Origin of the sequence: Actinoplanes sp. NPDC051494 (assembly GCF_044454705.1) — a bacterium.
GTDB lineage: Bacteria > Actinomycetota > Actinomycetes > Mycobacteriales > Micromonosporaceae > Actinoplanes.
The window spans coordinates 1-55,487 of record NZ_JBITDZ010000020.1; the positions used below are offsets into that span (position 1 = coordinate 1).

Sequence of the window (55,487 nt, forward strand, 5' to 3'; positions counted from 1 at the left end):
TTCTTCGCCACCGCGGAAGTATCCACGGCATCCGTCATGACAGTCATCAGGTGCGTCTCCTTGATCAGGAGTTACACCGTTTTTCTTACAGTCCCAGATGCGATCGTCGCTTCGCGGTTGACCCCGGCGATCCCGGCGGTGACCGTGCGAAGGTCTGGCGAGTTCTCATCCGGTCCGAGTTGGCGATCCCGGGCGAGCACGTGAAGATCTCGGAGGTTCGCACGAGTCTCGGGGTGATGAGGGGGAATGCTGCGCTCTCGCCTTGTGACGTGCAGGACGCGCGAATGCTGAGAGAGGCTTTCTCTCAGCGTTTGGCGCGTTGGTCAGTTCGCAGGCATGGAGGATGGGTGTCCAGCCAGGCGCTGAGGATTGGCAGGACGGCTTGAAGATCAGCGTTGTTCACGGCTGCGCTGGCGGCGGCACGAGATTCCAGAGTCGCATTGAACGCGACGGCGCAGCCGACCGTGCCGAACAGTGGTATGTCTGAACGCCCGTCGCCGATGGCAGCGCATTGCCGGAGGTCTGCGCCCAACTCGGCGGCCGCGCTGATGGCCAAGTCGCGCTTGGCCTGCTCGTCGGACTGCTGGGCGACCTCACCGCTGTAGCGGCCGTCAATCATCTCCAAGCGAGGTCCGCATGCCCGCACGTCTCCACCAACCCCGAGATTTCACCGACTGGCTCAGCCACGCCTACGCTGCCATGGACCGCCAACTCGAACGAGAAGAGACATTCTCAGTCGGTCACGGCGAAGGGGGCGTACCCCGGTTCTATCGCATCGACGATCAGGTCGGAGAACACCAGCGCGATGGTGTGGCCGTTCGTCTCGATGGTCGCCTCATGGAACGGCAGGCTCAGGTGGTGAGACCACTGCTGCGCGTCGGGTGAGTCCGCGACCAGGGTCAAGCCTGGATAGAGGACCTGCCACCGGACACCCCACACGTACCCGTCGAGGTCGGCGCGCTGTTCGTCGTCCACGAGCCGTTCGTCGAGCGATCGTTTCCAGACCTGTGGTGGCACCGCTGAGGTCGTGGCGGCGCGGACGCAGTGCTTGAAGCGGTACCGGAGGTGCTGTGGAGGGATACCGGTGCGGGGATCGGCGGTCGCATAGATGTACACGTCGTAGTCGCGCATGTAGTCGGCGAAGCCGTGAAAGACCAGGGCCTGGTCGAAGACGTCGTCGAAGGCAGTCTGGATCTCGGAACCGTTCACCTGCTGATCATCGTTTCGGGTTGCGTTCGATGCCGACCAGGATGCTCTCGGTGACCTCGACGATCGCGTCCGTGGTGGGCAGGGCACCCAGCTCGCCGGCGAGGAGCAGGTGGGCGGTGGCGATGACGGACAGGGCGGCGGTGCCGATGTCCGCGGTGGCCGTGATGCGCCCTTGCCGCTGCTCGCGTGAGAGGTAGTCCTGCACCACGGCTGCCGCGTCGGACAGCAGGGGTGGGCCCGGCCGGTTGTTCGTGGCGATCCGGTTGCGGATCTGCGGGTGGGCGATGATCAGCGGCACCAGCGCGAGGACGACGGGATCGAGCAGTTCCCGGAGCGCGATCGCGACGTTCTCCGACACGGTCGCCTGTCCGAGCCGGACGGTGAGGTGCTCCGTGACGTCGTGGAATCCGCGGATCCGCTCGGTGACCAGGTGGGCGACGAAGGTGTCGAAGTCGGGGAAGTGACGGTGGAGCACGCCCTTCGCCACGCCCGCCTCGGCGGTCACCGAACGGCCGGTGAGACCGGACGCGCCCTCGCGCAGCAGCACCCGCTCGGCGGCGGCGACCAACTGCTGCCGCGGGTCGTGCAGTGCGTATCCGGTCGGCACCGTCTGCTCCCAGGGTCGACGAGTGGGCGTAGGGTCACTTTACCCGTGACGGTGCTGGGAGGAGGACGTGCGTGACCGAGGCGCGGTATGTTCCGGGCGGCGACAACAGCGTGCTGCGTGACGCCCTGTACGAGGCCTGGGGTCGCCGGTGCCACGTCTGCGAACGGCCCAAAGCGTTTCACGAGATCCAGATCGACCACCTCATCGCACACACCGTCACCGACGATGACCTACGGCGGTTGACGCGCGATCATGGCCTGCCCGATGACTTCGACCTGCACCTGCCGGCCAATCTTGCTCCCGCGTGCGGGGACTGCAACGGGCAGAAAGGCGTCCACGTCCTCGCACCCGCGCTGCTCGACATCCGGCTCGGGAAGGCCGCCCGGCGCGCGCCGAGGGTGCGGGCCACCGTGCAGAGTTCCGCCACCCTCCATCGGATCGGTCGCAGCCTGCGCGCGCTGCGGGGTCTCGACCTCACCGATCCCGCGGCCCGGGCCGCCTTCGAAGAGCACGCGCCCGCCGTCGTCCAGGAGCTGGCGCTGTTGGACGAGACCAAGGCCGACTACCTGGTCACCCGGCGCATCGGGGTGGCGTTCGACTGTCCCGACCTCGCCGTCGACGCCGTCCTGGACGCCCGGGGCCGTGCCGGGGTGGCCATGATCGAGCAGATCGGCGGCTGCACGCTCGCCGCCGCCGTGGGGCCCGCGGTCGGCGAGCTGGCCGGGCAGGTCCGTGGCCATGCCCGGGACGGGCTGGAAGCGCCGGACGTCGAGAGGAGCCCGGCAGCCGAGGGCGGAGCGTTGACCGTCGCCGAGCTGGACTGCACGTATCTGGCGTTGCTCATCGAGACGGTGGCGGTCGAACGTGACGGCGCGAACCTGTACGCCACCCTCGGTGGCCGCTTCCGGTGCGGGTTCAGAGGGTCGGTGGTGCGGTCCGTACCCGCCGGCGGCCGGGAGAAATGGCACGGTGAGGTCGGGACGGCCGGTGGGCTGCGGATCACCTGCGGCTGGGATCTGACCGCCGGCACGGGGAGCCCGCGGACCCGGAATGTGGAGATCACCGGCTGGGACCACGTCAAGGCCCTGGTGTGGACGTTTCGCCCGCAGCTGCTGGACGCCCGGTGACGCCGACCGCCTTCGAGGAGATCGCCGACCGGGTGTACGTCCTGCGGTACCCGGTGCTGGACGTCAACGTCACGCTGGTCACCTCCCCCGGCGCGGCCCTGGTGGTGGACACGCTGTCCACCGTGGGCCAGGCCGCCGAGCTGGCCGGTGCGATCCGCGCGATCACCCGTGATCCGCTGATCGTGGTGAACACCCACCACCATTTTGACCACTGCTTCGGCAACGCGACGCTGGCCGGGCCCGGGGTGCCGATCTGGGCGCATGAGGACGCCGCGCGGGAGTTGCGCGATCATGGTGAGAGCCTGCAACGGCATTGGTACGAGCAATGGCTGCCCGAGGAACCGGAGCTGGCCGCCGGCCTCGCCGAGGTCACCGTACGGGTACCCGACCGGCTCGTGCGCTCGTCGGTGACCGTCGACGTGGCCGGCCGTACCGTGTCCCTGCATCATCTCGGCCGCGGGCACACCGGCGGTGACCTGGTGGTCCACGTGCCCGACGCGGGGGTGGCGCTCGCCGGTGACCTGGTGGAGCAGGGCGCCCCACCGTCGTACGGTGATGATGCCTTTCCGTTGCAGTGGCCGGACACGGTGGCCGCGCTGCTGGCCCTGGTCGCACCGGACGGTGTCGTGGTGCCGGGGCACGGCGCGCCGGTGAACCGGGCGTTCGTGGCCGCCCAGCATCAGCAGCTCGGTGAGCTGGCCCGGCTGATCCGCGAGGGCCACGCCGGCGGCGACCGGATCACGGACGTGGCGGCCCGCTCCCCGTTCGGCGCCGAGGCGTCACTGGTCGCGGTCCGCCGTGGATTCGCCGCGTTGTCCGGCCTGGCACGGTGATGTGGTACCCCGACGGCCGACCTGTGTCCGGCGCACCCGACGTCGGTAGAAGTTCTGTCAGAAGGATTCTCCTGAGATTTCCGCGGCGGCGGCTTGCAGGGCGATCGTGAAAGCGGCGATCGCCGGGCGGGCGCCGGCGCCGCGGCGGTAGGCGATGCGGGTCCGGCGGCGGGTGGTCAGGCCGATGAGCCGGACGCCGGGTGGCGGCTGGGCCGCGGCGAGTTCCGGGACGAGCGAGATGCCCTGGCCGGCCGCGACCAGGGTGAGGACGGTCGCGAAGTCGTCGGCGTGGTGCCGGGCCCGGGGTTCGAAGCCGGCGGCCGCGCACACCTGCCGGGTCGCGGTGTGGCACAGCGTGCCCGGTGCGGCCAGGATCCAGTCCCGGTCGCGGTAGGAACCGACGTCATCGGCGCGGTCGTGGGCCCCGACGGCGAGGTGGACCTGTTCGTCGAGCAGCGGGGTCGTGTCCAGGGTGGGGTCGGCGACGGCGGGGACCACGTCGTAGTCGTTGAGCAGGCCGACGTCGAGGTCCCGGTCGTGCAGGGCCGCCGGGACGTCGACCGGGTCGAGTTCGGTGACCCGCAGTTCCAGGCCGGGGTGGTCGCGGCCCAGCGCCACCAGGGCCGGTGCGAGCAGGGTCCGGACCGCGGACGGGTACGCGCCGATGCGCAACGGTCCGGTCAGCCCGCCGACGACCGCGGCGAGGGCTGCTTCCGCGTTTTCGAGGGCCGCCAGCACGGTCGCGGCCCCGGTGGCCAGGACCCGCCCGGCGGCGGTGAACGTCACGCCACGGCCGCTGCGTTCGAGCAGGGCCACCCCGGCTTCGCGTTCGAGCGCGGCGAGTTGCTGGGACACCGCCGACGGGGTGTACGTGTGCAGGTGTGCCACCGCGGCGATCGTGCCGAGGCGGGACAGGTCGTGCAGCAGGCGCAGACGCCGGACGTCGAGCATAAGGTCAGCTTACGGTTGCCCGTACCCATCGGAACTGGACCTTATGGTGGTGGGGGTCGAAGCTCGATGTCATGACCTTCGACGGTGTTTTCGTCCCCCTGATCACCCCGTCCGGCACGGACGGTGAGGTCGCGCTGCCGGCTCTGGAACGGCTGGCGCACGACGTGCTCCGTGACGGTGCCCGGGGGCTGGTGCCTACGGTGTCGTGGCGTATCTCGCGGACTTCGCGGCCCGCAGTGCGGCGCCGGTGCTGGTGTACCACGTGCCGTACCGGACCGGTCAGGTGTTGCCGGCCGGTGCCCTGCGCCGGATCGCCGCGCTGGACAACGTCGCCGGGATGAAGCTCGCGGTGGGCGGCATCGATGCGGTGACGGTCGATCTGCTGGCCGATCCGCCGCCCGGTTTCGCGGTCCTGGCCGGCGACGACGCGTTCTTCGCCCCGCTGCTGACGATGGGTGTGCGCGGCGGCATCCTCGCGTCCGCGCACGTGGCGACCGCGTCGTTCGCCGCCCTGGCCGCCGGTGACCAGGGTCGCGGGCCCGGTCTCGCCCGGTTGTCGCTGGCCCTGTTCGCCGAGCCCAACCCGACGGTGATCAAGGCCGTCCTGCACGCCCAGGGCCGGATCCCGACCCCTTCGGTACGGCTGCCGCTGCTGCCCGCAGCCGGGAACAACCTTCGCGCCGCGCTGCAACTACTGTGACAACGTGGACATCATCGTCGGCCCGAGCCTGTACCACGTCGTCACCGGCCCGGACAGGGCACTGTGGGCGACCGGTGTCCACCGTGGGCAGATCATCAGAGTCGTTCCCGGTGGTGACATCCACACGTACGACCTGGGTGCCCCGGCGTCGCAGCCGTCCGCGATCTGCGCCGGCCCGGATGGCGCGCTGTGGTTCACCCGCGCTCAGGACGGTCATCTCGGCCGGATCGGGGTGGACGGTGCGGTGCGCGCGTTCGCGCTGCCGGCTCCGGGTTCCGGGCCGTACGGGATCGCGGCCGGGCCGGACGGTGCACTCTGGTACACCGCGATGAACACCCACCGCATCGGACGGATGAGTACCGACGGTGAGGTGACCGAGTTCCCGCTGCCGGCCGACTCGTTCCCGGCGATGATCACCGCGGGTCCGGACGGTGCGCTGTGGTGCACCCTCAACCGGGCCAACGCGATCGGCCGGGTCACCACCGACGGCACTGTCACCGTGTTCGACCTGCCCACGGCCGGTGCGGCCCCGGTCGGGATCACCGCCGACGGCGAGGCGCTGTGGTTCGTCGAGATCGGCGCGGGTCAGCTCGGCCGGATCAGCACCGATGGCGAGATCACTGAGTTCCCGCTGCCGGACCGGGCTTCGCGGCCACACGCTGTCACCGCGGCCGGTCCGCGTGACCTGTGGTTCACCGAGTGGGTGGCCAACCGGGTCGGTCACCGGGATCCGGCCGGCGAGATCACCACCCACGATCTGCCCACGCCGGACTCCGAACCGCATGGCCTCACCGTCGGCCCGGACGGTGCGATCTGGGTGGCGCTGGAGATCGGCGGGCTGGCCCGGATCGGCACGCTCTGACACGGTGCCCGGCTGGCTATTCTCGGAGGCATGGACTACACCGTTCCCGTGACACAGGCGCGTGCCGAGTTCGCCGACCTGGTCAACCGGGCCGCGTACGGCACCGAGCGCATCGTCGTCACCCGGCACGGCAAACCGATCGCGGCGCTGATCTCGGCGGCCGATCTCGAGCGGCTGCGGGCCCTGGACGGACCGGCCCCGCAGGTGCTGCGGCTGCGCGGCGGTCCGGCGACCGGGCCGGTGCTCGGTGTGCAGGAGTTCGGGGCGGCCGCCTCAGTGGACCCGTTTCAGCAGCACGACGGCGGTCGTGAGCACGCCGAGGACCAGGGTGGCGGCCGCTGACACGAGGATCGCCGGCAGCGCGCCGGCGGTGGTCACCAGCACGCCGCCGGCGCCGACCCCGACCGGGCCGGACAGGATCATGACGGTACGCCGGGCGGCGAGCACCGGGGTCCGCTGCGGTGACCGCTGGAACAGGGCGACGGTGATCGCGCCGAACGGGCCGTACATGATCCCGGCCAGGCCGAAGCAGGCCACCGACACCGCGACCGGTGCGCCCAGGCCGACCGGCAGCAGGGCCGCGCCGACCCCGATGACGATGGCGCCGACGGTGGGCCACACGGGCCGGGCGCGCAGGCTGCCGGCGGCCAGGCCACCGAGCACCGCCCCGCCGCCGAACGCGGTGAAATACCACGCCAGGTGCGATGCCGGGGCGTGCAGGTCGTCCGCGACGTGGATCGGCAGGCCGACCTCGATCGGCCCGTACAGCGCGTAGAAGACGAACGTCAGCACCAGCAGGCCGAGCAGTTGACGGTCGGCGAGCATCACCCGGAACCCGGTGCCCCGCGACGGTTGTGGTGCGTCCGGTTGCCGTTCGCGTCGGGGTGCGACCCGGTGGCACACCACGGCGAGGACCGCGAAACTGGCCGCGTCCAGGGCGATGACCCATCCCGCGCCGTGCCACGCGATGACCACGCTCGCCAGTAACGGCCCGACGAGCACCCCGAGTTGGTTGCAGATGGTGAGCAGGGCGTTGCCGGGGACGTGCTCACTTTTCGGGAGGAGCTCGGCGAGCAGGGTGTAGGTCCCGGCGGATCCCCAGGAATGCAGCAGTGACGACATCGCGAGCAGGGCGACGAACAGTCCCAGGCTCAGCGCGTCCAGGGCGGCGGCCACCGCGATCGCGCCCAGTGCCACCGCCCGCAGCGCCGAGTCGCCGGTGACGAGCTGACCGCCGGTCCTTCCCCGCAACGGGCGGGCCAGCAGGAAAGTGCCGAGCACCCCGGGGACCGTGTACGCGGCCACGGCCAGCGCCACGGCTGTGCCCCGCCGGTCCGTGGGGGCGATCTGCAGCGCGAGCCAGCTGACCGCGACAGCGCTCATCCCGTCCCCGAGTGACGACGCGACGAACCCGGGCAGCAGCTGGCGGATACAGGGGTCGCGAAGGACGATCAGCATCGCTTTAACGTACAGGACGTACGTTCTGTACAAAAGTTAGTGCTTCTTGGAAGAACGGCAGGGCCACGGCGCCGAACGTTCCGGCCCGCTCGTCGCCGGCCGGGCCGGGCAGGTCGGCCCACTCGTGGCCGGCGCCGTCGACCGGAACCCAGCGCACGCCGGCACCGGCGGCGACGAGGGTGTCCCGCAGGCGCTCGCCCTGCCACACCGGCACGACGGCGTCGGCCGTGCCGTGGGCGATCAGGAACGGCGGTGCCGCGGCGTGCACGTGGCAGACCGGGCTGGCCTCGGCCAGGTCACCGGCCGGGCCCATCAGCCGGGCCACCTCGTTGCCGCTGTCGAGGCGTTCGCCGCGCAGGTCGGCGGGCACCGCGCTGAGCGCGACGGCCTGGACCCGGTCGGCACCGGTGGCGGTCAGCGCCACCGTCGCGGCGAGATGCGCGCCGGCCGAGTGCCCCCAGATCCCGATCCGGGCCGGGTCGGCACCGTGGTCACCGGCGTGGGCGCGCAGCCAGCGCAGGGCGGCCCGGACGTCGTCCAGCGGTGCCGGCCAGTGCGCCTCGCCGCTCAGCGTGTAGGTGAGGCTGGCGGTGACGAAACCGTGCGCGACCAGCAGCGGGTTGAGCCACGGATGCATGCCGGCCCCACGGTCGCCCTCGTGCCAGCCGCCGCCGTGCACGTACACCACCAGCGGGCGCGGGCCGGCGGGTGCGGCCGGGCGCAGGATGTCGAGCCGCAGGCGGGGGCCCGCGTACGCCAGACCGCCGATGAACAGTGCCGTCGGATCGTCCACACCGGCCAGTCAAGCAGAGCGGCCGGTGCCGGACCACGCCGTTACGGGCGGGGGGCGGGGTCGGCGGCCTGCCAGCCCCGGCGGCGGCCGCGACGGAAAGCGGCCGCGGCGACGACGACCAGCACCACGACACCGGCGCCGCCGGCCGCCAGGAGCAGCGACATGTCGCGGGCGTCGGACCGGCGGGCCTGCAGCGCGAGCGCGGCCGGATCGTCGGTGATCATGACCCGGGGCGCGGCCGGGGCCGGGGTCTCCGGGCCGAGGGTCTCGGTGAGCGCGCGGTACGGGTTGAGCACGCCCACGCCGTACCCGTCGCTGCGCGAGCCGCCGGGGGCCGGGTCGGCGGTGGCGAGGATGCGCCGGGCGACCTGGGCCGGGTTCAGCGACGGGAACCGCTGCCGGACCAGGGCCGCGGTCGCCGCCACGAACGGGGTGGCGAAGCTGGTGCCGTCGGAGGAGGTGTGGCCGCCGCGGCGGGCCGCGAACGTCACCGCGACGCCGGGGGCCATGATGTCGACGTAGTCGCCGTGCTGGGAGAAGTCGCCGCGTACGCCGTTGACGTCGATCGCCCCGACCCCGATCACGTCGGGGTACGACGCGGGGTACGGCTTCGGGTTGCCCTTGTCCTCGCTGCCGGCGTTGCCGACCGCGGCGACGACCACGACCCCGCCGGCCACCGCGCGGGCCACGGCGGCCCGGACCTTGTCACTGTCGTCGGTCATGACCAGCGACATGTTGATGACGTCGGCGTTGCCGCCGGACGGGCTGGCGGCCCAGTCGATGGCGGCGGCGAACGTGCCGGGCCCGGAGGGCTGGCCGGTGGTGCCGCCGTTGGCGGTGTCGGTCTGCTCGCTGACCCGGACCGGGACGATGATCGCGCCCGGGGCGAGGCCGCGCAGGCCGGCGTCGGCGGCGGTCCCGGCCACGATGATGCTGGCCACCCCGGTGCCGTGCCCGACGCAGTCCTGGCGCCCGTCGGGGTGGCCGTGCAGGAAGTCCTTGCCACGCTCGACCCGGCCGCGCAGCTGGGGGTGGGTGTCGTCGACGCCGGAGTCGAGCACGGCGACCCGGATCCCGGCACCGGTGGCGAACGGTGCGAGCCGCTCCGGGTCGAACATCTGGTCCTCGTACGGGGTGGCCTTGCTCACCTGCGCGACGCCGGGCTCCTGCTGGCACACGAACGCCTGCGCGGGTGTCGCGGGCAGCAGCACGACGCCGAACCCCAGCACGCAGGACACCGCGGCGGAAGCGACCGCCCTGCTCATGACCTTGTTCATCCGTTTCCCCCGTACAACGACCGGGTTGGATGCTACCGAGGCCGGGGCCGTTGCGGCGACCCGGTGGCCGGGGTGGGCACGCCGCTCGATTGACCGGCTCACCTGCGCACAGCTAGGTTGAGGGAACCATTTCTGCGGCGTCGTGAGGGAAACCGGTGAGATTCCGGTGCGGTCGCGCCACTGTGAACGGATACCCGGGCCTCCCGGGTCCGTGAGTCAGGACACTCATGCGTCGCAGGCCTGTTCATCGGGACGCGTTCATCCCGCAAGGAAGGTCTGTTACCTATGTCTGACATTCAAGCGGTTCGCCCGCTCAACGCCCCCGCGGTCTCCCCCCGGGTGCTCGTGACCGCCACCGCCGTGGTGGCCGGTCTGCTGCTGCTCGCCTACCTGGTCGCGTTCGACCAGGGCGCGGTGTCGCAGAGCGGGATGTTCCTGCACGAGCTCATGCACGACGGTCGTCACCTGCTCGGCGTCCCGTGCCACTGACCGAGCGCCGCACCGCGCCGACCTACGGCGCCATCCTGATCCGGGGCCTGCTCGCCGGCCTCGTCGCCGGCCTGCTCGCCGGGGTCTTCGCGTATTCCCTGGGTGAGCCCAAGGTCGACGCGGCGATCGCCATCGAAGAGGCGGCCGCGCAGGCCGAGGCCCCGGCCGCGGGCGAGGCCGGGCACTCGCACGACGAGGAGGAAGCCCTCGTCTCCCGTGACGGTCAGAAGGGCGGGCTGTTCCTGGCCACCGCGCTGTACGGCGTCGCGATGGGCGGCCTGCTCGCCACCGCGTACACCGTGCTGCGCCGCCGGTTGCGTACGGCCGACGACTCCCGGGCCGCGCTCGGGTTGGCCGGTGCGGCCCTGGCCGGGCTGGTCCTGGTGCCGTTCGTGAAGTATCCGCCGAACCCGCCGGCCGTCGGTGATCCGTCGACGATCGATCAGCGGACCATCGGCTACCTCGCCATCGTGGTGATCGGCCTGGTCGCGGTCTGGGCCGGGGTGCTCGCGTCCCGGTCACCGCGCTCCGGTGCGCCGGAGTGGCTGCGGCTGCTCGCCGGGCTGGGCGCGTTCCTGGTCGTCGTGGTGGTCGGCTACGTGCTGCTGCCGAACATCGACGAGGTGCCGGAGACTTTCCCGCCGAGCCTGTTGTACAACTTCCGGATCACGTCACTGGGCACGCAGGTGACGCTGTGGGTGTCGCTGGGCATCGCGTTCGCGGCGCTGCTGGCCCGGCTCGGCGGCCGGGACAAGCCGGTGACCCCCGCGGTCGAGGCGGAGTCCGTAGCGGTGTGAGTGGGCTCCGGTTGCTCGCCTGCGCGCCGACCGCGTCGCTGCGCGGGGCACGGTTCGGCGGTGACGAGGACCTGGACGAGGGCGGCCGTAAGGCCGCCCTCGCTCTGTCCGCGTTCGGCCGCGGTGACCTGTGGGTGTCGTCCCCGGCGCGGGCGTCGTGCGAGACCGCCCAGGCGGTGGGGCACTCGGCGCTGACCGAGGCGGCGCTGGCGGACCCGGATTTCGGCCGCTGGCAGGGCCTGGGTCTCGACGAGGTGGCGCTGGCCGACCCGGCGGGCCTGCAACGCTGGCTGACCGACCCGGGTGCGGTGCCGCACGGCGGGGAGTCGCTGGCGCGGGTCCGTGAGCGGGTCGGCGGGTGGCTGGACGCGATGGCCCGGCAGCGGGTCGTGGTGGTGGCGCATCCGATCGTGGTCCGGGCGGCGCTGACCCACGCGCTGGGGTTGCCCGACGAGCGGGTATGGAGCCTGGACGTGGCGCCGCTGTCGCTGACCCGGCTGATGTGGCGCGCCGGTGGCTGGCACCTGCACTTCCCGCCGGCTCAGTAGACAGCCTCCTTCGCCCAGCGGGTGACGATGTCCAGCACCGGGGCGCGGCCGAGGAACGTCGCCTCGGTGTCGCGGGTGTCGTAGGCGCCGTCGCGCGGCGGCCGGGACGCGGCCATGATCATGCGTGGGGCCAGCCAGTAGTACTTCGCCGCCCCGGTGATCTTGATGGCGCGGTCCGTGTCCGGGTGTCCGAGGCCCCGGCGGTAGCCGTCGATGACCGCGTCGACCACGTCGTCGAGCAGCGCGATGTCGATCAGGCCGTCGAAGAACGAGTCGAGGGCCAGGTTCGCGGCGTCCTCGCCGATCGCGCCCGGCCCCACGAAGGCCCAGTCGAGCAGCACCGGCCCGCGCGGTGCGATGACCAGGTTCATCGGCCACAGGTCGTGGTGGCACAGGGTGCGCGGCAGCCGGTCGGCGGCGGCGAGCAGGTCACCGCGGCGTTCCCAGAGGGTCCGCAGGTCGGCGCGCAGGCGTGGCGACCAGGTCCGGACCGCGACCGGGTGGTCCCAGTCGAGGCCGGGCGTGACGGGCTGGGCGCTGGTGTAGTCGCGCAGCCAGTCGCGGGCCAGCCACGGTTGCGCCGGTGGGTGGTCGAGCCGGCGGGCCTGTGCGGCGCCGATCCGGTACGCGACGTCGCCCAGCTCCGCGCTGCCGCACCGGGGCCCGGGGGTGCCGGCGACGTCCTCGAGCCACAGCGCCACCGATCCGTCGGGGCGGTCCTCGGCGTCGAGCAGCTCGGGCGCGTACAGGCCGGCGTCGGCGAACGCGGTGCCGGCGAGGCCGCTACGGTAGGCGAGCGGTTCGCGGCGCCAGTAGTTCCAGTGCCCGGGTTCGCCGGAGGCCTGGAAGTGGGCGGCGGCGCCGGGCCGGCCGGGCGTGGCGATCTTCAGGACGCCGCGGCCGGGGACCCGCCAGATCCCGCCGGTGACGCCGTTGATCGTGTTGTGCGGGAGTGCTTCGGCCCCGGCGGGAGCGAGGTCCGGTGATGGTGTCGGCACAGGTGTCGACAGTAGGGCACCGACGTGTCGAGCCGCCTGGACAAATTTAATTGTCGGTGGGAGAGTGGCCGGATGGAAGACGTCGCAGTGATCGAGGACCCGGCCGCGGCCGCGGTCAGCCTGGATCCGATCCGGTCCCGGCTGCTCGCCATGCTGGCCGAGCCGGGGTCGGCCAGCATGCTCGCGGCCCGGATCGGACTGCCCCGGCAGAAGGTCAACTACCACCTGCGCACGCTGGAGCAGCACGGCCTGATCGAGCTGGTCGAGGAGCGCCGCAAGGGCAACATGACCGAGCGGATGATGCGGGCCACCGCCGCCGGCTACGTCATCTCCCCCTCGGCGATGGCCGCGGTCGCCCCCGACCCGTCCCGCTCCCCGGACCGGTTGTCGGCGCGGTGGCTGCTGGCGGTCGCGGCACGGCTGGTCCGCGACGTCGGCGAGCTGGTCACCGGCGCGTCGCGGACCAGGCAGCGGGTGGCGACGTTCGCCATCGACGGCGAGGTCCGCTTCGCGAGCGCCGCCGACCGGGCCGCGTTCGCCGAGGACCTGACCGTGGCGGTCACCGCCCTGGTCGGCCGGTACCACGACGAGAACGCGCCCGGCGGCCGAGGTCACCGCATCGTGGTGGCCGTGCACCCGAGCGTCACCCGGGAAGGATGAGGCGGATGGGCAAGGAGTTCGAGACGCACCTGAGCGCCGAGGTCGCCGCGTCCCCCGAACAGGTGTGGGACGCGATCGCCACCGGGCCCGGGATCAGCTCCTGGTTCGTGGGGCGCACCGAGGTCGACGGGGACACCGTACGGACCTCGTTCGGGGACGACTGGATCCCGGCCGGCACGATCAGCGCCGCCGACCCCGGGCACCGCTTCGCGTACGCGAGCGACACCGCCCCGGACGGCCGCTTCGTCGCGTACGAATATCTGATCGAGGGTGTTGACCGTTCGTCGACCGTGCTGCGCGCCGTGACCAGCGGCTTCCTGCCCGGCGACGACTGGGCCGAGGAGTTCGAGGCGATGGGGTACGGCACCCGGCTGTTCTTCCACACCCTGGTCGAGTACCTGCGGCGGTTCCCGGGCCGCGCGCTGGCACCGTCGACGTCGTTCGGGCCGCCGGTCACCGATTGGCCGGACGCCTGGTCGCGGCTGCACGCCCGGTTCGGTCTCGGATCGCGCCCGCAACCCGGCGACCGGGTACGCGCGGAGCTGACCGGCACTGTCTACCACGCGGACCCGCACGCACTGGCGATCGTCACCGACGCCGGGTTCCACCGTTTCATCAGGGGCTTCCACGGCTCCATGGTGTTCAGCGACGCCCTGACCACAGCCCCGGAAGGAACCATCGCATGAGTACGCTCACCTCGGCCGACGGCACGACGATCGGCTACGAGACGCTCGGTTCGGGACCGGCGCTGATCCTCGTCGACGGGGCCATGTGCTACCGCGGTTTCGGGCCGATGCGCGAGCTGGCCGCCGCCCTCGCGGACACGTTCACCGTGTATCTCTACGACCGGCGCGGGCGCGGCGAGAGCGGCGACACCCGGCCGTACGAGCCGCGCCGGGAGGTCGAGGACCTGGCCGCGCTGCTGACGGCGGCCGGTGGCTCCGCCGCGCTGGTGGGTGTCTCGTCCGGGGCGGTGCTGGCCGCCGACGCCGCGAACGCGGTGCCCGGATTCACCGCGCTGGCGGTGTACGAGCCACCGTTCATCGTCGACGGCACCCACCCGCCGCGCCCGGACACGTTCCTGCCCGAGACCGAGGCGCTGATCGCGGCCGGCGACCACGGCGGCGCGGTCAAGAAATTCCTGCGCAGCGTCGGCATGCCCGGGTTCGCGGTCACGATCATGTCGCTGCTGCCACCGTTCCGGAAGATGAAGCCGGTCGCCCCGACACTCCCCCACGATCTGCGCATCCTGGGCGACACCGGCCGTGGGGTGCCGTTGGACCCCGCCCGGTGGGCGCGGGTGACGATCCCGGCGATCGTGCTCGACGGCGGCAAGAGCCCGCAGTACATGCGCAACGCGGCGAAGGCACTCAGCGAGGCCCTGCCGAGGGCGGAGTACGCCACGCTGCCGGGACAGACCCACATCGTCAAGGCGCCCGCGCTGGCCCCGGCGATCAAGGACTTCCTGGCCGCTAAGCGCTGAGCGGCACGGGCCGATCAGGCTGACATGGCACTGCAGTGGGCGCTGGTCGGCAACATCGTGATCGCGTGCGCGTACGCGGCGATCACGCTGGCGATCCTGGTGCCGGTGGTACGCGCGGGTCAGGTACGCACCAACCGGCTGGCCGGCGCCACCGCCATGATCTTCTTCAGCTGCGCGGTCGGGCACGCTCTGCACGCCGTCATGTACTGGCAGGCCGCGTACACCGCGTCGGGGATGCCGGTCATGCACGAGGAGTCCGGGTGGCCGATGTGGCCCAGCGCCACCTGGGACGTGCTGACCGCGGCGGTCGGCGTCTACTACTGGAGCCTGCGGCGCAACTACGGGGTGCTGCTGGCCGGCACGGGCGCGTTGTTCGAGGACCCGCACGAGCAGCAGCGCCGCCACGACCTGGAGCTGCGCGAGCAGGTCGCCGCCGGCCGGGCGCAGGCCGAGGCGGAACGCGACGCGCAGGCCGCGATGCTGCTCGCGGTGATCACGAACAGTCAGTCGGCGATCTACATCAAGGACCTCGACGGGCGGTACCTGCTGGCCAACGAGACGTTCCAGCGGGCGTTCGGGCTCACCGAGGCGCAGATCCTCGGGCGTACCGACGTGGACCTGGATCCGTCGCTGGCCCCGGTGTGGCGGGCCAACGACCTGCTCGCGCACGCCGGCCCGGTGCACATGGAGGAGGTCCTGGAGTCCGCCGACGGCGGCCGGCGGCTGTTCGAGTCCAACAAGTTCCCGCTGTTCGACGCCGACGGCGAGCTCACCGCGATCTGCGGGGTGTCGCTGGACGTCACCGAGCTGCGCCGGGCCACCGAGACCGCGGAGCTGGCCCGGGACGAGGCGGTGGCCCAGTCGCAGATCAAGACGGAGTTCCTGGCGACCATGAGCCACGAGATCCGTACCCCGATGAACGGCGTCCTGGGTCTGGCCTCGCTGCTGATGGGCACCGACCTCGACGCGGCGCAGCGCCGGTATGCCGCGGGTATCCACTCGGCCGGCAACGCCCTGCTCGGGGTCATCAACGACATCCTCGACTTCTCCAAGATCGAGGCCGGGAAGGTGGTCCTCGACCCGGGCGACTTCGACCTGGGCGCGCTGCTCGCGGAGACCGCGGCGCTGGTCGCGCCGGCCGCGGAGGACAAGGGCCTGACGGTGGTCACCCGCCGTGGTCCGCAGCTGCCCCGCACGGTACGAGGTGACGGCGGCCGGGTCCGTCAGGTGTTGCTGAACCTGGCCGGCAACGCGGTCAAGTTCACCGGCAAGGGCAGTGTCACGATCCGCGCGGACCTCGCCGGTGACCGGGACCATCCGGTGGTGCGTTTCGAGGTGACCGACACCGGTATCGGCATCACCCCGGCCGACGCGCAACGCTTGTTCGAGCCGTTCACCCAGGCGGACGCGTCGACCACCCGGGTGTACGGCGGCACCGGTCTGGGCCTGGCGATCAGCAAGCAGCTGGCCGAGGCGATGGGCGGCACGATCGGGGTCGACAGCGAACCCGGGCAGGGTTCCACGTTCTGGTGCGTGATCCCGTTCGAGCCGGCGCAGGGTGACGAGACCGTCCCCGCGCCGGACACCGCCGGGCTGCGGGTGCTGCTGGTCGGCACCGGCCCGGAACGCCCGGCACTGGAGGCGGACCTGCGCCGCTGGCACCTGACCGTGACCGGCGCCGACACCGGCCCGGCGGCGATGACCGCACTGCTGCAGGCCGCGACCCGGGGCCGCCCCTACGACGTGCTGCTGCTCGACGCCGACGCCGGGGACGTGGACACCTCCGGCCTGGCCCGGGCGGTCGAGGCCGAACAGGGCATCCCCACGGTGCACGTGGTCGTACAGGGGGCCGCCCCGGCGGCCGGTGCGCCCGGCAACGTCACGTACCTGCCCAAACCGGTGCACCGCTCCGACCTGTACGACGTGCTGGCCCAGTGCCCGGCCGTACCGGTCGCGGTCATGACGGTCCCGGCCGTGGCGGCGGTGAAGGGCACGGTGCTGCTGGTCGAGGACAACGACATCAACCAGATGGTCGCCGTGGGGGTGCTGACCGCGCTGGGGTACGAGACGGATGTGGCCGGCGACGGGGTGCGGGCGCTGGAGATGGCGGCCACCCGCGGGTACGACGCGATCCTGATGGACTGCCGGATGCCGCGCATGGACGGGTTCACCGCGACGGCGGAGCTGCGCCGCCGGGAGGCCGCCGGTGCCCCGCGTACCCCGGTCATCGCGATGACGGCCAGCGCCCTGGTCGCCGACCGGGAACGCTGCCTGGCCGCGGGGATGGACGACTACCTGTCGAAACCGGTCAACCCGGTCGAGCTCGAGCACGCCCTGGACCGGTGGGTGCAGGGCAGTCCGGCGCTCCCGGCCCTGCCGGAGGCGGTGACCGGGCACCAGGACGATCCGGTCGGGCGCCGGCTCGACGAGCTCGCCGGCGATCACACCGGCCCGGAGCTGGCCCTGGTGGACCGCCTGGTCGAGTCGTTCCTGCAGCGCGCCCCGAGACACCTGGCGGCGTTGCGCGCGGCCCTGGCCGGTGGGGCGGTGACCGCGTTCGAGGAGGAGGCCCACACGTTCAAGGGGGCGGCGGGCAACATCGGGGCGGCCGCGGTCGCGGCGATCTGCGACGGTATCGAGGAGACCGCCCGCTCCGGGAGCCTGCCGGAGGCGCTGGACGGTGAGCTGAACCGCCTGGAGGAGGAGCTGCGCTGGGTGGAGCGGCGCCTGCACCTGGTCCTGGCCCATTGACCGCGGGTCGTCTGGCGCGCTTGCGGAAAAGTGTCGGTGGGTGGGGTTAGGGTCTGATCGCCATGGCAGACGATGACACCGATCCCAGCCTCCTGTCGCTCCCGAGACAGCACACCGCCGACGACCTCGTGGTGGAGTCGCGCCCGTGCGCGCACTGCGGGCGCCCGGTGCCGCAGCGGTCCTCGGCCGGCCGGCCGTTCCGCTACTGCCGCGACAACGACGGTGAGTGCCAGCGCGCGTCGCGCAACGTGCGGATGCGGCACCGGTCGTCGCCCGGCCTGGCCGGTCAGGTCGCCCGCACGTGGGAGGTCGTGGAGCGCCTGGACCAGATGGTCGCCACGCTGAGCGAGTCGCTGCACGGCGAGATGTCGCCCTCCGGGGTCGAACGCCAGGTCGCCGAGGTCCGGGCAGAGACGTCGCGGCAGGTCGCGGCCGCGCACACCGACCGCGACGAGGCCCGCCACGACGCGGACCGGGCCGCCGAGGCCGCCGCGACGGCCACCCAGCAGGCCGTCGCCGCCCGCGCCGAACGCGACGACGCCCGCCAGGAGGCCGACACCGCGCACCGTCTCGCCCAGGCCGCGGCGGCCGACACCCGTGACGCGCTCACCGCCCGTGACGAGGCCCGGGCCGCGGCGGACACGGCGGCGGCGGGGCGCCTGCAGGCGGAGACCGCCCGCGACGCGGCCCGCCAGGAGACCGACGAGCTGCGCCGCGAGCTGGACACGGCCCGCCGCGAGAACGACGCCGTACGCCGTGAGCTGACCCGTTCGCTGGCCGAGACGTCGTCGGCGCGGTCCGCCCACGACACCGCGGTCCGGGAACGCGACGCCGAGCGGCAGGCCCGGTCGCAGTCGCAGGAGGAGCTCGCCGAGGCGCGGGCCGCTCTCGCGGACGCCGAGGCGCAGACCCGGTCGGCGCGGGCTGATCTGTCGTCTGGCCGTGCCGAGCTCGCGTCGGCGCAGGCCGCCCTGTCGTCGGCGAGGGCGGACATGGAGGCGGCGCGGGCGTCGGCGGAGGCCGCTTTGTCGTCGGCGCGCGCGGAGACGGAGGCGGTGCGGGCGGAGGTGGCCCGGCTGGGCGAGGCGGTGGCCGCGGAGGCGTCGCGGCTGGCCGCGTCGCAGGCGGAGACGGTCCGGGCCCGCGCCGACGCGGACCGGTTCGCCGCCGAGGCCGAGGAGGTCCGTCGCACCCTGGCCGGCGCCCGGGCCGACGCGGACGCGGCCCACACCCGGGTGTCGCAGCTGTCGGGGCAGGTCGGCGATCTCGCGTCGGCGCTGGCCGCGTTCGGCACGCCCCGTCCGGCCGCCGGATAGGGTGCATCTGGCGGGTCTCGGCTCGCCGTGACCCACCCGATGTGGCTTAGCGCAGTTCCTGTCCCGCCGCCCAGCCCGGCGCGTCGAGGTTGATGGGCGAGTCGCCGACGAATTGGGCGAGCTGCGTTTCCAGCTCGGCGAGCTCGGCGGTGCCCAGACGCAGTTCCCAGCGGGCCCGCACCTCGTCGAAGATCGCCGTGCCCACGGTGATCAGCCCGATCCCGTGGTCGGTGATCCGGATGTTCTTGCGGCGGATGTCGGCGGGGTCGGTCTCGGTGGTGACGTACCCGCGTTCGACGAGTGCGGCGATCGTCTTCGCCGCGGCCTGCTTGGTGATGGCGAGTCTGCGGGCCAGGTCCGAGGCGCTGTCGGCGCCGGCTCGGATGGCCCGGATCGCGTACTCGTGCGACGGCCGGGCGTCGGGGTATCCCCGGTTCGCCAGCTCCCGGACCACTTCGTCCACCAGATTGCGGTAGCTGCCCAGCAGCAGCAGGGCGAGATCGGCGCCGGATCGTGAGGACATGGCCACAGTCTAGATCTCCCCTTGACATGGACAACTAGGTTGTCCAACACTGGAGTCAACCTGGTTGTCTATCTTGGGAGTTCTCGCATGACCAGCTCTTTCGCGACCACCTCACCCACCGTTGCGGGCGTCACGCACCACACTGCCGAGATCAACGGCACCACATTGCATTACGTTTCGGCGGGCGACACCGGCTCGCCGATCCTGCTGGTGCACGGATGGCCGGAGTCCTGGTGGGCCTTCCGCGACGTCATCCCGATGCTCGCCGCCACCCACCGGGTGTTCGCCGTCGACCTGCGCGGCTTCGGCGATTCCGGTATCGCCGACGGCGACCACGACGTGGCCACCACGGCCGAGGACCTGCACCGGCTGGTCGCCCACCTCGGCGTCGGGCCCGTGCACGTGACCTGCCAGGACATCAGCGGCACGCCGGTCTTCGCGTTCGCGGCCACCCACCCCGGCGACGTCCTCAGTTTCACCGGCGTCGAGACCACCCTTCCGGGGTACGGCTGGGAGATGCTGGCCGACGTGCGGAACGGCGGCTCCTGGCATGTGGGCTTCCTGGCCGCCCCGGGAATTCCGGAGCTGTTCCTGGCCGGCCGCGAGCGGGTGGTACTCGACTGGGCCGTCTCGGTGATGACGACGGTGCCGGGCGCGGTCACCGAGGCCGACCTCGGCGAGTTCGCCCGCACCTACGCGCGGCCGGGCGGCTGGCGCGGCACCGAGGGGCTCTACCGTTCCTCCCTGACCGGCGGTGACCGGATGCGGGCCCTGGCCGAGTCGCGCCCGCTGACCGTTCCCGTGCTCGCCGTCGACGGCATCAACGCCCCCTTCACCGAACGGACGATGCGCCAGGTCGCCGGCGACGTCACCGCGGTCACGATCCCGGACGTCGGGCATCTCGTCGCGCAGGAGGCGCCCGCCGCCTTCGCCACCGCGGTCGGCGGTTTCGTCGACCGCGTCGACCGGAGCCGCTGAACAGCCGGATTCCGTGGTGCGGTCGTGCCGGGGCAGCAGGAACGGCGTGGCCAGGATCAGCAGACCGGCGGCAGCGATCGCGGTGCGAAGGCTGGTGATGGTGGCCAGCAATCCCCACAGCGCGGTCAGGGCGGCGACGGTGGCGTTGCTGGTGACCGACCACGCCGACAGCGTGCGGACGACCCGGGTCGTCGGCGTCTGGTCGAGCCGGCAGGTCGCGAACACCGGGTTGAACACTCCCATGCAGGTGACCAGCCCGAACTGGAGGGCGATGACGAGCACCAGACCCGCGGTGCCGGTGCCGACGAAGGCGAGCCCGAGCGGCCAGCAGGCGCGCAGTGCGCCGGCGGTGAGCAGGATCCGGTGTCGCCCGAACCGGGTGACGAGCGGCGGGGCCAGTCGTGAGCCGATCAGTCCCCCGACGCACGGTGCGCCGAAGGCCAGGCCGTACTGCCAGGGTTCGAACCCGAGCCGGTCGAGCATGAGGACGGCGAGCAGCGGCGAGGCCGCCATGATCAGGCCGTTGACCAGGACCGTGTTGAAGAACAACGGGCGCAGTGCGGGGTGGGCAAGGATGGCGCGCCATCCGTCGAGCAGGTCACCGGCATTCAGCCGTACGCCGGCAATGCGATCGGGCCGTCGCTCCGGTCCTCCGATCGCCCGCAGGCTCAGTGCCGAGAGGAGATAGCTGACCGCATCGATCATCACGGTTGTCACGGGACCGAACAGCCCGATCGCGGCATTGCCGAGCGGTGGTCCCACCACGGTGGCGGTCCAGGTGGTCGCCTCGAACCGGCCGTTCGCGACGAGCAGGCCCGCCCGCGGGACCAGGGTCTTCAGGTAAGCGCCGCCGGCCGCCTTGAAGGTGATGTCGCACGCGGCGGCAACGATCGCCACCAGGACGAGCTGGGTGAAGGTCAGCCGGCCGAGCGCGAACGCGGCGGGGACGCTCATCAAGGCGGCGAACCGGATCAGGTCCATCGCCACCATCACCGGCCGTTTCCGGCGAAACTCCACCCACGGGCCGAGCGGCACCGCGACGACCGCACCGATGGCCGATCCCGCAGCCGACAGCAGCGCCACCTCGACCGGGCCGGCGTGCAGCACCAGGATCGCGATCAGGGGGAACGCGCCGAACCCGAGCCACGTGCCGAAAGTGCTCGCCGTGTACGCCGTCCAGAGCCACCTGAACTGCCGTGCCGTTGTCACCCGGTCGCCCTCACCGTCTCACCTGAACAACGTTGAGTTGATGACCGCGATTCAAACAGGCGGAATAGCTGCATATCCAACAACCGACACGCCCTGAGCAACAACCAAGAGTTGTGACGGTACGGTCTGTCGGCATGGACTTCGACGCCGTGCGCACCTTCGTCGCCGTTGCCGGGGCGGGCCGGTTCCAGGAGGCCGCCGCCGAGCTGGCGATCACCCAGCAGGCCGTCTCCAAACGCATCGCCGCGCTCGAGCGCGACCTCGGCGTACGGCTGTTCACCCGCACGCCGCGCGGCGCTGAACCGACCATCGACGGGCAGGCGTTTCTGCCCCATGCCCGCGAACTGCTACGCGCCGCCGAGCGCGCGGCCGCGGCGGTGCGCCCCGGCCGTCGTCCGCTGCGCGTCGACGTGATCGCCTCACGTCTCGCCACGACCGGCCTGCTGCGCGGCTTCCACCAGGCACATCCCGAGATCGAGCTCGACGTGCTGAAACTGTTCGACATCGACACGGCCGTCGGCGCCCTGCGGTCCGGAGCGATCGACGCGTCCTTCCGCGCGGTCGCCATGCCGGGCCGGCCCTTCCCCGGGGACATCGAGACCCTCCGGGTGCTCGACGAGCCGCTCCACCTGCTCACCGGCCCCGCCCACCCGCTGGCATCGGCCGGATCGGTGAGAGTCGCCCACCTCGCCGGGCACCGTATCTGGATGCCCGGCATCACTCCCGGCACCGAATGGGCCGCCTACTACGCCGACCTCGTCGCCGAGTTCGCTCTCACCATCGAGGCGACCGGTCCCAACCTCGGCGCTGACGCACTGCTCGACACCGTCGCCGACACCCCGGCCCTGGCCACCTTCATAGGTGCACAGACCCGCCTCGTCTGGCCTGCCGGCCACGGGCTGCGCCGCATCCCGGTGACCGGCCCCACCCCGGTCTACCCGCATTCGCTGCTCTGGCACCGCGACAACTGTCACCCCGCCCTGGCCGCCCTCCGGGACCACCTCACCGCCACGAGAACCAGCCTTGACGGCCCGGGAACCGGGACACCGAGCTGGGTGAACCGGACGTAACGGTCGCTCGGGAGGAAGTCGGCGAGGCAGTCGCAGGGTGTCGTCAGGGGGTGGTGGGCGTCACTTGACGGTTTGCCGGGGCCGGTGCGGAGTCACTGTCGGGTGACGGGGGCCGATCCCGGTTGCCGGAGTTCGGTATCGTTTCGCTGCGCTGAGAGTGGGTGGATTGCGAGGTTGTCGTGGTGAGTGACCGGCGTCGCACCATCTGCAAATCTCGCAATATCCCGTAAAGTGGACCAAGGTCCACTTCAGGACGGGGCTGAGGCGACCGATAGGGGTTCCTGCCGGTTACGCTCGAAGCGTTAACACCGTCGACATACGGCGGTCGTCAGGAATCTCGCGACCGTCCGTTTCGTTACACCAACGGCAAGTAGCACCACGAGCGAGGGGATGGCCGATCATGGGCGAACGCATGCTGCGCGGCAGCCGACTTGGCGCAGTCAGCTACGAGTCCGACCGCAACACGGAGCTGGCGCCCCGGCAGACCCGCGAGTACCTGTGCGTGAAGGGTCACCAGTTCGAGGTGCCGTTCGCCGTCGACGCCGAGGTGCCGATCACCTGGGAGTGCAAGTTCGACGGCAGCGTCGCGCGACTGGTCGACGGGAACGAGCCCGAGCAGAAGAAGGCGAAACCGCCGCGGACCCACTGGGACATGCTGCTCGAGCGCCGGTCGATCTCGGAGCTGGAGGACATCCTCAACGAGCGCCTCCAGGAGGTCCGTACCCGCCGGGGTCGCTGACCGCGGTGCCGACAGATCGCCGTTCCGCCCACCCGGCGCGGAACGGCGATTTTCTGTGCCCGGATCCTGGTCGCCGATACCCGCGCTGACCATGCGCCCGGTGCTACGCCCGGCCGCCGCGCGGGCGGCAGGTCGAGAGAGCCCGTCAGAGGCCGAGTCGGACCGGCCGGGCCGGGGCGCCCGTGGTGATCAGCGCTGTCAAGGGTGTGGTGAGCTCGCGGGGCGAGAACAGGTCGGATCCCGTATGGTCCGCGATCTCCGCGAGGTGCCACCACCGGAACCCGGCCAGGCTCTCCTGCGTGGCGAGGTGGTCGTCGCCCAGCTCACCGCGGGGCTGGAAGTGGGTTGCGCGGATGAGGAAGTAGTCGTTGATGATGCTGCCGACGCCCGGTGGATGGTCGGCGGCCATGACGTGCTGGTGCCAGACGTGCGGTGGATCGGCGGTGATCACCAGACCGGTCTCCTCGTGCAGTTCGCGGCGCAGAGCCGTCAGCCGGTCCTCGCCGGGTTCGATACCGCCGCCCGGGGCCGCCCACACGGCCGTCGCCTGTTCCGGCACCGCCGGATGAGGAGGGACGAACCGGCAGAGCAGGATCCGGTCGTCCTCATCGAGGATGATCGCGCGGACGGCGTGGCGCGGACCCGGCGTCATGGCGTGCCGGACGATGCGGTGCGGCGGCTGATGATCGGCACCGCGGCAGACTACCGGCCTCACCCGGTCTGCCGCCGGGCCGGGAGCGTGGCGCGGCGGGCGGTGAGGAAGCGGCGTTCGGCGGCGTTGCCGGTGAGCGCGGCCGCGTGGTCGTAGGCCGCCGCGGCCTCCGGTGCCCGGCCGAGGCGGCGCAGCAGGTCGGCGCGGACCGCGTGGAACGTGTGGTGGCGGTCGAGGTCGTCGATCGCGTCGACCAGTGACAGGGCGGCGGCGGGGCCGTGCACCTCGGCCACGGCGACGGCGCGGTGCAGTGCGACGACCGGGCCGGGGGTCAGTGCCGTCAGGTGGTCGTACAGCGTGAGGATCTGTGGCCAGTCGGTGCCGGCGGCGGTCGCGGCGTCGCTGTGCACGGCGTTGATGGCGGCCTGCACCTGGTACGGGCCGGGCCGGTCCCGCCGTAGGCACCACCGCAGCAGATCGTGGCCCTGCTCGATCAGGGCCCGGTCCCAGAGTGTGCGGTCCTGGTCGCCGAGCGGTACCAGGTCTCCCGTGGCGCTGGTACGGCCCGGGCGCCGGGACTCGATCAGCAGCATCAGCGCGAGCAGGCCGCGGACCTCCGGTTCGTCGGGCATCAGTGCCGTGAGCAGGCGGCCGAGCCGGATGGCCTCGGCGCTCAGGTCGTCGCGGGTGAGGTAGTCGCCGGAGCTCGCGGTGTAGCCCTCGTTGAAGATCAGGTAGAGGACGGCGAGGACCGCGCGCAGCCGGTCGGGGAGGTCGGAGTCGTGGGGCACGCGGTACGCGATGCCGGCGTCGCGGATCTTGCCTTTGGCGCGGACGAGCCGCTGGGCCATGGTCGCCTCGGGTACGAGGAACGCCCGCGCGATCTGGGCGGTGCCGAGTCCGCCGAGCAGCCGCAGGGTGAGCGCGACGCGGGCGGCGGGGGCGAGCGCGGGGTGGCAGCAGGTGAAGATCAGGCGCAGCCGGTCGTCGTGCACGGGTCCCTCCTGCCCGGGGCCGGGTGCCGCGCCGGGCGGCCGCAGCAGCAGTGCTTGGGCGTGCCGGTCGGCCCGGGTCGATTCACGGCGCAGGCGGTCGATCGCCCGGTTGCGGGCGGTGGTGATGATCCAGCCGGCGGGGCTGGGTGGCACCCCGGTGACCGGCCAGGTCCGGACGGCGGTGAGGAACGCGTCCTGGACCGCTTCCTCGGCCGTGTCGATGTCGCCGAGGGAGCGGACCAGGACCGCGACCGCGCGGCCGTACTCCTGTCGGAAGATCCGGTCGATGTCGCCGCTCACGCGACCGGTCGTACCTCGACCGGCAGGGTCGAGGCGCGGGCCATCCGGGCGCCCCACGCGAGGGCGGCGTCGAGGTCGGGCGCGGTGATGACGGTGAAGCCGCCGAGGTGTTCCTTGCCCTCGGTGAACGGCCCGTCGGTGAGCAGCGCCGTGCCGTCGTGGTCGCGCACGACGGTGGCGGTGCCGGCCGGGTGCAGGCCGGCGGAGAAGACCCACGCGCCGGCCGAGCGCATCTCCTCGGTCAACGTGCCGAGGTCGGCCATGACCGTGGCGAGCACGTCGGCCGGCGGTTCGCCTTCGGGCTGGTAGATGCTGAGCAGGTACTGCCGCATGTCCTGTGGTCCTCTCAGGCGGTGGGGCGGTAGGTCGCGATGATCACGCCGGTGGTGGTGGGTACGGCCTCGACGAGTTCCAGCGTGCCGTACGTCCCCTCGGCGAACAGCTTGGTCCCGGTGCCGAGCGTGAGTGGGTGGATCGACAGCGTGTAGACGTCGACCAGACCGGCTCCGGCCAGGGTCCGTACCAGCTCGCCGCTGCCGAGCACCACGAGGTCGCCGTCGCGTTTGAGTGCGGCCACGGCGTCCGCCGTGTCGCCCCGCAGCAGACAGGAGTTCTCCCAGGGCAACGGCTCGGCCAGGGTGCGCGAGGCGACGTGCTTGCGTTTGCGGTTGAGGACCTCGGTGTACGGGTTGCCGTCGGTCTGTCTCGACCAGTAGGCGTGCAACTGTTCGTAGGTGCGGCGGCCGAACAGCATCCCGCTGTCCTGGCTCATGCCCTTGCCCATCGTCTCGGCCATGACCTGGTCGGCGTACGGCTGGGCCCAGCCGCCGTACGGGAAACCGCCCCGGGTGTCCTCGTCGGCCCCGCCGGGCGCCTGCATGACCCCGTCGAGTGTCACGTTCTCGACCACGACGACCGTGCCCATGATGTCTCCTCGCCCTGCGGCCGGCCCCGTGCCGGCCTTGCGTCGGTTACACGAACGGCGGGGCCCCGGATCGACACCCGGGGGGAAACGATCCGGTAGAACGGGGGGATGCGACCACAGGCGGGACAGGTGCTGCATTTCTCCGAGGACCCGACGATCCGCCGGTTCGTGCCGCATGTCGCGGCGACCGCGCGCGAGAGCGACGCGTACGTGTGGGCGGTCGATCATGACCGGGCACCGGACTACTGGTTCCCGCGGGACTGTCCGCGGGTGCTGGCGTGGGTGACCGCGGCGACGCCGGACGCGGACCGGGACCGGATCATCGGGGCCGGGTCCGGGCGGCGGGTGCATGCCGTGGAGTACCGGTGGCTCGAGGCGATGCGCACGACCCGGTTGTACGCGTACCGGTTCGCGGCTGATCGTTTCCGGCCGATCGGGTCGCCGATGCCGCACGCGTCGGTGGCGCGGGAGACGGTGGTGCCGCTGGGCCCGCCGGAGCCGGTCGGTGATCTGTTCGCCTGTCACGCGGCGGCGGGGATCCAGTTGCGGGTCCTGGACAGCCTGTGGCCGTTCTGGGACGCCGTGACGGCCGCCGCCGTGGGGTTCAGCGGGATCCGGTTGCGCAACGCCGTGCCGCGCTGAGGGCGGTCAGCGGACGATCTCACCCTCGACGACGTCACCCTCGACCACCGGGCCGGGGGTGACCGCGGCGGTGGTCGGGGCGGCGGCGGGGTCCGGTGCGGGATCGTCGACGGGGGCGGACTGGCGCACCCGCACGTGCCGGGGGCCGAACAGGTCACCGGCGACGGTGGACGACACGCGGCGTTCGGTGGCGCGTTCGACACCGCGGCGGGCGAGCAGCCGCCCGGGCGGGACGATCAGCAGCAGACCGGCGACCGCGGAGACGAAACCGGGCACGGCCAGCAGCAACGCCCCGAGCAGACCGATCAGGGAATTGCTGACCTGGGGGCCGGGTGGGCGGCCGGACTCGGTGGCGGCCCGGAACGCCCGCCACCCCTTGATGCCCTCGCGGCGCAGCAGGGCCAGCCCGGCGATGCTGCCGGCACCGAGCAGCAGCAGCGACCACAGCGCGCCGATCGCGTGCACGACCGCCACGAACGCGGTGATCTCCACCACCGCCAGCACCAGCAGCCCCAGTGGGAGCAGGGCCAGTCCTCGTCGCATCCTCATCACCCTTTCCCGGGTGTCACACCGTGGCGTTCCAGCATGACACGCGGGCGCCCGGTCACGGCCAGGTCGAGGTCTGCCGCGGCTTACGGCCGAGCTTGCCGAGCACCGCGTCACGGCGGGCCGCCGCACCCCAGATCGTGACCCTGAGCAGCTGTTCCTTGAAAATGTTGCCGCTCATCTTGCTGACGCCGTGTTCGCGCTCGGTGAACGTGATCGGCACCTCGGCCATCCGGAAACCGTTGCGGTACGTGCGCCAGGTCATCTCGACCTGGAACGAGTAACCCTGCGACGCGATGGTCGCGACGTCGATCTTGTCGATGACGGCCATCCGGTAGGCCCGGTAGCCGCCGGTGGCGTCCTTGAACGGCATGCCCAGGGCCATCCGGATGTAGATGTTGCCGCCGCGCGAGAGCAGCAGCCGGTGCAGGGGCCAGTTGTGGACGCTGCCACCGGGGATGTACCGGGTGCCGATGACCGCGTCGGCGTCCTTGAGCGCGTCGAGGAGCCGGGTGAGTTCCTCCGGGGCGTGCGAGCCGTCCGCGTCCATCTCGACGACCGCGTCGTAGCCCTTGTCCTTGGCCCACGCGAAACCGGCGACATAGGCGGCGCCGAGGCCTTCCTTGCCGGCGCGGTGCAGCACGAAGATGTGGTCGTCGGCGACGGCGATCTCGTCAGCGATGGCGCCGGTGCCGTCCGGCGAGTTGTCGTCCGCGACGAGGATGTCGACCTCGGGCACGGCCTGACGGACCCGGCCCGTGATGAGACGGACGTTGTCGGCCTCGTTGTAGGTCGGGATGACCACGAGGACCCGGCCGATACCGGGGTATCCCTCCGAGCCCGCTGACGTCGGGTTCGCGTCGCTCACCATTCCTCCGTCTTTCGTGACGCGGCGGGTCCACCGCCGCTCCTGCGCCGGCGCATGGGCACCGCCGCGACAAGGCACATCAGGGCCAGGACGACCGCGGCCATCTCCGGCCGGTGCCCCAGGCGAGTCGCCAGCGTACGCGGTCCGCCCAAGGCCATGTCATGCAGGACCACGGCGTCCACATTGAACCCGGTCTCGGTGACGACCGTGCCGTCGGCGGCGACGAACGCGGACACCCCGACGGTCGACACCATCAGCGCCTCCCGCCCGTGCTCGACGGCCCGCAGCTGCACCATCGCGAGCTGCTGGCGGGCCTCGGCCTCGTTGAACGTGGCGTTGTTGGTCTGCACCGCGAGCAGCTGCGCGCCCCCGATGACAGTGTCGCGCACGATGTCGTCGTAGGCGACCTCGAAGCAGATGACGTCACCGATGGTCGCGGCCGGGGTGCGGATCACCCCGGGGGTCTTCCCGGACAGCATGTTCTGCACCAGGTCGGCCTTGTCGGTGACCATCCGCGCCACCGAACGCAGCGGCATGTACTCGGCGAACGGCACCGGATGCCGTTTCGTGTAGATCTGGTCCCGGTCGGGGCCGGTGACCGGTTGCCACAGGATGCCCGCGTTGTAGATCTCACCCCGCACGTCGGTGCGCAGCACCGTGCCGACCAGGATGGGCACCCCGATCGCGTCGGCGGCCCCGGCGATCAGCTGGGCGGCGTCCTGGTCGCGCAGCGGGTCGATGTCACTGGAGTTCTCCGGCCAGATGACCAGTTCCGGCTGCGGTTTGCGGCCGAGCCGGACCTCCTCGGCCAGCTTGCGGGTGGCGTTGACGTGGTTGAGCAGCACCTGGGTGCGCTGGGCGTTGAAGTCCAGACCGAGGCGGGGCACGTTGCCCTGCACGATGGCCACGGTGCGGGTGGGCCCGCCCGGGTTCGCGGTGGGCACGAACGCGGGCCCGATCACCAGCACCGCCACCGCCAGCGCGTACCCGCCGGCGGCCGGCCAGCAAGCCCGGATCCGCCAGGACCGCCAGGCCAGGGCGACCAATGCCCCACCGGCGGCCGCGACCGCGAACGTCACCAGCGGGGCACCGCCGAGCACGGCCAGGCGCAGCACCGGCGCCTCACCCTGGCTGAACGCGAGCCGCCCCCACGGGAACCCGCCGAACGGGGCCCGGTCGCGCAGCGCCTCCTGGGTGACCCAGAGCAGACCGGTCAGCAACGGCCACAGCCCCCGGAACCGGTCGGTGAGCGGCGACAGCCACGCCGTGGCCAGACCCAGCAGCCCGAGGTAGCCGGCCTGGGCCAGCGACAGCATCAGCCAGGGCAGCCAGCCGGCCGCGATGCGGGTCCAGTCGAGCAGCGGCACGAACAGCACCACCCCGGCGACGAACCCGACACCGAACCCGGCCCGCAGCCGGCGCCGGTGGGTGGCCGCGGCGAGCAGGGCGATCCCGGCCGGGGCGAGCCACCACAGTCCGTACGGCGGCAGGGCCAGCAGCAACGCGGCGCCGGCGGTCAGGGCGAACACGACCGACAGCCACAGCGGCAACGGTGCGGCGCGGCCATCGGTGCGGGTGGGCGCCGGCCCGGGTTTCGGCTGCGCCGTCATCAGATCCACCCGCGAGAGGCTACCCGCCGCTGGTCACGAACCGTGCCGAGGCCGGGCTCCGTCAGGAACGGGGCCGGGGCGCGGCCCGTGGGTCGCGCCCCGGATGTTCCCTGAGGTTCCGCCTGCGGGCCCGGTGACCGCCACGGTCGTCGCGAGGCCTTCGGACCGACCCGCCGCGCACCGGATGCCCGCGTCGTGCCGTTGTCTACTGGCCTCGTCCCACCCGTGACCCACCAGGGGCGCGGCCGGTTCGCGCCGCCCCGCCGACCCCCACCCCCTGGACCTGGTGCACGCGTGTGTCCGGGTCTGCCGCGTGGCCAGTGGGCGAAGGAACGGAGCGAACAACAGCCGCTTCCCGAAGAAAAGGACCCGCCGACGGTACGTCCTGCCCCCGGCGCCTTGTCAACCACCGTCACCCCTGCGGGCGTGTCGCGTTCGTCGGCGTGTCACAGCGTGTTCACCAACGCCCGCGCCACCGCGGGATGATCATCGGCGAGCAGACCGGCCGCGGCCAGGACGTACGCGCTGTCCACCACCCTGCGCGCGGTGCGGGGCGCGGCCCAGCCGCCGGCGGTGTCACCGAGCACCGCGGCCAGCACCGCATCACCACCACCATGGCGCAGCACCCCACCGGAACCGACGACCAGCCGCACGTCGCGCAGATCCCGTCCCCCGGTACGCGGCATCCCCGGCCCGGCCGCATGGCCCCGCGCGTGCCGCCGCAACGCGATCACCGCCGCCGCGGTGGCCAGCTCCAGCGGCGAGGAAACACCCGGCAGGTCCCACTTCTCCGCGTGGGCGGCACTGAGCACCCCGGGAGCACTCACGCCCACACCCAGGTCACCCTCGACCGTCCGGGACCGCCACAACGTCCCCGCCACATCACGCTGCGGGCCGGCCGACAACTCCGGATCCGGCACCAACGCCGAATACACGTCCGTCGTCGCCCCACCCACATCCACCACCAGCACCCCCGCACCGGTCACATCGGCCAGCACCGACACCCCGGCCAGCACCGCGTCCGGGGTCGCCGCCCGCACCATCGACGCGAACCGCCGCCCCCGCGACAACCGCTTGCCCCCGATGACATGCCGCAGAAACACCGCCCGGATCGCCGCCCGCGCCGGCCCCGGCTCCAGGACCCCGATCCGCGGCAGCACATTACCGGTCACCGTCACCGGCACCCGCCGCTCGGACAACACCTGCTCCGCGTACGGCCCGGCCGCCGCATTGCCCGCCACCACCACCGGCACCCGCAGCCGGGACCGGGCCAGCCGCCCCGCGTTGTGCCGCAGCGTGTCCTCGTCCCCGCCGTCGGTCCCCCCGACGAGCAGGATCACATCCGGTCGCGCCGCCCGCAACGCCACCAGGCCCGGCCCGTCCAGCAAACCGGCGTGCACATGCACCACCTGCGCCCCGGCCGACAACCCGACCCGATGCCCGGCCTCCGCCGTGACCAGCGACTCGTACCCGATCACCGCCAGGCGCAGCCCACCCCCGGCCGACGAACACACGTACAACTCCCCGGCACCGACCCGGTCCACCGCCGCCGACAGACCCTCCAGCACATCGGTGCCGGACGTCGTCGGCACCTCCACCCGCGCCACCAGCCGCCCGGACCCCAGATCGACCCGGCACGCCTTGGTGTACGTCGACCCGACGTCCACACAGACCGCGAACGTCACGACCGGGCGGGCACGACCACGGTCCCGACCGCGGTCACCGCCACGATCGGCGACTCCAGCACCACCGCCGCCGACCCACCGGAACCCCGGCACACCACCACCGACGAGAACGCGATCCGCCGCGACCGGGTCCCCATGTGCTCCACCGTCGCCGTCACCTCCAGCACGTCACCGGCCTGCACCGGCGCCCTGAACTGCACATCCGAGTACGACGCGAACAACCCCTCGTCACCGTCCAGGCGGATGCACACCTCCGTCGCGACATCACCGAACAGACCCAGCGAATACGCCCCGTCGACCAGGTTCCCCGCATAGTGCGCGTGCGAGTACGGCACATACCGCCGATGCGTCACAGTGATCATTTTCCGTCTCCCAGCAGAGCATGCACCAGATACGAAGCCACCTCACGCGGGGTCGTACCCCGCCCGAAGATCCGATCGACACCCAGATCCGCGGCCATCAACTCGTCGAACCGCGGACCACCCACGATCAGCAACGGCCGCTTCCCCGCCGGCATCGCCTCCCGGAACGCCGCCGTCATCGCCCGCGTGTTCTGCAGATGCGCATCCCGCTGCGTCACCACCTGCGACACCAGCACCGCATCGGCCCGCTGCGCCCGCGCCGTCTCCACCAGCTCCGGCACCGACACCTGCGCACCCATGTTCGTCACCGCCAGCTCCCGGTAATACTCCAGGCCCTTCTCCCCGGCGATGCCCTTCAGATTCAGGATCGCGTCGATCCCCACCGTGTGCGCGTCCGTACCGATACACGCCCCCACCACCGACAACCGGCGCCGCAACCTGCGCTTGATGACCGCGTTGACATCCTTCGCCGACAACAACGGGTAATCCCGCTCCACCACCTGCACCTTCTCGGTGTCGACCAGATGCGACACCCGGCCATACACCACGAAGAACGTGAACCCGTCCCCCATCGGCTTCGCGTGCACCAGCAACGCCGGATCCATGCCCATCTTGTTCGCCAGCTGCACCGCCGCACCCTCGGCCCGCTTGTCATGCGCGATCGGCAACGTGAACGACACCTGCACCATCCCGTCACCGGTGGTGTCCCCGTACGGCCGCACGATCGTCATCGGACCTCCTCCAACGCGACCGTCACCGGATTGAAGTAACCGTCCTCGTGCCGCGCCACCCCGTCACGGCCCTTACCCCGGTCCGCCGGCCGCTTCATGATCCCGAACGTGCCGTCCGCGATCGCGTCCAGCAACGAATCGTCCACGATCCGCCCCAGCAACCCGACCGCCTCACCGAGCACCTCATGCGCCCGCCGCTGGATGAACCCACCCGGCGCCGGCACAAAATCCTCATGCAGACTCCCGGCCCCGTCCAACACGTACCGCACGTTCTGCAACGCCACGTCCCGGTCCGACAACCACGGCGTCACCACCGCCTCCGTCATCATCCCCACCAACAGGATCCCCTGCCCGGTCAGCGCACCCACCAGATTGAAGAACCCATCCAGCAGATTGCCCCGGAACACATCCCCGGTCATGTGCTTCGTCGGCGGCATCCACTTCAACGGCGCCTCCGGGAACAACTCCCGCGCCAGCAACGCGTGCGCCAGCTCCAACCGCAACGACTCCGGCACCTCCGGATTGATCTCGAACGCGTGCCCCAGCCCCAGCTGCCAGTTCGCCAGCCCCGCCTCATGCGCGAAATACTCGTTCAGCAACTGCGACACCGTCACCGTGTGCGCCGCCTCGACCGCATCCGCCGTCGTCAGATAATTGTCCTCACCGGTGTTGATGATGATCCCCGCCCGCGCGTGGACCTGCCGCGAGAACCGCTGATCAACAAACGTCCGGACCGGATTGATGTCCCGGAACAAGATCCCGTACATCGAATCGTTGAGCATCATGTCCAGACGCTCCATCCCGGCCATCACCGCCATCTCCGGCATGCACAACCCCGACGCGTAATTCGTCAGCCGCACATACCGGCCCAGCTCCTTCGACGTCACATCCAGCGCCGCCCGCATCAACCGGAAATTCTCCTGCGTCGCATACGTACCCGCGAAACCCTCCCGGGTCGCCCCCTCCGGCACATAATCCAGCAACGACTGCCCCGTCGACCGGATCACCGCGATCACATCCGCACCCGCCCGCGCCGCCGCCTGCGCCTGCGGAATGTCCTCATAGATGTCCCCGGTCGCCACGATCAGATAGATCCACGGCCGCCGCGGCGCATCCCCCCACCGCCGGATCAACCGCTCCCGCTCCACCCGCCGCGCGTCGACCACCTTCAACCCCGCCCGCGTCGCCCGGGTCGCCGCCCGCCGCGCCGCGTTCACCGCCACCTTCTTCTCCGGCACCCCGAACCGCACCGCCCCCGACGCCGCCTTCTGCGCCAGCACCGTCACATCGTCCAGACCCTCACGCGCCAGCGCGTCGAACACCGGCACCGACACCCCGAACCCCAGCCCCACATCCGAGCGCACCGCGTCCACCAGACGGTTCACCCACGGGATCCCATCCGAATCCGCACCCCGCACCCCCGCCAGCCGCAACACCGCCCGCTCCACCGACACCGTCGTATGCGACCGCGCCAGCTCCACGACCGGCCGGCCCGCCAACGCGGCCAATTCCCGCGCCCGGGCGACCACCACGGGATCCAGACCCAGCTTCTCCACGCCCACCTACTCCTCGAAGATCGTCTCGCCGGACAACACCGTCCGGCGGCACACCGGCCGATCCGGAACCACCCCGTCCACATCCGGCACCAACGCCGGCAACCCACCCGACAACCCCGACGGGGTGTCCCACACCGCGAACGTCGCCTGCGCCCCCGGCGACAACACCCCCGCGTCATCCACCCCCACCGCACGCCACCCACCCCGCGTCGACGCCCCGAACGCCGACCGCACCCCCATCCGGAACACCGGATTACGCGGAGCCACCGCCGCCGCCACCGCCGCCCACGGATCGATCGGCGTCACCGGCGAATCCGACCCGAACGCCAACGACACCCCCGTCGCATACATCGCCCCGACCGGATTCGCCGCCATCGCCCGCTCCACACCCAGACGCTGCGCATACATCCGGTCCGGACCACCCCACCGCGCGTCGAACACCGGCTGCACACTCGCCACCACCCCGAACTCCACCATCCGGGCGATCATCGCCTTGTCCGCCAGCTCCACATGCTCGATCCGGTGCCGCGCCGCCCGCACCCGATCCACCCCCACCGCACGCGCCGCCACCGCGAAACCCTCCAGCACCGCCTCGATCGCCGCATCACCGATCGCATGGAAACCACCCTGCAGACCCAGCTCCATGCACTCCAGCAGATGCGCCCCCGCCTGCTCCCCGGTCACAAAAGACTCACCACAACCAGGACCATCCGCGTACGGCGTCCGCACCGACGCCGTCCGCGACCCCAGCGCCCCATCGGCAAACAGATCCCCACCCGCACCCACCGCACCCAGATCCCGGGCCCGGACCGCCCCACCGAGCTCACCCCAGAACCCGAACACCCGCGGCAACCCCCGCCCCGACAACGCCAGCACCGACCGGAAATCATCCTCACCGGACGTCCCCGGACCACCGCACTCATGCACCGCCGCCACCCCCCGCGCCGCCGCCGACCGCAACGCCGCACGCTGCGCCGACTCCCGCTGCGCGGCACTCACAGAACCCAGCGCCACCTCCCGTACGAGGTGATGCTCGTGCTCGCTCACCCACCCGGACCCACCATCCAGGCCCGCGGCAGCCAACAGAGACCGCGACACCAGCGCCGCATGCACCGACGCCTGCGTCAGATACACCCGCCGCCCACCGGCCGCCTTCTCCAGCTCATCGGCATCCGGCAACGCCTGCACCGGCCACAACGACTCGTCCCACCGCAACCCCAGCACCACCGCATCCACCGGACACGACGCCGCGAACACCGCCAGCGTGTCCAGCAACTCCCGCGCCGACCGCACCCCCGACAGATCCAACCCCCCAGCAGCCAGACCCGTATCCGTGACATGCACATGCGCGTCCACAAACGCCGGCGTCACCAACCCACCCGCCAGATCCACCACCACATCCGCCGCCGGCGCATCCTCAACCGACCCCAGCCACCCGATCCGGCCACCCGACACCAGCATCGCCGTCGCCCGCGGATCCGCCGCCGAATAGAACCGCCCACCTGAATACAGCACCGAAGTCATGACCGTCAGTCTGCCGAAATCCGCGCCTCGAACAACGCCCGCACCCCCGGCGTACGACGCAGCACCTCCACCGCGAACACCGCATGCCCCGGCACAAAACCATTGCCGACCAGCATCGTCACATCCGCCGCCAGACCCTCCGCCCCCAACGCCGCCGCCGGGAAACTCGTCGCCATCGAGAAGAAGATCACCGTGCCACCGGCCGCCGTCGCCAGGATCGCCCCGTGCTCACACCCCGGCACATCCACACACACCACCGTCACCGTCGCCGGACCACCCAGCGCACCCGTCACCGCCGCCGCGACCGCCACCGGATCCCGGGCATCAGCGACCGCGACATGATCAGCGACCCCCGCACCCACCAACGCCTCCCGCTCAGCAGCGGAAACCACCACCCCACACGTACGCGCACCCGCCGCCTTCGCCGCGGCCAGCGCCAGGGAACCACTCTTACCGGCTCCACCCAGCACCGCCACACTCACCGGACCGGCATGACCACGCACCACCCGATCCGTCAACGCCGGCGCACCACACACGTCGAACACCGCCAGCGCCAGCTCCGGAGCCAGATCATCCGGCAACACCGCCACCACCGAACGCCCGAACAAGATCGCATGCCCCGACGCCGGGACCTGCTCACTCAACCCGTCCCAGCCCACCAGGCCGTCATCGATCACCAACGGCGTCAACGTCAACGACACCAGCGTCGCCACCCGGTCACCCACCCGCACCGGCAACGACGACGCCGGCCCCACCTCCTCGACCACGCCGATCAGCATCCCGCCCGACCCGGTCACCGGATTGTGCATCTTGCCCCGCGCACCGACGATCTCCAGCACCTCGGAGCGCACCGCCGCACCGTCACCACCATGCTTGCCCGACAACTGCCGGAAACTCGCCGCGTCCAGATTCAGCCGCGACACCCGCACCCGCACCTCATCGGCACCCAGCACCGGGCTCGCGTCCAACCGCCACGCCGCCTGCGGCAACACCCCGGCCGGCTCCAGCACCCGCGACAACCCCACGCCCACGATCATGCGAAAAGTCTGTCACCCCGCCGTCAAACCGTAAATCCTTTCGGCAGAAGGTTTCTTGACCGCAGATCCTCCAGTACCGTCGGAAGCGATCTTTCCGCGACCCAGGAGGCATCGGTGACCGAACCCGCCGGCCAGCCCTACGAATACGCGCGCCGCACCCTCACCGAACCCGACTGGACCCGCCTCCCAGGATGGCGCACCATCACCGCCCAGCAATGGGACTCCGCCCAATGGCAACGGGTGAACTGCGTCAAGAACATCAAACAACTCCGCGCCGTCATGGGCGACCTGCTCGACGACGCGTTCTACGCCGACCTGGAAACCGACCAGCAACGCCTCGCCACCATGTCGATGCTGGTCACCCCCCAGATGCTCAACACCATGGTCCCCGACGGGGAGATCACCACCGAGGCGTTCTACGCCGACCCGATCCGCCGGTACATGATCCCCGTCGCCACCGACCGCCACCTCGACTGGCCCTCACACCCCCACGCCACCCGCGACAGCCTCCACGAACACGACATGTGGGTCGCCGAAGGCCTCACCCACCGCTACCCCACCAAGGTCCTCGCCGAGCTCCTCAGCACCTGCCCCCAGTACTGCGGCCACTGCACCCGCATGGACCTCGTCGGCAACAGCACCCCCGCCGTCGACAAACTGAAGCTGACGTTGAAGCCCGTGGACCGCTACGACGCCCACCTCAAATACCTCAAGGAACACCCCGGCGTCCGCGACGTCGTCGTCTCCGGGGGCGACGTCGCCAACGTCCCCTGGAAACAACTCGAGACCTACCTCATGGGCCTGCTCAACGTCCCCACCGTGCGCGACATCCGCCTCGCCACCAAAGCCCTCATGGGACTACCCCAGCACTGGCTCCAGCCCGACGTCGTCGAAGGCCTCAACCGCGTCGCCATCACCGCCCAGCGCCGCGGCGTCAACCTCGCCGTCCACACCCACGTCAACCACGTCAACTCACTGACACCCACCGTCGCCCGCGCCGCCCAGATGCTGCTCGAGGTCGGCGTCCGCGACGTCCGCAACCAGGGTGTCCTCATGCGCGGCGTCAACGCCACCACCAAGGACCTGCTCGACCTCTGCTTCGGCCTGCAGGGAGAAGCCGGCATCCTGCCGTACTACTTCTACATGTGCGACATGATCCCGCACGCCGAACACTGGCGCGTCCCCGTCTGGTACGCCCAGCAACTCCAGCACGACATGATGGGCTACCTGCCCGGATACGCCACCCCCCGGATCGTCTGCGACGTCCCGTTCGTCGGCAAACGCTGGGTGCACATGGTCTCCGAGTACGACCGCGAGCACGGTATCTCGTACTGGACCAAGAACTACCGCACCTCCATCGAGGCCGACGACGCCGAGGCCCTCAGCAAACTGCACGCGTACTACGACCCGATCGACACCCTGCCCGAATCAGGCCAGGACTGGTGGCGCAAACAAGTCGCCGAATGACAGCGAAAAGCCCCGGGCGCATCGCCCGGGGCTTTTTCGTCTAGCTATGTGGATCAGCTGAAAGCGTCGCGTACCTCGTGACCCGCGTCCTTCACGTGCTCACCGGCCTGACGAGCCCGCGCCTCGGTCTCCTGGCGCTTGCCCTCCGCGACCAGCCTCTCGTCGTCACGCATGTCGCCGATGCCCTGCTTCGCCTTACCGGCCAGCTCGTCGGTCTTGTTCTTGACCTTGTCCGTGAAGCTCATCATCAACCTCTCATCACGACCAGAAACTTCTTTGTTCTTGTCGGTGAATGCAGTGCCCGTAGGGCTCCTTTCATAAACACCTTTCTGCGGTACGGGACCCGGTGCACACCCGCTAAGGCGTCCTAGGATACTGGTATGTATGGCAGATCATCAGGCTCACGCACACTCGTTCGGACCCGCCGCCGGCGCCTACGAACGCGGCCGGCCCCCGTACCCGCCGGAAGCCCTCGACTGGCTCCTGCCCCCGGGAAGCCCCCGCGTCCTCGACCTCGGCGCGGGCACCGGCAAACTCACCCGCCAGATCGCCGCCCGCGGCCTCGCCGTCACCGCCGTCGACCCCTCCGAGGGCATGCTCGGCGAGCTCCGCCGCGTCCTGCCGGGCGTACCCGCGTACACCGGAACCGCCGAGACCATCCCCCTGCCCGACGCCAGCGTCGACGCCGTCGTCGTCGCCCAGGCCTGGCACTGGGTCGACCCCGCCCGCGCCGTCCCCGAGGTCGCCCGCGTCCTGTCCCCCGGCGGGCACCTCGGCCTCATCTGGAACCTGCGCGACGAGACCACCGACTGGGTCCGCCGCCTCGGCGAGATCATGGACTCCCCCGAGGTCGACCGCCGCACCGACATCGGCGCCCCGTTCGGCCCCGTCGAGAAGCGGTACTTCCCCTGGACCCACCGCATCGACCTCGCCCGGCTCCTCGACATGGTCGCGTCCCGCAGCTACGTGATCCTGCTCTCCGACACCGACCGCGCCACCCTGCTCGACCGGGTCCGCGAACTCACCGAAACCCACCCCGACCTGGCCGGACGCCAGGAGTTCGAGCTGCCGTACCTCACCGAGTGCGCCCGGGCCACCCGGGCGGACTGACCACCCCGCGGCGCCCGATGCTGCACAATCGGCGCGGTGAGCCGCATCCTCGTGGTCGACGACGACGACCAGCTACGCCGGGCGCTGAGAATCAACCTCAGCGCCCGCGGATACGACGTCGACACCGCGGCCGACGGCACCGAGGCGCTGGCCACGGCCGGGCGCACCCCACCCGACCTGGCCATCGTCGACCTCGGCCTGCCCGACCTGGACGGCGTCGAGGTGGTCCGCGGCCTGCGCGGCTGGACCACCATCCCGATCATCGTGCTGTCCGCCCGCGACGACCAGGCCGGCAAGGTCCAGGCCCTCGACGCCGGCGCCGACGACTACGTCACCAAACCGTTCGGCATGGACGAGCTACTCGCCCGGATCCGCGCCGCCCTGCGCCGGGCCACCCCGCAACCCGACACCGCGACGATCACCACCGCCGACTTCACCATCGACCTGCCGGCCAAACGCCTCACCACCGCCACCGGTCAGGACATCCGCCTCACTCCCATCGAGTGGCACATGCTCGAGACCCTCGCCCGCCACCCGGACAAACTCGTCGCCCAGAAACACCTGCTGCGCGAGGTCTGGGGGCCGGCCTACGAGAACGAGACCGGCTACCTCCGCGTCCACCTCGCCAACCTGCGCCGCAAACTCGAACCGGACCCGAGCCGTCCGCGGTACCTCATCACCGAACCCGGCATCGGCTACCGCTTCACGCCCTGAAACAGGTGTGTGGTCGCCGATAGGCGTCGATCCTGTTCTATGGCTTTCATCCTGTGGGGCATCCTAGGAGGCTAGTTCGGGTAAGGTCGGGGGTGCGCCCCGGATGGGCCGACATTGATGGAGGCATCGGTTTCAGGCCCCCGCGTCCTTGAGGACGCGGTTTCCGGCGCGGCGCGCCCCGAGCCCCAGCGGTCGCGGCCATCACGACGCCCGCATCGCGGTTCTCCCCGGGCGGTGCGGATCCGGCCTGTTCCCGGCGCCTCTGCGACCGTGAGAGGACCCGCATTGATCGACCACGCACCCACCGAGCCGGACATCACCGTCTACCCGGCAGACCCCTCGTTCACCGGGCCGAGACCAGCGATCCTGGTCTTCCCCGGGGGCGGCTACCGCACCCACCCCGGGCACGACGGCGAGGGTTACGCCCGCTGGCTCAGCGGCATCGGGCTGCATGCTTTCGTCGTACGCTATCCGCTGCTCACCGCATACCGTTTCCCCGCTCCCCTGGAATCCGGGCGGCAGGCCCTCGATCGGGTCCGGAGCGGCGACCACGGGCTCGACGTCGACCCGGGCCGGGTCGGGGTGATCGGGTCGAGTGCCGGCGGTCATCTGGCCGCCCTGCTGGCCACCGGCACGGTCCTGTCGATCGAGGACCTGCCCGAGCCGCCGCCCCGCCCCGACTTCGCGGTCCTCGCCTACTCCCTCGCGGACCTGAGACTGCTGCCGGAAGCCCCGGTGTCGTTCGTCCTGGACGGCCGGACGGAGCTGCGCGACGAACTCTCCCCCGGCCTGCACATCGACAGCGAGACCTGCCCGGCGTTCCTGTGGGCCACGGCCGGGGACCAGCCGGGCTTCGTCAACACGATGGCCATGGCGAACGCCTACTTCACCGCCGGGATCCCGGTCGAGCTGCACATCTACCCGCGGGGCGGGCACGGCGTAGGTCTGGCCGACGGCGTCGCGTACGGCGAGTACGGCCACGCCGACATCCCGCACACCGCGCAGTGGACCCGGGCCTGCGCGGCCTGGCTGCGCGACAGCGGCTTCCTGACCCCCTAACCGTTCAGCGGGTCACCAGGACCTTGCCGACGGTGCCGCCCTCGGCGGTCCGGTGGGCGTCGGCGGTCCGGGCCAGCGGGAAGTGGTGCAGGGGCAAACCGTGCTCCTGCACCACCGGCAGGGCGCCGTCGGCGAAGGCCGTGTACAGGACCAGGCGGGCCTGCGCGGGGCGACCGGCCATGGCGATCACGGTGGCGCCGGCCCACCGGGCCGGCTGGATCACCGCGTGTCCGACCGACCCGGCGCCCCCGGTGGCGAGCAGCACCCGGCGGCGAGCGCTCCGGGGAACAGGCGGGCCGGATCAGATCTGGTCGGCGGCGCTCCCGATGCGGGGCGGGCGGTTCTCGTACGGCGTGGAGAGCACCACCGTCGTGCGGGTGGTGACGTTCGCGGCGGTGCGGATCTGCTGGAGCAGGCGTTCCAGGTCGGCCGGGCTCGCCACCCGGACGAGCAGCATGTAGAAGTCCTCACCCGCCACCGAGTAGCAGGAGTCGATCTCGGCGAGGTGCGCGAGCTTGTCCGGGGCGTCGTCGGGCTGCGACGGGTCGAACGGGCGGATCGCCACGAACGCCGTCAACGGCAGTTCGAGGGCCTCGTAGGACACCCGGGCGGTGTACCCGGCGATGACACCGCGCTGCTCGAGGCGCCGGACGCGCTGGTGCACGGCCGACACGCTCAGCCCGACGCGCTCGGCCAGATCGGTGTACGACAGGCGGCCGTCCGCGGTGAGGGCGCCCACGATCGCCCTGTCGATCTCTTCCACGGCGCCAAGATACCGGTCGGGACCCTGACATAACGAATCCGTTTCCGGCACACCGCGCGAACAGTCACGAACGGGTCAGGTCCCGGGCGATCACCAGCCGCTGGATCTGGTTGGTGCCCTCGACGATCTGCAGCACCTTCGCCTCCCGGAACCACCGCTCGACCGGGTGGTCGGACACGTAGCCGTAGCCGCCGAGCACCTGCACCGCGTCGGTGGTCACCCGCATGGCGGTGTCGGTCGCGAACAGTTTGGCCTTCGCCGCCTCGACCGAGAACGGCCGGCCGGCGTCCTTGAGCCGGGCCGCCGACAGCATCAGCGCCCGGGCCGCGGAGACCTGGGTCGCCATGTCGGCGAGAAGGAACCCGAGACCCTGGAACGCCGCGAGGGGCTTGCCGAACTGGGTGCGCTGCTTCGCGTACGACGCGGCGTGGTCGACGGCGGCCTGGGCGAGGCCGACCGCGCAGGCGGCGATCCCCAGCCGCCCGGAGTCGAGCGCCTGCATGGCGATCCGGAAGCCACCGCCCTCGGCGCCGACGAGGCGGTCCACGCCGATCCGGGCGTCGTCGAGGACGATCTGGGCCGGTGGTGACGAGCGCAGGCCCATGAGGCGTTCGGGGGCCTGGGGCAGCAGGCCGGGGGTGCCGGCGTCGGCGACCAGGCAGGAGATGCCGTCCGGGCCGGGGCCGCCGGTGCGGCAGAAGATGCTGTAGAAGTCGGCGTTGCCGGCGTGGGTGATCCAGGCCTTGGTGCCGGTGACCCGGTACTCGTCGCCGTCGCGGACCGCGGTGGTGGTCAGGCCGGCCGCGTCGCTGCCCCCCTGCGGTTCGGACAGCGCGTACGCCCCGAGCAGCTCGCCGCCGAGCAGCTCGGGCAGGGTCTTGCGCTGCCGTCCGGTGCCGGCCACGGCGATCGGGAAGCACGACAGCACGTGCACGCTGACCGCCTCGGCGACGGCCAGCCACGACCCGGCGAACGTCTCGAGGACCTGCAGGTAGACCTCGTAGGGCTGGCCGGACCCGCCGTCGGACTCCGGGTAGGGCAGGCCGAGCATGCCGGCCCGGCCCAGCGTGCGCAGGATCTCGCGGGGGAACTCGCCGCGCTGCTCGTGGTCGTCCACCCGGGGTGCGAGCTCCCCCTGGGCGAGGTCGCGGGCCAGGCCCAGCAGCTCGGCGGCTTCCTCGGTGGGCAGGATCCGGTCGACCGTCATGCCACCCACCTTAACGCCCGTTAGGTCAGCGGTCGGCCTCCGGCCCGGCCATCGCGTCGACCAGGCGCCGGGCCGAGCCGGCCAGGTTCCACCGGGAGGCCAGTGCCAGCAGCGCGTCGGCGTCGCGTGGCGCGGACGGCAGTGTCGCGTCGAAATCGGGCAACGTGACGTCGAGGGCCACCTTGCACACCGGCAGCGCCGCGGCGAGGTAGTCCCTGGACGCCAGCAGCTTGGTGCGCACGCCCGGGGCGAACCCGGCGTCCGGATCGTCCAGGGCGGCGACGATCTGCTCGACACCGCCGTAGCGGGCGATCAGCCGGGCCGCGGTCTTCTCCCCCACGCCCGGGACCCCCGGCAGGCCGTCGCTCGCGTCGCCGCGCATCGCCGCGAAGTCCGCGTACCAGCGGGCCGGGACGCCGTACTTCGCCTGGACCGCCGCGTCGTCGCTGTCCTCGAGCTTGGCCACGCCCCGCCCGCAGTACAGCAGGCGGGTGCCCCGGGCGTCGTCGACGAGCTGGTACAGGTCGCGGTCGCCGGAGACCACCTCGACCGGGGCCGGCTGGGTCGCGGCGAGCGTGCCGAGCACGTCGTCGGCCTCGTAACCGGCCACGCCGAATGCCGGGATCCCCACCGCCGCGAGCACCTCCAGCAGCACCGGGACCTGCTTCTGCAGCGAGGACGGGACTTCCTCGACCTCGCCGTGGGCGACACGGTGCGCCTTGTACGACGGGACCAGCGCGACCCGCCACGCCGGGCGCCAGTCCGCGTCGAGGGCACAGACCAGCCGGTCGGGGCGCCGGGTGCGGATCAGCTGGGCCAGCATGTCCAGGAACCCGCGGATCGCGTTCACCGGCTCACCCGCCCCGGTGCGCGCGGCGGACTCGGGGATGCCGTGGAAGGCCCGGAAGTAGAGACTCGGGGCGTCGACGGCGAGCAGGGGTCGGTCGGTCACGTCCCGAACCTTAGCCGTGCCCTGTGACAGGAAGCCCTGAGCACGCCGGTAGCTTGAGTGCATGGTGCGTACCGGGATCCGCTTGTCCGCTGTGGCCGTCCTCGCCGGGGTGGGGGTGCTTGCCCTCGCCGGGCCGGCCGCCGCCCACGTGGAGGTCGAGGCCGACAAGGACACCGCCGGCGCCACCGACGTGACGCTGAGCTTCAGCGGCGAGGCCGAGAGCACCTCGGCCGGCATCAAGAGCGAACGGGTCGTGCTGCCCGACGGCATCGCTCCCGCCGACGTCACCCTGGTCAAGGCACCCTCGGGGTGGAAGTTCGACACCACCGCGGACGGTTTCACGGTGAGCGGCAAGGCGCTGAAGACCGGCGCGGACGCCGAGTGGCAGGTCAGGATCGCCAAGCTGCCCGACGGCGAGACCCGGCTGTCGTTCAAGACCCTCGAGACGTACGGCGACGGCGAGGTCTCCCGGTGGATCGAGGTCCAGCGCGAGGGTGCGGACGAACCGGACAACCCGGCGCCGCTGGTCACCCTCAAGCCCGGCCCTGAGCCGTCCCCCACCACCGTCGCCCCGACGTCGGTGGCCCCCAGCTCCCCGGCCGCCACGAGCGCCGTGCCCACGGTGAGCGCGTCCGCCGCCGTGGTGGCCGAGCCCGCCGCGGACGACACCGGCGGCAAGGCCGTGTGGATCTGGGTGATCGGCGGCGCGGTGCTGCTCGCCGCCGGCGGGGCGTTCTTCGCGCTCACCCGCCGGAACCGGCCGGACCCGACGAGCTGACCCCTACGCCGGGGCGACCATGACGAACGACGTGGTCCGGCGGACGGTGAAGCCGAGGTTGCGGTACAGCCGGATCGCGCCGGTGTTGGTCTCGGCGGCGTGCAGGTAGGGGACCTCGCCGCGGGCGCGGATCGCCGCGGACACCGCCGCGATCAGGCGGGTCGCGAGGCCCGCGCCGCGGAAGGCCGGGTCGGTGCAGACCGCGCTGATCTCGGCGTAACCGGGCGGGCGCATCCGCACGCCGGCCATGGCGACCAGGGCTCCGTCGCGCCGGATGCCGACGTAGTCGCCCAGCTCGACGGTGCCCTCGCGGAACGGTCCGGGGCGGGTGCGGGCGACCAGGTCCAGCATGTCGGCGACGTCGGCCGGGCCGAGCGGCTCGGCTTCCGGCTCGGGGGCGCCGTGGTAGTCGTGGCCGACCAGCTGGACGCCCGGGATGCCGGCCTCGCCGGTCCAGCCCGGCGGCACGGTCAGGCCGGGCGCGGTGACGATGACCCGGTCGCCCACGTCCACCACCGCGCGCAGGTCGTCCCACGCGGCCGGGTCGGCCGGGTCCTGCACCGCGGCGAACGGGCTCACCGCCGGGTCGTAGCGCGCGCTGCGACCGTACCGCCGGGCGAAGGATGCCTGCGGCCCGCTCAGAGCGGCCCATGCGGGATTGTCGAGAGGTTCCACGCCCTCGATCTTCTCAGGGCCTCCAGTGGGCCACGCAATCCAGATAGCGGTCGGCGATCGCCGTGCGGGCCCGCGCGTCGTCGTGGTGCTCGTTGTGCTCGCGCACGACGTCCTGCCAGATGCTGCGGCCGATCGCGAACCCGACGAACTCCGGGACCTGGCTCGCCACCTCCAGCCAGTGGTGCAGGCGCTCCCGCGGCGCGTCGCGGCCCAGCACGATCAGATCGGCGTCACCCTTGGCGGCCTGCGCGGCGACCTGCCGGGCCGCGTCCACCGTCTCGAGCCCCTCGACCTTCCACAGCGCCGGCGCGACACCGTGCTCCTGGTTGTCGGCGATCACCCGGGTGACGAGGTCCGGACGGACATCACGGTCATAGGTGTCCGGGTCCAGGGCCGCCTGCTCCCCGACGGCGGGCACGAGCAGTTCGTACAGCAGGGGGATCTTCATCTCCCGCAACCGGTCGCTGACGTCGGTGAGCAGGTCGAACTGCTGTTCCCGGCGCCCGCGCTCCAGGCCCGGGTTGTCGCGGATGAGGATCTTCGCGTAGTCGGGTCGCAGGTCCTCGACGTGCTCCGGCCACTGCACCCCGTGCAGCGGGCTGAACCACTCCTGCCCGCTGGCCTCCAACGGCACGGCGAGCATGATCCCGCCGGCGCCGGCCCGCACCTCGTCGACGACCGCCTGGCCGTACTCCTCGTCGACGAGCACACCGGCGCGCCCGGCGCTGAGCCGCGGCACGGCCTCGCGCAGACCGTCGAAGATCAGCTTCTTGGCGGCCTGCATGGCCGTCCTGCGCTCCGCGTCCGGATCGTCGTCCTGGACCGCGAACAACTTCTTGCCGAACGAGTCCCGGTGATCCATCGCGAGGATCAACAGCGGGTCGTCGTGCCGGGGTTCCCACGTCATGATCACGGTGTGCCCCGCGCCCGCGCCGGATAAAGCGTGCCCGGGCCGGATAAAGCGACTCGTACGTCACATCGTCCTCTGTAGAGTCGCGCGGTGACCTACCGCACCCGTCCCGCGACCGTCGCCGACATCCCCGCGATCCAGGCCCTGGTGGGCGCGTGCGAGCGGGAGCTGACCGGCGCCGCGGTCACCGACGCCGACCGGATCGCCGCCGACCTGGCGCGGCCCGGCATGGATCCGGCGACCGATTCGCGGCTGGCGTTCGACGACACCGGCGAGCTGGCCGCCTGGGCCTGGGTGGACCGGCGTTCCGAGGCGGCCGTGCACCCCGCGCACCGGGGCCGGGGCCTGGGCGGGGAACTCCTGCGATGGATCGAGACGCGGGCCCGGGAGGCGGGCACCCCGCAGGTGGTCCAGGCCGTGCCGGACGCGGACGTCGCGGCGGGACGACTGCTCCGGGCCCGGGGGTACGACGTGCTGGTCACGTCCTGGGAGCTGGCGATCGCCATGCCGGTCGAACCGGTGCCGCCCGCGCCGCCCACCGGGATCACCGTGCGGTCGTTCCGGGCCGGGGACGCGCACGCCGCGCACCGGATGCTCGAGGACGCGTTCGACGAGTGGCAACCGCGCCGGCACGCGTACGGGGAATGGGCCGCCCTGACCGTCGACCGCGCGAGTTTCGCCCCGGGGCTGTCGCCGGTCGCGTTCGCCGGGGACCGGATGGTCGGCGCGGTGCTGTCGCTGGACGACCCGGCCCGCGCCGACGGGTACATCGAGCGGGTCGGCGTGCACCGTGACCACCGCAACCAGGGGATCGCCCGGCTGTTGCTGCGCCGGGCGTTCCGGGACTTCCACCGGGCCGGCCGGCGCTCGTGCACGCTGTGGACGCACTCGGACACCGGCGCGCTTCCGCTGTACCAGCGGGTGGGGATGAGCGTGCGGCACAGCTCGACGGTCTACCGCAAGGCGCTGCTCACGCCGGCACCCCGATGATGACCCCGGTGATGGCCGGCACGTCCGCGGGCCACAGCGGCCTCGAGAACAGGTAGCCCTGGCCGTACGGGCAGCCCATCCGGGCCAGCATGGAGCGCTGCCCGGCGTCCTCGATGCCCTCGGCGACCACGGTCAGGTCGAGGTTGCGGGCCAGCGTGACGATCGCGTTGACCAGGGCACGCTGCTGCTTGCTGGCCAGGATGTCGTCGATGAACGACTTGTCGATCTTGAGGACGTCCACCGGCATCTGACGCAGGTAGCTCAGCGACGAGTAGCCCGTACCGAAATCGTCGATCGCGATCCGCACGCCGAGCGCGCGCAGCTCCTCCAGATCGGCCCACACCTGTTCGGCGTCGCGCAGGACCAGGCTCTCGGTGATCTCCAGCAGCAGCCATTCCGGGCGGGCGCCGGCCGCGGCCAGCGCCGCGCGGACCCGGTCGACGAAGCCGGGCTGACGGAACTGCCGCGCCGAGACGTTCACACTCACGTAGCGCAACGGCAGCGCCTGCTCCGCCTCGTGATGCCATTGGGCGAACTGGCGCAACGACTCCCGCAGCACCCACTCACCGATGCCGGCGATCGCGCCGTTCTCCTCGGCCAGCTCGATGAAATGGTACGGACTGAGCAGCCCCCGCTCGGGATGCTGCCACCGCACGAGCGCCTCCACGCCGACCACGATCTGCGTGCGCACGTCCACGATCGGCTGGTACTGCAGCACGAACTGCTCCGCGTCGACCGCCTCGTGCAACGCGGTGCGCAGGGCCAGCCGTTCCACCATGGCCGCGTGCAGGTCGGCCCGGTACCGCTGCCACGTGCCCTTGCCGACGCCCTTGGCGAGATAGAGCGCCAGGTCGGCGTGGCGCAGCAGCTCGGTCGGGCTCTTGGCATCCTGGCTGGTCGCGACGCCGACACTGGCCGCGCCGCTGACCACATGGGTGCCGCCGAAGCCGTCGCTGAGCTCGACCGGCAGCGCCAGCGCCTCGACGATCCGCGCGGCGACCTGCTCCGGGTCGGCGTCCTGGGGGTCCGCGGCCGAGATCAGGATGGCGAACTCGTCGCCGCCCATCCGGGCCGCGGTGTTGCGCACCCCGATGATCTGGGTGATGCGCTGCCCCACGGCGATCAGCAGCTGGTCGCCGATCGCGTGCCCGAGCGTGTCGTTGACCTCCTTGAAGTCGTCGAGGTCGATGAACAGCACACCGAGCTCGTGCCCGGCCAGCGCGGCGACCGCGTACGCGTGGTCGAGGCGGTTGCGGAACAGCACCCGGTTGGCCAGGCCGGTCAGGTGGTCGTGGAACGCCTGGTGGGCGAGGTCGTTCTCCAGGCGGCGGCGTTCGGTGACGTCCCGCACGGTCAGCACCAGCCCGCGTACGGTCGGATCGGCCCGCAGGTCCCGGGTGGCGCACTCGACCTGCAGCAGCCGGCGGTCGGCGGTGACCGCGGTGAGGTCGAGCCCGTCGGTGTCGTCGTGACCGGCCCGGGCCACCACCAGCGCGTCCCGCAGCGCGTCGTGGTGGGTGTCGGCGATGATCCCGCTGAGCGGCGACCCGGCCAGGTCGGGATACCCGAGCACGGTGGTGGCCGACGGGCTCGCGTACCGGACGGTGTCGTCGTCGTCCACGATCAGGATCACGTCGGACGTGCTGAGGATCAGGGTCCGGAAGTAGGCCTCGCTGTCGCGCCGGCTGATCTCCGACGCGAGCGTGATCCGGTCCGTGAGCAGACCCCCGACCCGGGCCATGACCAGCATGAACATCACCGCCGACCCGGCCGCGATCACCGGCGCGTCGACGATCGCCCCGTTCAGGTGCTCGGCGAGCAGCACCGCCGGGGCGACCAGCGCGGCCAGGGTCAGCAGCACCAGCCGCCGCCCGCCGGCCGGCACCGCGGCGGTCTCCCGCACGGTGTCCCCGGTGAGCGCGGTCATCGAGGGATGCAGCGCGGCGAGCCCGGCCCCGGCGTAGAACACGATCCAGCCGAGGTCGATCGGGCCGCCGACGGCCCAGTCGCTGTCGAGCCGGGCCATGCCGTACACGACGTCGGAGGCGAGCAGGCCGAGCAGGCTCAGCGCCAGCAGTTGCAGCGCGCCCGGCTTGCGCCCGGGCAGCGCGAGCAGGCGCAGCAGGAAGGACAGGGCCAGGACATCACCCAGTGGGTACGCGACGGAGACGAGCTTCTCGAGCAGCGTCAGATCGGCGTCGCGGGTGTACGGGGCGATCAGGTAGACCCACGAGAGCAGGCCGAGGCTGACCGTGGGCACCAGCGCGTCGAGCAGCGCGGCCCGGTTGCGCGCGCCGGACCGGGACCGGATGAACAGCACCAGCCCGCCGGTCAGCAGCGGGTAGACCAGCAGGTACAGCACGTCCGACCAGTCCGGGAACGGCGGGGTCAGCCCGGCCGCGGTCTTCACGTAATACACCGTGTCCCCGGCGACGAACAGGACCAGCGAGGCCGAGACGAGATACCACGGCAGCCGCCGGGCGGGCCGGTGGACGCGGACGCCCACCACGATCGCCGCGGCGGCGCCCAGCCCGATCGCACCCCACGAGAACACGTGGGAACCCGGCCACGCGTAGTAGACGGCGGTCAGAACCGCCATCCCCGCAAGATAGCACGCCGTTATCACGCAAATACTATCGGCAACACTGCGACGACGGTGAGGCGTTATGCCCAGTTTTCGACCGCCGTGGTCACCGACCGGTCCGTGACCGCGGATTCATCGATCGCCAGCGCGATCAGGTGGTCCTGCGCCCCGTCCGCGAGCGGGTACGGTGCCGGTCCCTCCCCCCGCACCCAGGTGGCGGTGGCGTCGAGCAGCGTCGCGATCGCGATCTCCTCGTCGCTCCAGCGCCGGCCCGGATACGGGTTGCGGTACAGCACGTCACCACCGAGCGTGATCGTGTCCGTGTCGAAACCGTCCAGATCCAGGTCGTAGCCGGTCTGCCGGCGGACCAGCGGCGAGCGCACCACCGTACGCGGCTCGGTCAGCCGCACCACCTCGTCGTCGCGCAGCTCCCCATGGCTGCCCCGCACCAGCAGCCGGCGGAACCGCAGCTGGTTGTGCCACTGGTTGTCGGTGAAGTCGTACAGCCCGGACAACCCGGCGCCGAAATCCAGGGTGGCGAGCGTGGTGGTCGCCGGGTGCGGCTCGGCATCGTCGGTCCAGCCGTCGCGGGTCAACGGGTTCACCAGCGGCGCGGTGGTCCGCGTGGAACGCACCGTGACCGGCCCCCGGCCCGCCCCGAGCAGCCCCCGGATCATCGCGACCGCGTGGTACATGTGCGTCGACGAGACCTGGACCTGCGACGGCGCCCCGATCAGGCCCCGCCGCACCGCCGCGGCCCGGGCGGCGTGCGCCGGCATCAGCAGATACTGCTCGGCGACCTGCACCAGCCCGGACTCCCCGACGGCGGCCCACAGCTCCCGCAGCGCGGCGGCATCCTTCGCGGGCGGCGTCTCGGCGAGCACCGGCAGCCCCCGCTCCACGGCCTCGGTGATCACCCCCGGATTGGCCTCCCACGACACCGCGGTGACCACAAAATCGGCCTCGACCTCGGCCAGACTCGCGAACGCCGGCACGGCCAGCCGCCGGGGCGTGCGCACGACCGCCCCCACACAGTCGACCCCGTCCAAGCCCTCAGCGATCCGCCAGAACATCTCCGCGCGCCACCCGGCGCCCACCGTCACGAACGAAGTCACCGCCGAACCCTACGCCGGTGCCCACGGTCACGGTTTCCGGCGCGGTGGGCGGGGCATCCCCGGCCGGTGACCAACCGTTGGAAGGCGATGACCGTCGCCCTGGTAGCCGGCTTCATGACGCTGCTCGACGTGAGCATCGTCAACGTCGCCCTCCCCTCGATCCGCGACGACCTCGGCCTGAGCGCCGGTGGCCTGCAGTGGGTGCTGTCCGGGTACGCCCTCACGTTCGGGCTGCTGCTCGTGCCCGCCGGCCGGTTCGGGGACGCGCGCGGGCGGCGTACCGTGTTCGTGGCCGGTCTTGCGGTCTTCGTCCTGGCCAGCGCCGCCGCCGGGTTCGCCACCAGCGCGCTGTGGCTGATCGTCGCCCGGCTCGTGCAGGGCGCCGCCGCCGGTGTGGTCAATCCTCAGGTCTCCGGTCTGGTCCAGGAGCTGTTCGAGCCCCGCGAACGCGGCCGCCCGTTCGGCCTGCTCGGCGCCACCATCGGCATCTCCACCGCGGTCGGACCGCTGCTCGGCGGCCTGCTCATCCAACTCCTCGGCGCGTCGGCGGGCTGGCGGTGGATCTTCTTCATCAACATCCCGATCGGCCTCGCCGCGATCGCCCTCGGTCACCGCTGGATCCCCACCCGCGCCCCCGGCGAACGCTCGCACGACAGCCTCGACCCGGTCGGTGTGGGACTGCTCGGCACCGGTGTCCTGCTGCTGCTGCTCCCCCTCGTGCAGGAGCGCGAATGGCAGGGCCCGGCGAAATGGTTGCTCACCGTCGCCGCGATCATGGTCCTGGCCGGATTCGCGGCCTGGGAGCGCCGTTTCGCCCGCCGCGGCGGCACCCCGGTGATCGACCTCGGGCTCTTCGGACTCCGCTCGTACGGCGTGGGCGCGCTGACCGGGCTGCTGTACTTCGCCGGCTTCACCACCATCTTCTTCATCTACACGCTGTACCTGCAGAGCGGCCTGCACTACAGCGCCCTGGTCGCCGGCGTGGCCCTGACCCCGTTCGCGATCGGCTCGGCGGCCGCCGCGGCGCTCGGCGGGCGGGTCGTCAACCGTTACGGCCAGCCCCTCATCGTCACCGGCCTGACCCTGGTCACCGTCGGCCTGGTCGCCACCCTGGTCGCCCTGCACTTCGTCCCCGGCCAGGGCGCGGGCTGGGCGGCGGCGCTCCCGCTGCTGGTCGCGGGCATCGGCAGCGGCCTGGTGATCAGCCCCAACCAGACCCTCACCCTCGCCGAGGTCCCGGTCGGCCGGGCCGGCAGCGCGGGAGCGGTCCTGCAGACCGGCCAGCGCATCGGCACGGCCCTGGGCATCGCGGTCGTCGGGGCGGTGTTCTTCAACCGGCTCGCGGTCAACGGCGGCAGCTGGTCACTGGCCTTCCGCACGGCCCTGCTCATCACCATCGGCTTCGTCCTGGCCGCCCTGGTGGCAGCCGTCGCCGACCTCCGAGCGACCCGGCACACGGACTCACCCGCCATGGCGGAAGCGCACTGACGGCCCAGCCTGCCGCGCTCAGCCTGCCCCGCTCAGAGGGCCTCGGCGAGGATGAGGAGGCCGACGGCGATCAGGACGACCGGGAGCGCGATATGGCCCCAGCGTGACAGCGCCCGGGCGATCACCGGCCGGGTCGCCAGGAACCAGCCGGCCGCGCACCACACCGCGGTCCCGGCGAGGAAGACCGCCGAGTAGACGGTCATGCCCCCGAGCCCCGCGACCGCGAACACCGGGACGTAGACACCGATGTTGTCGCCGCCGTTGGCGAACGTCACCGCGGCGACCCGCAGCACACCGGCCGTCGCCGGGGTCGCGTCCTCGTCGTCCCCGCCACGATCACGCCAGGCATCCCAGCCGGCCTTCAGTCCCAGGGCGAGCGGGACCAGCCCCAGGAACGGGATCACGGACCCGGGCAGCAGGCCGGCCCCGAGCGCACCGGCCACCGAGACGGCCAGGATCGCGGTGAGGCCCAGGTACTGCCCGGCGACCACCCGCCACGCCGCGGCCGGTTCTCCGCAAGCCCGGCCGAAGAACACCGCGAGGATCAGGAGATCGTCGATGTTCGTCACCACGAACATCGCGACGGCCTGCCCGAGCAACGACAATCCCATAGGCAGGTGATCATAGAGGGATGCTGCTGCTGGTCCCGGGTGACGCCCTGCGCCCCCGCCGCCCCGATGAACACTTCGCCGCCGAGGCGGCCGCGGCCCGTGAGGCCGGGCACGAGGTGGCGATCGTCGATCACGACGCCCTGGCCACGGACCGCGACCCTGCGGCCGCGGTCGCCCGGGTCCCGGCCGCCACGGACGCGGTCTACCGCGGCTGGATGCTCAGTAGTGCCCGGTACGCGGCGATGGCCACCGCTCTGGCCGCCCGGGACGTGACCTTGCGGACCGGGGCGGAAGAATACCGCCGCGCCCACGAGCTCCCGGGCTGGTATCCGGTCATGAGCCCGGTCACCCCGGCCACCGCCTGGGCCGAGGGCGACGACCGTGCAGCCTTCGACCGAGCCGCCGCCGCTTTCACCTCAGCCTCCGGCCCCGCTGCCACCGTCCTGCGGGATTACACGAAGTCGGTGAAGCACTATTGGGCCGAGGCCGCGTACATTCCGGACATCCTGGACCGGGACGCCGCGTGGCGGGTCGCGAGCCGGATGCGGGAGCTGCGCGACGACGACTTCGCCGGGGGGTTCGTGCTGCGGCGCTTCGAGGATTTCGCCGGCGCGGAGGCGCGTACCTGGTGGGTCGGGGGTGAATGCCGGCTGGTGACCGCCCACCCGGACACCCCGGGCGAGCCGCCCGCGCCGGACCTGGACCTGACCGGCGTCGCGGCGCTGATCCCCCGGCTCGGGTTGCCGTTCGTGACCGCGGACCTGGTGCGCCACCGCGACGGCCGGTGGCGGGTGGTCGAGGTCGGCGACGGGCAGGTCAGCGACCGGCCCGCGAGCACACCCGCCGCGGACCTGATCGCGGTGCTCGGATGAGGGGCGAGCCGCTGTCGCTGACCGGGCCGGACAGCCACCGCCTCGTCCGCGAACCCGGGGCCGGCGGGCTGACCATCGGCCCGGGGGATGCGGTGCCCCGGCCGGACCTCGTGGTCGGTCCCGCGGACCGGATCGACTGGGCGGTCTTCGACCCGTTCACCGTGCCCGCCGGTTACCCCTGGCCGCGCGTGTTCCGCTACGACGGGGACGACACCGGATTCTTCGCGTGGTCGCGGCGGCGGCGCATCGAGTCGTTCAGCTGGCAGCCGCGCGCCGCCCATTACCTCGACGTGAGCTCGGCCCGCATCGACAACCTCGCCGTGACGGTGCACCGGGCACCCGTACACCTCGTGGTCGCGGAGAACCAGCGCCACCTCGCGTTCGCGGGTGATCTCAGCCTGCTCAGCGTCGACCTCGCCGACGGCGCCGGCTGTCCCACCCTGGGCTTCCTGCCCGCCACCACCGCCGCCCGCGACGCCGGGCCGGTGGGCCTGCCCCCGATGCCGGCGTTCGCGGGCGCCCGGTCGGTCGACGTGAAGGTGCGGCCGCTGCGCCAGCCGTTCGACTGCGCGTCGCTGGTGCAGTTTCCCGGGCTGCGGCACCTCGCCCTCGCCGGCAGCCTGACCGGGCTGCCCGCCCTGGCGGGGTTGCGGGAACTGACCAGCCTGCATCTGCGCTACTGCCCCGATCTGACGGAACTCCCCGAACTGGACACCTGGCCCGGCCTGACCGACGTCATCGCGTTCAATGTGGAGGAGACCACCGGGAAGCGCCTGCGCCGCTCCGGTCGCGCCCGGGTCTCCCAGCTGCGCAAACCCGCCTGGTTCAGCACCGGGTACGGCCTGCCCTTCTCGGCCTGGCCGGCGCGCACCGCCCGGGCCGCGACCACGGCGTACCGGGCGGCGGCCGGCACCGTGACCGCGGCCACCGCCCCCGGTGACGTCGAGCAGGCGGTCCGGGTGTTCGTCGCGGCGATCAACAAGCTGCCCGGCATCGAGACCACCGAACGCGAGGACGCCGCCGAGGCCGTCGCCCAGCTGACGGCCTCGACACCGCTCGGCGACCTGCGGGACGCCGCGGCCCGCTGGTTCGACACGGAACGCGACTTCTGAGGCCGGCCGGCGCTCAGAGCTGGCCGTGGCTCGGGGGCAGGACGTCACCCAGCTCGTACGCCGCGATGTGGTGGTATTTCCAGTCGAGCGGGTCGTGGACGCTGTGGGTACGGGCGTTGCGCCAGTGCCGGTCGAGGTCGTACTTGCTCGCGGTGGCGCTGGTGCCGCACATCTGGAACAGCTCCGAGGCCGTGTCGACCGCCACCTCGCTGCCGAACGCCTTCGCCGCCGCCACGGCCAGGGAACCCCGGGCCGCCTCCTGTGCCGAG

At 71.9% G+C, this 55,487-nt stretch carries 59 protein-coding genes, 1 pseudogene and 1 riboswitch (1 of these 61 running past the window's edge); of the genes and pseudogenes, 26 read left to right on the forward strand and 34 right to left on the reverse strand.

The features are described 5' to 3' along the window. Nucleotides 1–304: 304 nt before the first annotated feature. The 3 genes from ACIA6A_RS40185 to ACIA6A_RS40195 form a co-directional block, all read right to left on the reverse strand. Entirely contained in the window at nt 305–619 is a 315-nt protein-coding gene (locus ACIA6A_RS40185; protein ID WP_396103477.1) for an HAD hydrolase family protein, read from the reverse strand. A gap of 113 nt (nt 620–732) precedes the next feature. Beyond that, complete coding sequence (locus tag ACIA6A_RS40190) at nt 733–1,209, reverse strand: hypothetical protein (RefSeq protein WP_396103409.1); 477 nt, start codon at nt 1,207–1,209, stop codon at nt 733–735. Nucleotides 1,210–1,216: 7 nt separating this feature from the next. Next, entirely contained in the window at nt 1,217–1,816 is a 600-nt protein-coding gene (locus ACIA6A_RS40195; protein WP_396103410.1) for a TetR/AcrR family transcriptional regulator, read from the reverse strand. 71 nt (nt 1,817–1,887) lie between these two features. Between ACIA6A_RS40195 and ACIA6A_RS40200 the strand changes: the two genes are divergently transcribed. After that, nucleotides 1,888–2,943 (forward strand): HNH endonuclease, encoded by a 1,056-nt coding sequence (locus tag ACIA6A_RS40200; protein WP_396103411.1) that lies wholly within the window; start codon nt 1,888–1,890, stop codon nt 2,941–2,943. Next, on the forward strand, nt 2,940–3,776 hold the full coding sequence (locus ACIA6A_RS40205; RefSeq protein WP_396103412.1) for an MBL fold metallo-hydrolase: 837 nt from the start codon (nt 2,940–2,942) through the stop codon (nt 3,774–3,776). Before ACIA6A_RS40200 ends, ACIA6A_RS40205 begins: the two co-directional genes overlap by 4 nt. Nucleotides 3,777–3,833: 57 nt before the next feature. Here the strand turns inward: ACIA6A_RS40205 and ACIA6A_RS40210 are convergent, their stop codons facing one another. After that, complete coding sequence (locus ACIA6A_RS40210) at nt 3,834–4,727, reverse strand: LysR family transcriptional regulator (RefSeq protein WP_396103413.1); 894 nt, start codon at nt 4,725–4,727, stop codon at nt 3,834–3,836. A gap of 205 nt (nt 4,728–4,932) precedes the next feature. On the opposite strand from ACIA6A_RS40210, the gene ACIA6A_RS40215 reads away from it, so the two are divergent. Genes ACIA6A_RS40215 through ACIA6A_RS40225 form a run of 3 tightly spaced genes read left to right on the forward strand, consistent with a single transcriptional unit; the run spans nt 4,933 to nt 6,631 of the window. Beyond that, the gene (locus tag ACIA6A_RS40215; RefSeq protein ID WP_396103414.1) at nt 4,933–5,427 is read left to right on the forward strand and encodes a dihydrodipicolinate synthase family protein; all 495 of its coding nucleotides are present in this window, start codon (nt 4,933–4,935) and stop codon (nt 5,425–5,427) included. A gap of 4 nt (nt 5,428–5,431) precedes the next feature. Next, nucleotides 5,432–6,289: a virginiamycin B lyase gene (locus ACIA6A_RS40220; protein WP_396103415.1), complete on the forward strand. Its 858-nt coding sequence runs from the start codon at nt 5,432–5,434 to the stop codon at nt 6,287–6,289. Between the two features lie 30 nt (nt 6,290–6,319). Further along, the gene (locus ACIA6A_RS40225) at nt 6,320–6,631 is read left to right on the forward strand and encodes a type II toxin-antitoxin system Phd/YefM family antitoxin (RefSeq protein ID WP_396103416.1); all 312 of its coding nucleotides are present in this window, start codon (nt 6,320–6,322) and stop codon (nt 6,629–6,631) included. Here the strand turns inward: ACIA6A_RS40225 and ACIA6A_RS40230 are convergent. Genes ACIA6A_RS40230 through mycP form a run of 3 tightly spaced genes read right to left on the reverse strand, consistent with a single transcriptional unit; the run spans nt 6,563 to nt 9,817 of the window. Further along, on the reverse strand, nt 6,563–7,747 hold the full coding sequence (locus tag ACIA6A_RS40230; protein ID WP_396103417.1) for an MFS transporter: 1,185 nt from the start codon (nt 7,745–7,747) through the stop codon (nt 6,563–6,565). The genes ACIA6A_RS40225 and ACIA6A_RS40230 overlap by 69 nt on opposite strands. Before the next feature lie 4 nt (nt 7,748–7,751). After that, nucleotides 7,752–8,540: an alpha/beta hydrolase fold domain-containing protein gene (locus ACIA6A_RS40235; protein ID WP_396103418.1), complete on the reverse strand. Its 789-nt coding sequence runs from the start codon at nt 8,538–8,540 to the stop codon at nt 7,752–7,754. 41 nt (nt 8,541–8,581) lie between these two features. Continuing rightward, on the reverse strand, nt 8,582–9,817 hold the full coding sequence (gene mycP / locus ACIA6A_RS40240; RefSeq protein ID WP_396103419.1) for a type VII secretion-associated serine protease mycosin: 1,236 nt from the start codon (nt 9,815–9,817) through the stop codon (nt 8,582–8,584). Nucleotides 9,818–9,964: 147 nt separating this feature from the next. Next, nucleotides 9,965–10,042, forward strand: a riboswitch (cobalamin riboswitch). 60 nt (nt 10,043–10,102) lie between these two features. Here mycP and ACIA6A_RS40245 point away from each other — a divergent pair. The 3 genes from ACIA6A_RS40245 to ACIA6A_RS40255 are packed head-to-tail and all read left to right on the forward strand — an operon-like array spanning nt 10,103 to nt 11,651. Beyond that, the gene (locus tag ACIA6A_RS40245) at nt 10,103–10,306 is read left to right on the forward strand and encodes a CbtB domain-containing protein (protein WP_396103420.1); all 204 of its coding nucleotides are present in this window, start codon (nt 10,103–10,105) and stop codon (nt 10,304–10,306) included. Beyond that, on the forward strand, nt 10,297–11,103 hold the full coding sequence (locus tag ACIA6A_RS40250; RefSeq protein ID WP_396103421.1) for a CbtA family protein: 807 nt from the start codon (nt 10,297–10,299) through the stop codon (nt 11,101–11,103). The genes ACIA6A_RS40245 and ACIA6A_RS40250 overlap by 10 nt, the downstream gene beginning before the upstream one ends. Further along, nucleotides 11,100–11,651, forward strand: coding sequence for a histidine phosphatase family protein (locus ACIA6A_RS40255; protein WP_396103422.1), 552 nt, complete (start codon nt 11,100–11,102; stop codon nt 11,649–11,651). The genes ACIA6A_RS40250 and ACIA6A_RS40255 overlap by 4 nt, the downstream gene beginning before the upstream one ends. Here the strand turns inward: ACIA6A_RS40255 and ACIA6A_RS40260 are convergent. Further along, nucleotides 11,645–12,649 (reverse strand): aminoglycoside phosphotransferase, encoded by a 1,005-nt coding sequence (locus tag ACIA6A_RS40260; protein WP_396103423.1) that lies wholly within the window; start codon nt 12,647–12,649, stop codon nt 11,645–11,647. The two genes, ACIA6A_RS40255 and ACIA6A_RS40260, sit on opposite strands and share 7 nt — an antisense overlap. Before the next feature lie 72 nt (nt 12,650–12,721). Here ACIA6A_RS40260 and ACIA6A_RS40265 point away from each other — a divergent pair, with 72 nt between their 5' ends. The 5 genes from ACIA6A_RS40265 to ACIA6A_RS40285 all read left to right on the forward strand — a co-directional run bounded on the left by ACIA6A_RS40265 (nt 12,722) and on the right by ACIA6A_RS40285 (nt 18,859). After that, nucleotides 12,722–13,309, forward strand: coding sequence for an ArsR/SmtB family transcription factor (locus ACIA6A_RS40265; protein WP_396103424.1), 588 nt, complete (start codon nt 12,722–12,724; stop codon nt 13,307–13,309). Between the two features lie 5 nt (nt 13,310–13,314). Then, entirely contained in the window at nt 13,315–13,995 is a 681-nt protein-coding gene (locus ACIA6A_RS40270) for an SRPBCC domain-containing protein (RefSeq protein ID WP_396103425.1), read from the forward strand. Then, nucleotides 13,992–14,792, forward strand: coding sequence for an alpha/beta fold hydrolase (locus ACIA6A_RS40275; RefSeq protein ID WP_396103426.1), 801 nt, complete (start codon nt 13,992–13,994; stop codon nt 14,790–14,792). Before ACIA6A_RS40270 ends, ACIA6A_RS40275 begins: the two co-directional genes overlap by 4 nt. Nucleotides 14,793–14,816: 24 nt before the next feature. Further along, the gene (locus ACIA6A_RS40280) at nt 14,817–17,543 is read left to right on the forward strand and encodes an ATP-binding protein (protein ID WP_396103427.1); all 2,727 of its coding nucleotides are present in this window, start codon (nt 14,817–14,819) and stop codon (nt 17,541–17,543) included. 62 nt (nt 17,544–17,605) lie between these two features. Beyond that, nucleotides 17,606–18,859, forward strand: a complete 1,254-nt coding sequence (locus tag ACIA6A_RS40285; RefSeq protein WP_396103428.1) for a serine/threonine protein kinase — start codon at nt 17,606–17,608, stop codon at nt 18,857–18,859. Between the two features lie 46 nt (nt 18,860–18,905). On the opposite strand, the gene ACIA6A_RS40290 is transcribed toward ACIA6A_RS40285, so the two are convergent. Next, nucleotides 18,906–19,382 (reverse strand): MarR family winged helix-turn-helix transcriptional regulator, encoded by a 477-nt coding sequence (locus ACIA6A_RS40290; RefSeq protein ID WP_396103429.1) that lies wholly within the window; start codon nt 19,380–19,382, stop codon nt 18,906–18,908. 87 nt (nt 19,383–19,469) lie between these two features. Between ACIA6A_RS40290 and ACIA6A_RS40295 the strand changes: the two genes are divergently transcribed. Further along, nucleotides 19,470–20,360: an alpha/beta fold hydrolase gene (locus ACIA6A_RS40295; protein WP_396103478.1), complete on the forward strand. Its 891-nt coding sequence runs from the start codon at nt 19,470–19,472 to the stop codon at nt 20,358–20,360. A 93-nt stretch (nt 20,361–20,453) separates the two neighbouring features. Here ACIA6A_RS40295 and ACIA6A_RS40300 read toward each other — a convergent pair. Then, nucleotides 20,454–21,569: pseudogene (locus tag ACIA6A_RS40300) on the reverse strand (MFS transporter); the annotation flags it as partial. Nucleotides 21,570–21,703: 134 nt separating this feature from the next. Here ACIA6A_RS40300 and ACIA6A_RS40305 point away from each other — a divergent pair. Both ACIA6A_RS40305 and ACIA6A_RS40310 read left to right on the forward strand, forming a co-directional pair. Next, entirely contained in the window at nt 21,704–22,639 is a 936-nt protein-coding gene (locus ACIA6A_RS40305; RefSeq protein WP_396103430.1) for a LysR family transcriptional regulator, read from the forward strand. A 400-nt stretch (nt 22,640–23,039) separates the two neighbouring features. Beyond that, on the forward strand, nt 23,040–23,378 hold the full coding sequence (locus ACIA6A_RS40310; protein WP_015622005.1) for an RNA polymerase-binding protein RbpA: 339 nt from the start codon (nt 23,040–23,042) through the stop codon (nt 23,376–23,378). Between the two features lie 145 nt (nt 23,379–23,523). Here the strand turns inward: ACIA6A_RS40310 and ACIA6A_RS40315 are convergent, their stop codons facing one another. The 4 genes from ACIA6A_RS40315 to ACIA6A_RS40330 are packed head-to-tail and all read right to left on the reverse strand — an operon-like array spanning nt 23,524 to nt 26,250. Continuing rightward, on the reverse strand, nt 23,524–24,030 hold the full coding sequence (locus tag ACIA6A_RS40315; protein WP_396103431.1) for an NUDIX hydrolase: 507 nt from the start codon (nt 24,028–24,030) through the stop codon (nt 23,524–23,526). A gap of 59 nt (nt 24,031–24,089) precedes the next feature. Continuing rightward, nucleotides 24,090–25,325, reverse strand: a complete 1,236-nt coding sequence (locus ACIA6A_RS40320; protein WP_396103432.1) for an RNA polymerase sigma factor — start codon at nt 25,323–25,325, stop codon at nt 24,090–24,092. Next, nucleotides 25,322–25,657, reverse strand: a complete 336-nt coding sequence (locus tag ACIA6A_RS40325) for a YciI family protein (RefSeq protein ID WP_396103433.1) — start codon at nt 25,655–25,657, stop codon at nt 25,322–25,324. The genes ACIA6A_RS40320 and ACIA6A_RS40325 overlap by 4 nt, the downstream gene beginning before the upstream one ends. A gap of 14 nt (nt 25,658–25,671) precedes the next feature. Then, complete coding sequence (locus tag ACIA6A_RS40330) at nt 25,672–26,250, reverse strand: dihydrofolate reductase family protein (RefSeq protein ID WP_396103434.1); 579 nt, start codon at nt 26,248–26,250, stop codon at nt 25,672–25,674. 108 nt (nt 26,251–26,358) lie between these two features. On the opposite strand from ACIA6A_RS40330, the gene ACIA6A_RS40335 reads away from it, so the two are divergent. Further along, nucleotides 26,359–26,892, forward strand: a complete 534-nt coding sequence (locus ACIA6A_RS40335) for a DUF6886 family protein (RefSeq protein ID WP_396103435.1) — start codon at nt 26,359–26,361, stop codon at nt 26,890–26,892. A gap of 6 nt (nt 26,893–26,898) precedes the next feature. Here ACIA6A_RS40335 and ACIA6A_RS40340 read toward each other — a convergent pair whose 3' ends face one another. From ACIA6A_RS40340 to ACIA6A_RS40380, 9 genes are all read right to left on the reverse strand, one after another. Next, on the reverse strand, nt 26,899–27,435 hold the full coding sequence (locus ACIA6A_RS40340; RefSeq protein WP_396103436.1) for an FxsA family protein: 537 nt from the start codon (nt 27,433–27,435) through the stop codon (nt 26,899–26,901). A 61-nt stretch (nt 27,436–27,496) separates the two neighbouring features. Further along, nucleotides 27,497–28,309, reverse strand: a complete 813-nt coding sequence (locus tag ACIA6A_RS40345; protein WP_396103437.1) for a polyprenol monophosphomannose synthase — start codon at nt 28,307–28,309, stop codon at nt 27,497–27,499. Further along, nucleotides 28,303–29,916 carry an apolipoprotein N-acyltransferase gene (lnt, locus tag ACIA6A_RS40350; protein WP_396103479.1) on the reverse strand — a complete coding sequence of 538 codons (1,614 nt, stop codon included), beginning with the start codon at nt 29,914–29,916 and terminating at the stop codon, nt 28,303–28,305. Before lnt ends, ACIA6A_RS40345 begins: the two co-directional genes overlap by 7 nt. Nucleotides 29,917–30,362: 446 nt before the next feature. Continuing rightward, nucleotides 30,363–31,601, reverse strand: a complete 1,239-nt coding sequence (locus ACIA6A_RS40355) for a glutamate mutase L (RefSeq protein ID WP_396103438.1) — start codon at nt 31,599–31,601, stop codon at nt 30,363–30,365. Further along, a complete protein-coding gene (locus ACIA6A_RS40360; protein WP_396103439.1) occupies nt 31,598–31,963 on the reverse strand; it encodes a hotdog domain-containing protein in 366 nt (121 codons plus the stop codon). The genes ACIA6A_RS40355 and ACIA6A_RS40360 overlap by 4 nt, the downstream gene beginning before the upstream one ends. Next, nucleotides 31,960–32,694, reverse strand: a complete 735-nt coding sequence (locus ACIA6A_RS40365) for an OAM dimerization domain-containing protein (protein WP_396103440.1) — start codon at nt 32,692–32,694, stop codon at nt 31,960–31,962. The genes ACIA6A_RS40360 and ACIA6A_RS40365 overlap by 4 nt, the downstream gene beginning before the upstream one ends. Beyond that, nucleotides 32,691–34,250, reverse strand: coding sequence for a lysine 5,6-aminomutase subunit alpha (locus ACIA6A_RS40370; protein ID WP_396103441.1), 1,560 nt, complete (start codon nt 34,248–34,250; stop codon nt 32,691–32,693). Before ACIA6A_RS40370 ends, ACIA6A_RS40365 begins: the two co-directional genes overlap by 4 nt. Nucleotides 34,251–34,256: 6 nt before the next feature. Next, on the reverse strand, nt 34,257–35,774 hold the full coding sequence (locus ACIA6A_RS40375) for an amidohydrolase (protein WP_396103442.1): 1,518 nt from the start codon (nt 35,772–35,774) through the stop codon (nt 34,257–34,259). 5 nt (nt 35,775–35,779) lie between these two features. Further along, entirely contained in the window at nt 35,780–36,811 is a 1,032-nt protein-coding gene (locus ACIA6A_RS40380) for an L-erythro-3,5-diaminohexanoate dehydrogenase (protein WP_396103443.1), read from the reverse strand. Between the two features lie 114 nt (nt 36,812–36,925). On the opposite strand from ACIA6A_RS40380, the gene ACIA6A_RS40385 reads away from it, so the two are divergent. Beyond that, entirely contained in the window at nt 36,926–38,278 is a 1,353-nt protein-coding gene (locus ACIA6A_RS40385; protein WP_396103444.1) for a KamA family radical SAM protein, read from the forward strand. Between the two features lie 53 nt (nt 38,279–38,331). Here the strand turns inward: ACIA6A_RS40385 and ACIA6A_RS40390 are convergent, their stop codons facing one another. Next, nucleotides 38,332–38,526 carry a CsbD family protein gene (locus ACIA6A_RS40390; protein WP_396103445.1) on the reverse strand — a complete coding sequence of 65 codons (195 nt, stop codon included), beginning with the start codon at nt 38,524–38,526 and terminating at the stop codon, nt 38,332–38,334. Between the two features lie 136 nt (nt 38,527–38,662). Here ACIA6A_RS40390 and ACIA6A_RS40395 point away from each other — a divergent pair, with 136 nt between their 5' ends. From ACIA6A_RS40395 to ACIA6A_RS40405, 3 genes are all read left to right on the forward strand, one after another. Beyond that, entirely contained in the window at nt 38,663–39,388 is a 726-nt protein-coding gene (locus tag ACIA6A_RS40395; RefSeq protein WP_396103446.1) for a class I SAM-dependent methyltransferase, read from the forward strand. Nucleotides 39,389–39,424: 36 nt separating this feature from the next. Continuing rightward, nucleotides 39,425–40,102: a response regulator gene (locus ACIA6A_RS40400; RefSeq protein ID WP_396103447.1), complete on the forward strand. Its 678-nt coding sequence runs from the start codon at nt 39,425–39,427 to the stop codon at nt 40,100–40,102. A gap of 285 nt (nt 40,103–40,387) precedes the next feature. Beyond that, nucleotides 40,388–41,161 carry an alpha/beta hydrolase gene (locus ACIA6A_RS40405; protein WP_396103448.1) on the forward strand — a complete coding sequence of 258 codons (774 nt, stop codon included), beginning with the start codon at nt 40,388–40,390 and terminating at the stop codon, nt 41,159–41,161. Nucleotides 41,162–41,165: 4 nt separating this feature from the next. Here the strand turns inward: ACIA6A_RS40405 and ACIA6A_RS40410 are convergent, their stop codons facing one another. From ACIA6A_RS40410 to ACIA6A_RS40425, 4 genes are all read right to left on the reverse strand, one after another. Further along, nucleotides 41,166–41,426, reverse strand: a complete 261-nt coding sequence (locus tag ACIA6A_RS40410) for a hypothetical protein (RefSeq protein WP_396103449.1) — start codon at nt 41,424–41,426, stop codon at nt 41,166–41,168. Between the two features lie 36 nt (nt 41,427–41,462). Beyond that, on the reverse strand, nt 41,463–41,924 hold the full coding sequence (locus tag ACIA6A_RS40415) for an Lrp/AsnC family transcriptional regulator (protein ID WP_396103450.1): 462 nt from the start codon (nt 41,922–41,924) through the stop codon (nt 41,463–41,465). A 64-nt stretch (nt 41,925–41,988) separates the two neighbouring features. Continuing rightward, nucleotides 41,989–43,131 (reverse strand): acyl-CoA dehydrogenase family protein, encoded by a 1,143-nt coding sequence (locus ACIA6A_RS40420; protein WP_396103451.1) that lies wholly within the window; start codon nt 43,129–43,131, stop codon nt 41,989–41,991. Between the two features lie 25 nt (nt 43,132–43,156). Beyond that, on the reverse strand, nt 43,157–44,083 hold the full coding sequence (locus tag ACIA6A_RS40425; RefSeq protein WP_396103452.1) for a 5'-3' exonuclease H3TH domain-containing protein: 927 nt from the start codon (nt 44,081–44,083) through the stop codon (nt 43,157–43,159). A gap of 61 nt (nt 44,084–44,144) precedes the next feature. On the opposite strand from ACIA6A_RS40425, the gene ACIA6A_RS40430 reads away from it, so the two are divergent. After that, entirely contained in the window at nt 44,145–44,861 is a 717-nt protein-coding gene (locus ACIA6A_RS40430) for a DUF1775 domain-containing protein (RefSeq protein ID WP_396103453.1), read from the forward strand. 3 nt (nt 44,862–44,864) lie between these two features. On the opposite strand, the gene ACIA6A_RS40435 is transcribed toward ACIA6A_RS40430, so the two are convergent. Together ACIA6A_RS40435 and ACIA6A_RS40440 are read right to left on the reverse strand one after the other, a co-directional pair. Continuing rightward, nucleotides 44,865–45,536 carry a GNAT family N-acetyltransferase gene (locus ACIA6A_RS40435; protein WP_396103454.1) on the reverse strand — a complete coding sequence of 224 codons (672 nt, stop codon included), beginning with the start codon at nt 45,534–45,536 and terminating at the stop codon, nt 44,865–44,867. A gap of 13 nt (nt 45,537–45,549) precedes the next feature. Beyond that, a complete protein-coding gene (locus ACIA6A_RS40440; protein WP_396103455.1) occupies nt 45,550–46,443 on the reverse strand; it encodes a 2-deoxy-5-keto-D-gluconate 6-phosphate aldolase domain-containing protein in 894 nt (297 codons plus the stop codon). Between the two features lie 93 nt (nt 46,444–46,536). Between ACIA6A_RS40440 and ACIA6A_RS40445 the strand changes: the two genes are divergently transcribed. After that, nucleotides 46,537–47,436, forward strand: a complete 900-nt coding sequence (locus ACIA6A_RS40445) for a GNAT family N-acetyltransferase (protein ID WP_396103456.1) — start codon at nt 46,537–46,539, stop codon at nt 47,434–47,436. Here the strand turns inward: ACIA6A_RS40445 and ACIA6A_RS40450 are convergent. After that, nucleotides 47,417–50,035, reverse strand: a complete 2,619-nt coding sequence (locus ACIA6A_RS40450) for a putative bifunctional diguanylate cyclase/phosphodiesterase (RefSeq protein WP_396103457.1) — start codon at nt 50,033–50,035, stop codon at nt 47,417–47,419. The genes ACIA6A_RS40445 and ACIA6A_RS40450 overlap by 20 nt on opposite strands. A gap of 65 nt (nt 50,036–50,100) precedes the next feature. Next, on the reverse strand, nt 50,101–51,135 hold the full coding sequence (locus ACIA6A_RS40455; RefSeq protein ID WP_396103458.1) for a gfo/Idh/MocA family oxidoreductase: 1,035 nt from the start codon (nt 51,133–51,135) through the stop codon (nt 50,101–50,103). Between the two features lie 87 nt (nt 51,136–51,222). On the opposite strand from ACIA6A_RS40455, the gene ACIA6A_RS40460 reads away from it, so the two are divergent. Next, nucleotides 51,223–52,623 (forward strand): MFS transporter, encoded by a 1,401-nt coding sequence (locus tag ACIA6A_RS40460; protein WP_396103480.1) that lies wholly within the window; start codon nt 51,223–51,225, stop codon nt 52,621–52,623. Nucleotides 52,624–52,655: 32 nt separating this feature from the next. On the opposite strand, the gene ACIA6A_RS40465 is transcribed toward ACIA6A_RS40460, so the two are convergent. Beyond that, nucleotides 52,656–53,234, reverse strand: coding sequence for a cadmium resistance transporter (locus ACIA6A_RS40465; RefSeq protein ID WP_396103459.1), 579 nt, complete (start codon nt 53,232–53,234; stop codon nt 52,656–52,658). A 20-nt stretch (nt 53,235–53,254) separates the two neighbouring features. Between ACIA6A_RS40465 and ACIA6A_RS40470 the strand changes: the two genes are divergently transcribed. Both ACIA6A_RS40470 and ACIA6A_RS40475 read left to right on the forward strand, forming a co-directional pair. Continuing rightward, complete coding sequence (locus ACIA6A_RS40470; protein WP_396103460.1) at nt 53,255–54,106, forward strand: ATP-grasp domain-containing protein; 852 nt, start codon at nt 53,255–53,257, stop codon at nt 54,104–54,106. After that, nucleotides 54,103–55,218, forward strand: a complete 1,116-nt coding sequence (locus tag ACIA6A_RS40475) for a hypothetical protein (RefSeq protein WP_396103461.1) — start codon at nt 54,103–54,105, stop codon at nt 55,216–55,218. The genes ACIA6A_RS40470 and ACIA6A_RS40475 overlap by 4 nt, the downstream gene beginning before the upstream one ends. Nucleotides 55,219–55,231: 13 nt before the next feature. Here the strand turns inward: ACIA6A_RS40475 and ACIA6A_RS40480 are convergent, their stop codons facing one another. Next, nucleotides 55,232–55,487 carry the 3' portion of an acyl-CoA dehydrogenase family protein gene (locus tag ACIA6A_RS40480; RefSeq protein ID WP_396103462.1) on the reverse strand. The gene runs 917 nt beyond the window's last position, so the window shows 256 of its 1,173 coding nt (coding positions 918–1,173); the start codon falls outside the window, past its right edge — the gene reads right to left on this strand; the stop codon is at nt 55,232–55,234.

Coding starts and splice junctions, on each gene's coding strand:
- ACIA6A_RS40185 (WP_396103477.1), bottom strand. CDS start 619: ATGATTGACGGCCGCTACAGCGGTGAGGTCGCCCAGCAGTCCGACGAG.
- ACIA6A_RS40210 (WP_396103413.1), bottom strand. CDS start 4,727: ATGCTCGACGTCCGGCGTCTGCGCCTGCTGCACGACCTGTCCCGCCTC.
- ACIA6A_RS40225 (WP_396103416.1), top strand. CDS start 6,320: ATGGACTACACCGTTCCCGTGACACAGGCGCGTGCCGAGTTCGCCGAC.
- ACIA6A_RS40230 (WP_396103417.1), bottom strand. CDS start 7,747: ATGCTGATCGTCCTTCGCGACCCCTGTATCCGCCAGCTGCTGCCCGGG.
- mycP (WP_396103419.1), bottom strand. CDS start 9,817: ATGAACAAGGTCATGAGCAGGGCGGTCGCTTCCGCCGCGGTGTCCTGC.
- ACIA6A_RS40245 (WP_396103420.1), top strand. CDS start 10,103: ATGTCTGACATTCAAGCGGTTCGCCCGCTCAACGCCCCCGCGGTCTCC.
- ACIA6A_RS40265 (WP_396103424.1), top strand. CDS start 12,722: ATGGAAGACGTCGCAGTGATCGAGGACCCGGCCGCGGCCGCGGTCAGC.
- ACIA6A_RS40270 (WP_396103425.1), top strand. CDS start 13,315: ATGGGCAAGGAGTTCGAGACGCACCTGAGCGCCGAGGTCGCCGCGTCC.
- ACIA6A_RS40275 (WP_396103426.1), top strand. CDS start 13,992: ATGAGTACGCTCACCTCGGCCGACGGCACGACGATCGGCTACGAGACG.
- ACIA6A_RS40280 (WP_396103427.1), top strand. CDS start 14,817: ATGGCACTGCAGTGGGCGCTGGTCGGCAACATCGTGATCGCGTGCGCG.
- ACIA6A_RS40285 (WP_396103428.1), top strand. CDS start 17,606: ATGGCAGACGATGACACCGATCCCAGCCTCCTGTCGCTCCCGAGACAG.
- ACIA6A_RS40290 (WP_396103429.1), bottom strand. CDS start 19,382: ATGTCCTCACGATCCGGCGCCGATCTCGCCCTGCTGCTGCTGGGCAGC.
- ACIA6A_RS40295 (WP_396103478.1), top strand. CDS start 19,470: ATGACCAGCTCTTTCGCGACCACCTCACCCACCGTTGCGGGCGTCACG.
- ACIA6A_RS40305 (WP_396103430.1), top strand. CDS start 21,704: ATGGACTTCGACGCCGTGCGCACCTTCGTCGCCGTTGCCGGGGCGGGC.
- ACIA6A_RS40310 (WP_015622005.1), top strand. CDS start 23,040: ATGGGCGAACGCATGCTGCGCGGCAGCCGACTTGGCGCAGTCAGCTAC.
- ACIA6A_RS40315 (WP_396103431.1), bottom strand. CDS start 24,030: ATGACGCCGGGTCCGCGCCACGCCGTCCGCGCGATCATCCTCGATGAG.
- ACIA6A_RS40325 (WP_396103433.1), bottom strand. CDS start 25,657: ATGCGGCAGTACCTGCTCAGCATCTACCAGCCCGAAGGCGAACCGCCG.
- ACIA6A_RS40330 (WP_396103434.1), bottom strand. CDS start 26,250: ATGGGCACGGTCGTCGTGGTCGAGAACGTGACACTCGACGGGGTCATG.
- ACIA6A_RS40335 (WP_396103435.1), top strand. CDS start 26,359: ATGCGACCACAGGCGGGACAGGTGCTGCATTTCTCCGAGGACCCGACG.
- ACIA6A_RS40340 (WP_396103436.1), bottom strand. CDS start 27,435: ATGCGACGAGGACTGGCCCTGCTCCCACTGGGGCTGCTGGTGCTGGCG.
- ACIA6A_RS40345 (WP_396103437.1), bottom strand. CDS start 28,309: ATGGTGAGCGACGCGAACCCGACGTCAGCGGGCTCGGAGGGATACCCC.
- lnt (WP_396103479.1), bottom strand. CDS start 29,916: ATGACGGCGCAGCCGAAACCCGGGCCGGCGCCCACCCGCACCGATGGC.
- ACIA6A_RS40360 (WP_396103439.1), bottom strand. CDS start 31,963: ATGATCACTGTGACGCATCGGCGGTATGTGCCGTACTCGCACGCGCAC.
- ACIA6A_RS40365 (WP_396103440.1), bottom strand. CDS start 32,694: ATGACGATCGTGCGGCCGTACGGGGACACCACCGGTGACGGGATGGTG.
- ACIA6A_RS40375 (WP_396103442.1), bottom strand. CDS start 35,774: ATGACTTCGGTGCTGTATTCAGGTGGGCGGTTCTATTCGGCGGCGGAT.
- ACIA6A_RS40380 (WP_396103443.1), bottom strand. CDS start 36,811: ATGATCGTGGGCGTGGGGTTGTCGCGGGTGCTGGAGCCGGCCGGGGTG.
- ACIA6A_RS40390 (WP_396103445.1), bottom strand. CDS start 38,526: ATGATGAGCTTCACGGACAAGGTCAAGAACAAGACCGACGAGCTGGCC.
- ACIA6A_RS40395 (WP_396103446.1), top strand. CDS start 38,663: ATGGCAGATCATCAGGCTCACGCACACTCGTTCGGACCCGCCGCCGGC.
- ACIA6A_RS40420 (WP_396103451.1), bottom strand. CDS start 43,131: ATGACGGTCGACCGGATCCTGCCCACCGAGGAAGCCGCCGAGCTGCTG.
- ACIA6A_RS40430 (WP_396103453.1), top strand. CDS start 44,145: ATGGTGCGTACCGGGATCCGCTTGTCCGCTGTGGCCGTCCTCGCCGGG.
- ACIA6A_RS40440 (WP_396103455.1), bottom strand. CDS start 46,443: ATGACGTGGGAACCCCGGCACGACGACCCGCTGTTGATCCTCGCGATG.
- ACIA6A_RS40450 (WP_396103457.1), bottom strand. CDS start 50,035: ATGGCGGTTCTGACCGCCGTCTACTACGCGTGGCCGGGTTCCCACGTG.
- ACIA6A_RS40460 (WP_396103480.1), top strand. CDS start 51,223: ATGACCGTCGCCCTGGTAGCCGGCTTCATGACGCTGCTCGACGTGAGC.
- ACIA6A_RS40465 (WP_396103459.1), bottom strand. CDS start 53,234: ATGGGATTGTCGTTGCTCGGGCAGGCCGTCGCGATGTTCGTGGTGACG.
- ACIA6A_RS40470 (WP_396103460.1), top strand. CDS start 53,255: ATGCTGCTGCTGGTCCCGGGTGACGCCCTGCGCCCCCGCCGCCCCGAT.
- ACIA6A_RS40475 (WP_396103461.1), top strand. CDS start 54,103: ATGAGGGGCGAGCCGCTGTCGCTGACCGGGCCGGACAGCCACCGCCTC.